Origin of the sequence: Microbacterium sp. CCNWLW134, assembly GCF_037083565.1 — a bacterium.
GTDB lineage: Bacteria > Actinomycetota > Actinomycetes > Actinomycetales > Microbacteriaceae > Microbacterium.
In genome coordinates this window covers 1,560,524-1,617,211 of record NZ_JBAOJU010000001.1, presented here as the reverse complement: position 1 = coordinate 1,617,211, position 56,688 = coordinate 1,560,524, and the positions used below count along the sequence as shown (strand labels likewise).

Genomic DNA, 56,688 nt, shown 5'->3' with positions numbered 1-56,688 from the left:
GATCATCGCCGTGGACGGCGCATGGGTGCCCGGCGGTGCCGACCAGAGCCTGTACCTCCGGCCGTTCATGTTCGCCAAGGAGGCGTTCCTCGGCGTGCGGCCCGCCCACAAGGTCAACTACTACGTCATCGCCAGCCCCGCAGGCGCCTACTTCAAAGGCGGCGTGCAGCCGGTGTCGATCTGGCTGAGCGAGGACTACTCGCGAGCGGGCAAGGGCGGCACCGGTGCTGCCAAGACCGGGGGCAACTATGCCGCGAGTCTGCTGCCGCAATCCGAGGCCTACGAGAACGAGTGCGACCAGGTGGTGTTCCTCGACGAGCACCGCAACGTCGAGGAACTCGGCGGGATGAACATCATCTTCGTCTTCAAGGACGGGCGGATCGTCACCCCGCAGTCGGAGTCGATCCTCGAAGGGATCACGCGCGACTCGATCCTGCAGCTCGCCATCGACCGCGGTCACCACGTCGAGGGGCGCGCGGTCTCGATCGACGAATGGCGCGAGGGTGTCGCCTCCGGCGACATCGTCGAGGTCTTCGCGTGCGGCACCGCGGCCGTGGTCACACCGATCGGGGTGCTGAAGGGCAAGGGCTTCCTCGACGAGCAGCCCGTGGGCGAACTCGCGCTGTCGCTCCGCGAAGAACTCACCGACATCCAGTACGGGCGGCGCGAAGACCGCCACGGGTGGCTGCTGCGGCTCGACGGCTGACCGTCCGGCGGCGGGGGTGATCGCTAGGCTGAGCGGGTGAGAGTCGCCCGCTTCAGCCACAACGACACGATCAGCTACGGAATCGTCGACGACGGCGAACTCGTCGTCCTCGCCGGCGACCCGATGTTCGCCGGCTTCGACACGACCGGGGAGCGGGTGCCGCTCGGCGCGGTGACGCTGCTCGCGCCGGTCATTCCGCGCTCGAAGATCGTCTGCGTCGGTCGCAATTATCAGGATCACGCAGCCGAGCTCGGCAACGACGTGCCGGCCGAACCGCTGCTGTTCTTCAAGCCCAACACCGCCGTCATCGGCCCCGGTGATGCGATCGTGCTCCCGCCGCAGTCGGCGCGGGTGGACTTCGAAGGCGAGCTCGCGGCGGTGATCGGCCGGGTGACCAAGAACGTCCCCGCCGAGCGCGCCCTCGATCACGTGTTCGGCTACACGATCGGCAACGACGTCACGGCGCGCGACCTGCAGCGCAGCGACGGACAGTGGTCGCGTGCCAAGGGCTTCGACACGTTCTGTCCGCTCGGGCCGGCGATCGAGACCGAGTTCGACCCGACGGCGCCGGCACGTCTGACGACGCGGCGCAACGGCGAAACGGTGCAGAGCGCGCCGTTGACCGACATGATCTTCTCCGTCGCCGACATCATCGCCTACGCCTCGGCGGCGTTCACGCTGCTTCCCGGCGATGTGGTGCTGACGGGAACCCCGGCGGGGGTGGGACCGATCGCCGCCGGCGACACGGTCGACGTCGAGATCGAGGGGCTCGGAACCCTCCGAAACACCGCGCGCGCCGCCGGCGAGGGGTGATGACCGGGAGTCCGGATGCCGCGGGCTCATCGCGCTCACGACCGGTGACCGGGTTCGGCGACGATCTCGCAGCGGCGGCGGTCATCCAGCGCCGGACGGTGCGGGTGCTCTCGGCCGGGCAGGTCCTCGGCGGCATCGCCTTCGGCGCGACGATCTCGCTCGGCGCGATCCTCGCCGGCGAGGTCTCGGGCGAGGAGTCGCTGTCAGGCCTCGCCGCCGCGGCCGTCACACTCGGCACGGCCTTCACCGCCGTGCCTCTCGCCGCGCTCGCGAGACGACGCGGGCGCCGGCTGTCACTGGCCTCGGGGATGGCGATCGCGCTCGTCGGCGTGGCCGGCGTGATCACCGCCGTCGCAGCGACATCGTTCCCCCTCCTGCTCGTCGCCTTCCTGCTGGTCGGTGCGGGACAGGCGGCGAACCTGCAGTCTCGCTTCGCCGCCGCCGACCTCGCCACCGACGCCACGCGCGGCCGCGATCTGTCGATCGTGGTCTGGGCGACGACGATCGGCGCGGTGCTCGGCCCGAATCTCACCGGGCCCGGCGAGGCCGTCGGTGACCTCCTCGGCCTTCCCGCCCTGACCGGGCCCTATGTCTTCACCGTTCTCGGACAGTCGCTCGCGATCGTCCTGTACCTGACGGCGCTCCGGCCCGACCCGCTCCTCACGGCGCAGCAGCTGGTGATCAGCCGAGAGGCAGCGGGCGGGTCGGCCATCGCGCCGCGAGCCGACCGACCCTGGCCCGCGCGATACGCCATCTTCGCCATCGCCGCGGCGCACGGGGTGATGGTGTCCGTCATGGCGATGACGCCCGTCCACCTGCTGCACCAGGGTGCGACGTTGACGGTGATCGGCTTCACCATCAGTCTCCACATCGCCGGCATGTACGCCGTCGCGCCCGTGTTCGGTCTGCTCGCCGACCGTATCGGGCGCATCCCGACCATCCTCGTCGGTCAGGCCGTCCTCGCCGCGGCGCTCGTCACGGCCTCCTTCGGACAGGACTCGACTCTCTGGGTGACGGTCGGACTCATCCTCCTCGGCCTCGGATGGAGCGCGTCGACGGTCGCGGGGTCGGCGCTTCTCACCGAGGCGTCGTCGGAGGCGCACCGCACCAGGCGCCAGGGCACGAGCGACTTCCTGATGAGCCTCGTGGGGGCGGCCGGAGCGATCCTCGCGGGTCTGGTGCTCGGGTGTATCGGGTACGGCGGACTGGCGGTGGCGGTGTCGATCGCTGTGATCGCGACCTCGGCGCTCGCCCCCCTCGCGCTTCGCGGAGGGGCGCGGGCGGACGCCTAAACTGGCAAGGATGCCTGCTACGCCCGATCCCCGCACCACGACCGCCACCGGTTCCGACGTCCGCGTCCGGTTCTGCCCCTCGCCGACAGGTCTGCCGCACGTCGGACTCGTGCGCACCGCCCTGTTCAACTGGGCCTACGCACGACACCACGGCGGCACCATGGTGTTCCGCATCGAGGACACCGACGCGGCACGCGACAGCGAGGAGAGCTACCTGCAGCTCCTCGAGGCGCTCCAGTGGCTGCGGATCGACTGGGACGAAGGCGTCGAGGTGGGCGGTCCCCACGCACCGTACCGTCAGTCGCAGCGGCACGAGATCTACCGCGGCGTCCTGGAGAAGCTCATCGCCTCCGGCGCGGTGTACGAGAGCTTCTCCACCGCCGAAGAGATCGACGCTCGCAACGAAGCATCCGGCCGCGCCAAGCAGCTCGGCTACGACAACTTCGACCGCGACCTCACCGAGGAGCAGAAAGCCGCCTATCGCGCCGAGGGGCGCGAGCCGGCATGGCGCCTGCGAGTGCCGGACGAGGACCTCACCTACGTCGATCTCATCCGGGGTGAGGTGACCTTCCCCGCGGGGTCGTTCCCCGACTTCGTCATCGTGCGTGCCGGCGGCGTTCCGCTCTACACCTTCGTCAACCCCGTCGACGATGCGCTCATGGGAATCACCCATGTGCTTCGCGGCGAAGACCTCATGCCGTCCACCGCCCGCCAGCTCGCCCTGTACCGCGCGCTCATTGATGCGGGGGTGACCACCTTCATCCCGCGGTTCGGCCACATGCCGCTCGTGCTGGGCGACGGGACCAAGAAGCTCTCCAAGCGCGATCCCCGCGCCGACCTCTTCCACCAGCGCGAGAAGGGCTTCATCCCCGAGGGGCTTCTGAACTACCTCGCCCTCCTGGGCTGGTCGATCGCCCCCGACCGTGACGTGTTCAGCCTGGACGAGCTGGTCGCGGCCTTCGACATCGCCGACGTCAATCCCAACCCCGCCCGCTTCGATCAGAAGAAGGCCGAATCGATCAACGGCGATCACATCAGGATGCTCGAACCCGGCGACTTCGCCGCTCGCATCGTCCCCTACCTCGCCGCTGCGGGCGTCATCGCCGACCCGCCGTCGGATGAACAGGCGGCACTGCTGTGGGAGGCCGCTCCTCTGGTGCAGGAGCGGCTGCAGCTGCTCGGCGACGTGCCGGGGATGCTCGGCTTCCTCTTCGTCGACGAGCCGGACTACGACGCCGACGCGCTGGCCGGTCTGCCCACGAATGCCACCGAGGTGCTCGTCGCGAGTGTCGGAGCCCTCGAGCTCGTTCCCGCGGGGGAGTGGACCGCCGCGGCCGTGCAGGACGCCCTCGCGCGCGCCCTCGTCGACGAGCTCGGGCTGAAACCCCGGGTGGCCTACGGTCCGCCCCGCGTCGCGATCACCGGGCGTCGAGTCTCCCCGCCGCTGTTCGAATCGATGGAGCTCCTCGGGAAGGCCGAATCGGTGCGGCGGCTGGGCCGGCTGGTCGCCCACCTCGGGCGATGAACCGCGGCATCCGCTCTCGGTTTGGCGACCAGTCCGAGGTCTACTAGACTCGACCCTCGGCACGGCTTCGGCTGGGGCCATTGGGGTATGGTGTAATTGGCAACACGGCTGATTCTGGTTCAGTTGTTCTTGGTTCGAGTCCAGGTACCCCAGCAAGACGAGAAACCCCCGATCATTCGGGGGTTTTCGTCGTTCAGGGCCATCGGCGCAGCTCCGCGAGGCTCTCTCGGGCGAGCGCCGCGTAGGCGGGCAGATCGTCACTCTGCCCGAGGAGGATCGCCGTGAACGCCGCCGCCCAGGCGCGGGCGCGGATCCAATCGTCGGCGGCGAAGACATCCTCGGTGTTCCGGATGAAGGCGCGGCGCCCGTCAGCATCGAAGCAGAGCCAGGCGGCGGCGAGATCGTAGGCGGGGTCGCCGGGGGCGACGTCGATGAAGTCGATCACCGCGACCAGTCGAGGTCCGCGCGCGATGAGGTTCCCCGGGTGGAGGTCGCCGTGGATGAGTGCGGGCGCACCGCGCCATCCGTCGGCCGCGAGGCCCTCGTCCCACAGTCTCGCCAGCAGGCCGATGTCGCGGGCGCCCACCGTCGACGTCTCGCGGAGGGCGGAGAGATGACGTGCGACGCTCTCGGCCCGCGTGGAAAGCGCGCCCCCGCGGGCGGGATTGGCGGGGAGATCGCCCGGGGCGGTGCGATGAATCGCGCGAAGTGCGTGAGCCAGTGGTGCCGCCCACGCCCGGCGATCCTCCCGGGCGACGTCCAGTCCGGTACTGCCCTCGTGCCAGGTGACCACCGACCACGGATAGGGGAAGGTCTCGTCCGGCCGCCCCGCGAACACCACGTCCGGTGCGCCGACGTCGGCGGCCGCGAGATTCTCGGACAGCGACCGCATGACCGCCTGCTCATGCGCGACGCCGGCCGCGGCGGCGGCACGACGGGGCAGACGCACCGCGAGCTTCTCACCCAGCCGCCAGGTCTCGCAGTCCCAGCCTCTCGCGGCCGGCTGGGCTGAGAGCGTCTCGGACCCGACGTCGGGAACAGAGCGGCGGATCAGCCCCGCCACGAGCGCCGAGGTGATCTGGACGTCGGCAGGCGGCATCCCCGGCATCGGCGGCATTGTCCGAACGACGTCAGACGTCGATCGAGTCCCCGGGCTCGAGTTCGAAGAACTCGCCGCCGTTCTGCTCGGTCGCCCAGCGAAGCCGCCCACGGTGCATGTCGCGCCCGAGGATCGACAGCGTCATGTCATGGGTTCCGAAAGCCTGTCGGGGCTTCACCGCGAGCACGAAGTCGATCGCCTCGCCGATCTTCAGCCAGGGGGCACCCAGGGGCGCGGCCAGCAGCTGCACCTCCACACCCCCGGGAACGGTGTAGGAGTCGCCGGGGTAGTAGAAGACGTCGTTCACGAGGACCCCGACGTTGTCGACGACCGGGAGGGAGGAGTGGATGACCGCGTGCTGGCCGCCGAAGAACCGGAGGCGGAACGGCCCGAGCTCCAGGGTGTCGCCGGGGTTCACCACGATCACATCGAAGCCCGCCGCGGCCGCGGCGACGCCCGGCGGACCGTAGACGGGGGTACCCGGCGACATCTTCAGGATGCGGTCGAGATGATCGGCCGTCCAGTGATCGGGGTGCTCGTGCGTCAGCACGATCCCCGCGACCTCGCGGAGGTCGTAGAGGGGGTCGGTGAAGGTGCCGGGATCGATCACCAGCGTCGAGCCGGAGTCTTCGAGGGTGAGCGCCGCGTGTTCGTGCTTGGTGACTCGCATGACCCGAGTCAACCCGTGCGGGGCGGCGTCGGCAAGCGACGTCCGCCGGCGCCGGCCCGATTTGTTCGCGGCGCCGAGGCCATGGCATAATCGAACGGTTGCCTGACGGCCCCATCGTATAGCGGCCTAGTACGCCGCCCTCTCACGGCGGTAACGCGGGTTCGAATCCCGCTGGGGTCACCAACAGCACGAAAGCCTCCGGTTCGCCGGGGGCTTTCGTGCGTTTCAGGCGATGTATCAGCCGTCGCCGTCGCCGGGGCCGTCCTCGGCCTCCTCGCGTTCGCGTTCTGCTTCCTTCTCGGCCTCCTTGCGTGCCTTCTCTGCCTCCTTCTCTGCCTCTCGCTGGGCCTTCTCGGCGTCGCGCTGCGTCTGCTCGTCGGCCGGCGGGGCGGGATCGGCGGGCTGTTCGAAGGCCGGGTCCACCCCGGGGTCGGAGGTCGTCGTCGCCGGCACGGGGCTCTCGCTCGGGTCATTCGCCGCCGGTCCGGGCACGGCGGTGCCGGCGCTGACGGCGGCCCACGTGCCCAGTCCCAGGACCAGTGCCGCTCCGGCCGCGACGGCCCCCCAGGCGACCGGGGCACGGCGACGTCGGGTGGGGGCGGCTGCGCCGGTCGGATGAGCAGGAGCGAGGACGGCCGTCGGCTCCTCACCGCGCCCGGGTGCCGCCGGGAGCACGGCGGTCGCCATCTCGACCGGTGTGCTGCCGGTGAGGTCGGCCGTCGCCACGGCGACCTCCAGCGCCGCCGGCCTGCGGGCGGGATCGAGGTCCGTCATGCGCTCCAGGAGCGCCCGCCATCCCGGCCCGACATCAGCAGGGATGCGAGGCGGCGCACCCAATCGGGCGAGTGCCGCCTCGGCGGCGGACGCGGCAGGGAACGCCCGCGTGCCGGTCAGCGCTTCGAGCAGCACCAATCCGAGCGCGTAGATGTCGGCTGGCGGGGCGGGGGCGGCACCGCGCACCTGCTCGGGGGCCAGGTAGGACGCGGTGCCGATCACGGTGCCGGGTGTGGTGATCCGCGCGCTGTCGAGCAGGTAGGCGATGCCGAAGTCCGCGAGCTTGGCGCGGAACAGGCGATGGGGCAGGGGAGACGGCGTGACCAGGATGTTGGCCGGTTTGAGGTCGCGGTGCACGACACCGGCTGCGTGGACCACGTGCAGGGCCTCGGCGAGTTCGGCGGCGAGTGCCGCCACTTCGGTCGGAGGCAGTGGGCCGGCGGACAATGCTCGGGCGAGCGTCTGCCCCTCCACGAACTCCATGACGAGGTACTCGGGCTTTCCCGGTTCCAGGCTCGCGTCCAGAAGCATCACCAGGCCCGGATGGCTCAGGGCGGCCAGAGCCGCGACTTCGGCCCGTGCCCGCTCGGGCGAAGCCGATCCCTCCACGCCTGGGCGCAGGACTTTGACGGCCACCGAGCGCCCGAGGAGCACGTCTTCTGCGCGGTACACCCGCGCCATCCCACCCTCGCCGACGAGGTCTCCCAGACGATAGCGGCCATCGAGGAGCGGATCGGGTGAGGACGGGGTGGGGGACACGGCGGTTCCTTCGTGGGGGGTCTGCCGACGGTGGTCTTCACGACCCTACTCGGGCGTCGTCGTCGGGCTCCGGTGGGGCTCGGACGCGCGATGTTGGTTTTGTCTAGATTTATGTTGTTTCGTGTTGGTTACTGTTGTACTCTGTGGGAAACCTTGAGGAAGAGGATGCATGTACGCGACGGAGCGACAGGACGCGATCGAGCGGGAACTGCTGACGGCTGGTCGTGTTTCCGTCGTCGACCTCGCCCGTGACTTCGGGGTGACCACGGAAACCGTGCGACGCGACCTCGATGCGCTGGAGCGCGCGGGTGCGCTGCGTCGGGTTCATGGCGGCGCGGTCGCCGCGTCACGCGGCGGAACCAGTGAGATCGCCGTCGCCGACCGCGGCGCGGTGCGCGGAGACGAGAAGGCGCGCATCGCCGTTCGGGCAGCCGAAGCACTGGCCGGCCTCGGCGGATCCATCTTCATCGACGCCGGAACGACGACCGCGGCCTTCGCACGGGAATTCGCCGCCCGCACCCCCGTCGACGGTGCCGCACGGCTCGAGCTGGTCACCCACGCCGTTCCCATCGCCTTCGACCTCGGAGCCCGTGCCGATCTGACCCTGACCCTCATCGGCGGGAGGGTGCGGGGTCTGACGGCGGCCGCCGTCGGCTCGGCGGCGGTGGAGGCCATCTCTCAGCTCCGCCCCGACGTCGCGGTCATCGGCACGAACGGGATCTCGGCCGCCTTCGGACTCAGCACGCCCGACCCCGAGGAGGCGGCGGTCAAGCGGGCCGTCGTGAGCGCTGCGCGACGAGTCATCGTCCTCGCCGACACCAGCAAGGTGGGGGAGGAGTACCTGGTGCGGTTCGCGGGGCTCGAGGACATCGACGTCCTCGTCACCGAGACCACGCCCCCCGCAGAACTCGGCGATGCGCTCAAGAGCGCCGACGTGGAGGTGTGGACCGCATGATCGTCACGCTCACGGCGAACCCGTCGTTGGATCGCACCGTTGCGCTGGATTCCGTCCTGCGGCCCGGTGAGGTGCAGCAGGCTGTGTCCGTCCGCGAGGATGCCGGGGGCAAGGGGGTCAACGTCTCGCGCGCGATCGTCGCCGCGGGAGTGCCCACACTCGCGCTTGTGCCTCTGAATCCGCACGACCCCTACGCCGATCTGCTCCGTGAGACGGGAGTGCCCACCCGTTCGACCGCAGTGGCCGGTCGCGTCCGAGCCAACATCGCACTGACCGATCCCGCGGGGACGACGACCAAGATCAATCTGCCGGGGGCTCGTCTGACGATCGCCGACCGCCGCGCGGCCATCGCCGACACCGTCGCGGCCAGCCGAGGTGCCCGCTGGCTGGTCTTGGCAGGTTCCGTGCCGCCGGGTGTCGGCGACGACTTCTACGCGGATGTCATCGACGCCGTCCGCGAGGCTCCCGACGCGCCCCTCATCGCGGTCGACACCTCAGGCGCAGCGCTCGCTGTCGTGGTCGAGCGGAGTCGCCCCGATCTCATCAAGCCCAACGACGCGGAACTCGCGCAGCTGGCCGGTCTCGGCGGCGCACTCGGAGGTTCGGGTCCCGACGTCGCCGACCTCGTCGCCGAGGTCGTCCGCGTCGGGGCCGGCCTCGTTCCCGGCTCGGTGGGTTCGGCGCTGGTGACGCTGGGATCCCTGGGCGCCGTGCTGCTGGCCGAGGGTGGCGCGTGGTTCGCCGCACCCCCGTCGATCCGGGCGGTGAGCACCGTCGGTGCGGGGGACAGCTCCCTCGCCGGATACGTGCTCGCGGCGGTCGCCGGCGCGGGCCCCGCCGAACGGCTCGAGCGCGCGGTCCGCTACGGCTCCGCCGCGGCATCGCTTCCCGGCACCCAGATCCCCACTCCCGCCGATCTCCCCACCGGGGAGGTTCGAGCCGTCGCGCTCGTCGCCGAGCGCACCACCCCTGCGGGCATCGCCCCGTGAGCAGACCAGAGGAGGTCTCGAAGATGTCTTCACCGGCGTCGCACACCATCACCCCCGGCCTTGTGAGCCTGGATGTCGGACTCGGGTCCGACAAGTCCGCAGTGATCCGCGCCCTCGCCGACCGTGTGGTCGCAGAGGGCCGCGCGACCGACGCGGAGGCCCTGTTCTCGGACGCGTGGGCTCGCGAGCAGAAGGACGAGACTGGCCTTCCCGGCGGCATCGCGATCCCACACGCCAAGAGCGCCGCCGTCACCCGCCCGTCGCTGGCCTTCGCCCGGCTGGTGCCGGGGGTCGACTTCGGTGCCGATGACGGACCCGCCGATCTGGTGTTCCTCATCGCCGCGCCCGCCGACGCCGCCGAGGACCACCTCGCCGTGCTGTCCAAGCTCGCGCGAAGCCTCATGGACGACGACTTCACCGCGGGTCTGCGCGCGGCGAAAAGCGACGACGAGGTCGTGGCGATCGTCCGAGAGGCGATCGGCGAAACGGGCGCGACCTCGATCTCCGCACCCACGGGACCTGCACAGCCCGCCGCTGCCGACGACGCTCGTCCGCGCATCGTCGCCGTCACGGCCTGCGCGACGGGAATCGCCCACACCTTCATGGCCGCGGACGCCCTGACGGCAGCGGGGGACAAGGCCGGGGTCGACCTCGTCGTGGAACCCCAGGGCTCCAGCGGCTATCGGCCGCTTCCAGCCGAGATCATCCGCGATGCCGACGCCGTCATCTTCGCCGTCGACGTCGACGTCCGCGAGCCTCAGCGTTTCGCAGGCAAGCCCGTCGTGCGCACCAGCGTCAAGCGCGGCATCGAGCAGCCGGAGAAGCTCATCGCCGACGCGGTCGCCGCGGCATCCGATCCGCGCGCCGAGAGGGTCGGTGGTGCAGCAACGGCGGCTGCGGCGAACTCCACGGCTGTCCAGGAATCGGTCGGCGCCCGCATCAAGCGCTGGCTCCTCACCGGCGTGAGCTACATGATTCCCTTCGTCGCGGGCGGCGGTCTGCTGATCGCGCTGGGATTCCTCCTCGGTGGGTACCAGGTGACCGACGATGCGGCGAACGTCATCGTGCAGAACTCGCTGTGGGATCTGCCCGCCGGCGGTCTCGGTCAGTACCTCGGCTCGGTCGCCTTCATGATCGGCGCGACCTCGATGGGCTTCCTCGTTCCGGTGCTGGCCGGGTTCATCGCCTTCGCGATCGCCGATCGGCCGGGCATCGCTCCCGGCTTCGTGGCGGGCGCGGTCGCCGTCCTGATGAGCGCGGGGTTCATCGGCGGGCTCATCGGCGGATTGCTGGCCGGATTCATCGCCTGGTGGCTCGGGCGTCTGCCGGCCCCTCGCTGGCTGCGCGGGCTCATGCCGGTGGTCATCATCCCGCTCGTCGGGTCGGTCGTCGCCTCCGGCCTCATGATCCTCTTCCTCGGTCGGCCCATCGCGCAGCTGATGACCTGGCTGACCGACTGGCTCAACAGCCTGAACGGCGCGTCGGCGGTCATCCTGGGGGTCATCCTCGGTCTGATGATGTGCTTCGACCTCGGAGGGCCCGTCAACAAGGTCGCCTACACCTTCGCCACCACCGGACTCGCAGCCGCGACGGCGTCACAGCCGTTCTCCTCGCCCTACCTCATCATGGCGGCCGTGATGGCGGCCGGGATGGTGCCGCCGCTGGCGATGGCCCTCGCATCGACGGTGCTGGCGCGCAATCTCTTCACCCCCGTCGAACGCGAGAACGGCAAGGCGGCCTGGCTGCTGGGCGCCGCGTTCATCTCCGAGGGGGCGATCCCCTTCGCCGCAGCGGACCTCTTCCGCGTCATCCCGGCGTCGATGCTGGGCGGTGCGGTGACCGGCGGCCTGAGCATGGCGATCGGGGTGTCTTCGCTCGCGCCGCACGGTGGCATCTTCGTCTTCTTCGCGATCCAGCCCATCTGGGGCTTCCTCGTCTCGATCCTCGCGGGCGTCCTGGTGTCGGCTTTCGCCGTCATCGCGCTGAAGCGGTGGGTGCACAAGCGGGAGGCGACGGTCGTCGCTCCCGTGAGCACGGCGGTCCCCGTCGCAGCCTGACAGCTCCGGCCGCGGCCCCTGGCCGGCGCGAAGAAGCCCTGGTGACCCCCATCACCAGGGCTTCTTCGCGGCGCCGAGACGCTACCGGGTGCTGTCACCGTCTGCTTGCGGTGCCGGTGCCGGTACGGGCGCGGCGCCGCGCCGCGCCCGGCGCACGCGGCGGACGCGCAGGATCGCCCAGACGACGAGGGCGACCACACCGAGAACGGCGAGCCAGGGCAGAAGGAACCCGAAAGCGATGACGATGCCGTTCAGCGTGGCGATGAGACCGTTCCATCCGGCGAGAAGACCGTCGGTGAAACCCGCCGGGTCGGCTGCGACCTGCTCCACCCGCGGCGACAGCGACACCGAGACCGTCGAGAGCTCCACCTGCCCTTCGAGCGACTCCAGCTGCTGCTGATAGGACTCCAGGGTCGCCTGGCGTTCGGCGAGCGCGCTTTCCGCGGCGATGAGGTCACCGAGGTCGCCCGCCTGTGCGAGAAGCTCTTCCAGTCGGTCGACCGATGCCTGCGTCGCCTCGACGCGGGCCCGGAGATCGACGGTCTGCTCCGTGACGTCCTGCCGGTCGATCGAGGACTGGGTCACCTCGCCGATCTCGGCGAGCCCCGAGACGAAGGTCGGCAGATCATCGGCGGGAATGCGCACGGTCACCCAGCCGGACCGGCCGTCGAAGGGTGCCGGGTACGACACGTCCGGTCCGCCGGTCCCCGGTTCGATGGGGATCGGCACGCCGGTCTGACCGATCGACTGCGACTGCACGTACCCGCCGAGCGCGATGGCTGCAGCGCCGACGTCCTCGGCAGCCGCCGGGACATCGTCAACGACGATGCTCGCCGACGCGGTCGTGACGATGTCGCGTGCCGCCGGCGCCTGCGCCGCTGCCGCGCCTCCAGCGGCTCCGAGGTCGTCGGCCGTACCGCTCTCCTCCTGGGGCACGCCCTGGTCGAGCGGTGCCGTGGCCGCATCGCCGCCGGCGGGTGCGACGGCGGATTCGTTCGACGCCACGGGGGAGACGATCCCTCCGACAGCCGGGGCGATCGCGGCGGCCACGACGATCACGGCGGCCGCCGCGCCGGCGGTGATCCAGCCGGTGCGGCGGCGCCGGTGGCGGATCGATCGCTCGGCGTCGATCCCGGTGAACAGCCCCCGCTCGATGCGGTCGATCCGTTCCTCGCTGAGGTCGGGGAGCGGGGTGCGCTGGACGGTGTTCATGTGCTCTCCTTCAGGGCGGTCCGCACGCGGGCGCGGATGCGGGAGAGACGATTGCGGACGACGCCATGGCCGACGCCGAGCTCGTCGGCGGCCGCCTGATAGCCGTATCCCTCCGCCGCGCACAGCCGGAAGATCTGCCGGTCGAGCTCGCCCAGGGTGTCGACCTCGGCGAGGATGCGCTCCACCAGATCGGCATCGATGATCTGCTGTTCGACGTCGACCGTCGAAGGCAGCGTCTCGTCCAGGTCGCCGTGCACCTCACGGGTCCGATCACGGCGCTGCCGTCGCATCCGGTTCGCCGCCTGCAGTCGGCAGACGGTCACCAGCCACGGAAGCAGGGAGTCGCCCGCGAGGTGCAGCGACGGCAGCTTCCGCCACGCGACGAGGAAGGTCTCCTGGGTGACGTCCTCTGCGTCCGAAACGTCGTGGAGCAGCCCGTGAGCGACCCAGTACACCGGCCGCACGTATGCGCGGTACAGCGACCGGAAGGCGAGCTCACTCCCGCCCGCGGCCCGTGCGACGAGTGCCGCATCCGTCTGCTCGGTCACCGTTCCCCATTCCGCCGCTGCGCGGCATCCGCATTGTCTCTCACCCGATAAGTGTCGTGCCCGCCCCGATCGTCTCACCGGCGATTTCGCGACCTGCCTCCCGCTCGGAGACCCCCTGCTCGGCGAGTATCGTGGAGGCCCATGACCTATGAGATTCCGACGTGGTTCGCGATCACCGCCCTGATCGTGCTGTCGCTGATTCTCCTCGCGGATCTGCTCATCATCCTCAAGCGCCCTCACATCCCCTCGATGAGGGAAGCGACGCTGTGGGTGGTGTTCTATGTCGCGCTCGCCCTGGTGTTCGCCGTCGTGCTGCTTCTGGTGACCGGCTCGGGGGACGCGATGGGCGAGTTCGTCGCGGGGTGGCTGACGGAGTACAGCCTCTCGGTCGACAACCTCTTCGTCTTCGTGCTGCTGATGAGTCAGTTCTCGGTGCCGCGCCGATATCAGCAGGAGGTGCTGATGGTGGGCATCATCATCGCGCTGATCCTGCGCGCCATCTTCATCATGCTCGGCGCCGTGCTGATCGAGAATCTGAGCTGGATCTTCTACGTCTTCGGCCTCTTCCTCGTCTACACCGCCTGGCGGCAGGCCTTCCCGGGCAAACACGACGACGATGCGCAGGCCGAAACGGGCATCGTGCGCTTCCTGCGTCGCTTCATCGACATCAGCGACGGGTACGACGGCTCGAAGCTGCGCACCGTCGTGAACGGCAAGAAGATCTTCACCCCGATGATCCTCGTCTTCGTTGCGATCGGCTTCACCGACCTGGTGTTCGCGATCGACTCGATCCCGGCGATCTTCGGCATCACCCAGAGCCCGTTCATCGTGTTCACGGCGAACCTGTTCGCACTGATGGGGCTGCGCCAGCTCTACTTCCTGCTCGGCGGTCTCCTGGACCGCTTGAAGTACCTGCATTACGGCATCGCCTTCATCCTCGCCTTCATCGGCGTGAAACTCTTCCTCCACGCCCTGCACGAGAACGAGCTGCCTTTCATCAACGGCGGCGAGCACGTCGAGTGGGCGCCGGACATCTCGACGTGGGTGTCGCTGGGCGTGATCATCGCGGCGATGACGGTGGCGACCCTGGCGAGCCTCATCGCCGCCCGTCGCGAAGGCGAGATGGTCACCACGGTAGATGCCGCGGACCGGCCGGCCGCCGACCTCCCCGACGGCTCGGGACGGACGCCGGCCGAAGCCGCCGCCGCGGCGGTGGCCGACGAAAGGGGAACCCGCACCGAAGTGGACGGCGCAGCCACCGGCGATGACGGACGATAATCGCGTGCGCGGCACCCGGTGGTACTCTGAGCCCGTGCGGATCGCTCGCCTTCTCCTTAGCGGCCGCGGCGAGACCTCGTAACCAGGCCTCTCTCGTCGCGGAGTTCGTCGCGGGCTTGATCCCCTTCCCGAGGAGAACGCAATGAGCACGTCCGATATCGATACGTCCACCGCCGGTACCGTCGCGATCCCCGATCGACCCCGCACCCTCGCCGAGAAGGTGTGGGAGGACCACGTCGTGGTCAAGGGACAGAACGGCGAGCCGGATCTGATCTACATCGATCTCCACCTGGTCCACGAGGTCACCAGTCCCCAGGCGTTCGACGGCCTGCGCGCGGAGGGCCGCCCGGTCCGCCGGCTGGACCTGACGATCGCCACCGAGGACCACAACACCCCGACGCTCGACATCGACAAGCCGATCGCCGACCTCACCAGCCGCACGCAGATCGACACCCTGCGTCGCAATGCCGAGGAGTTCGGGGTTCGGCTGCACTCCCTCGGCGATAAGGAGCAGGGGATCGTTCACGTCGTGGGGCCTCAGCTGGGCCTCACCATGCCCGGGATCACGGTCGTGTGCGGGGACTCGCACACCTCGACCCACGGCGCCTTCGGTGCAATGGCCTTCGGGATCGGGACGAGCGAGGTCGAGCACGTCCTGGCGACCCAGACGTTGCCGCTGAAGCCCTTCAAGACCATGGCGATCACGGTGGAGGGGGAGCTGAAGCCCGGGGTGACCGCGAAGGACATCATCCTGGCGGTCATCGCCAAGATCGGTACCAACGGCGGCCAGGGATACGTGCTGGAGTACCGGGGGTCGGCGATCCGGTCGCTGTCGATGGAGGGGCGGATGACGATCTGCAACATGTCCATCGAAGCCGGGGCTCGCGCGGGGATGGTCGCGCCCGACGAAACGACCTTCGCCTACGTCAAGGACAAGCCCCACGCGCCGCAGGGCCGAGATTGGGAGGACGCGGTCGCCTACTGGAGGACGCTCCCCAGCGACGAGGGCGCGGTCTACGACGCCGAGGTGTTCCTCGACGCCGACGCACTCGAGCCGTTCGTGACCTGGGGCACCAATCCCGGACAGGGGGTCTCGCTGTCGGACGTCGTGCCCTCGCCCGACGATTTCGTCGACCCGAATGAGCGCGCCGCGGCCGAGCGCGCGCTGGAGTACATGGCGCTGGAGCCCGGCACGCCGCTCAAGGACGTGCCGGTCGATGCGGTCTTCATGGGATCGTGCACGAACAGTCGCATCGAGGACCTTCGCGCCTTCGCGTCGATCGTGAAGGGTCGGAAGAAGGCCGACGGGGTCCGGGTGATGGTGGTGCCGGGCTCGGCCCGCGTGCGGCTGGAGGCCGAAGCCGAGGGGCTTCACGAGATCTTCACCGAATTCGGCGCGGAATGGCGCTTCGCGGGATGTTCGATGTGCCTGGGGATGAACCCCGACCAGCTCGCTCCCGGCGAACGCTGCGCCTCGACGTCGAACCGCAACTTCGAGGGCCGGCAGGGGAAGGGCGGACGAACCCATCTCGTCTCACCGCTGGTGGCCGCCGCCACCGCGGTGCGCGGAACCCTCTCCAGCCCGAGCGACCTGGACGACGCGGACGCCGGGCTCGGTTCGCCGAGCCTCGACACCCTGACCGGGGCGGAGGCCTGACATGGAGAAGTTCACCACCCACACCGGCATCGTCGCGCCGCTGAAGCGCTCCGCGGTCGACACCGACCAGATCATCCCCGCGGTGTACCTCAAGCGCGTCACCAAGACCGGCTTCGAAGACGCGCTCTTCGCCAGCTGGCGTCAAGACCCCGACTTCGTGCTGAATCAGCCGGCCTTCCGGGGGGCTTCGATTCTGGTGGCCGGACCCGACTTCGGCACCGGTTCGAGCCGCGAGCACGCCGTCTGGGCACTGCGCGACTTCGGGTTCTCGGTGATCCTGAGCCCGAAGTTCGCCGACATCTTCCGCGGGAACGCGGGAAAGCAGGGCCTGCTGACGGCAGCGATCTCCGAGGACGACCTGCACCGCATCTGGGACGCCGTCGACGCGCGGCCGGGGCTGTCGATGACCGTCGACCTCGTCGAGCGTGTCGCGAGTCTCGTCGGCCCTGCAGGCGACGGCGCCGAGCCCCTCCAGGTGCCTTTCGAGATCGACGATTACACTAGGTGGCGGCTTCTCGAGGGGCTCGATGACATCGGGCTCACGCTGCGCAGCGCAGATCAGATCGCGCAGTTCGAGGCCCGCCGGGAGGCGTGGCGCCCACGGACACTTCCCGTCCGGTAAGCCGGGATGACGGCTCACGACGCCGTTCAGCCCTCGCCACACCCTCGAAGACACCTAAGTGAGGACCACCGGATGAAGACCCTTCTCAGCGATGCGGGATCCCCCACGGGGGAGCAGGAGATCGCCGTGACCGAAGCGACCGGAGAGATCCTCAGCATCCGCGGCGGACGCCCGCTGCGCGGACGGGTCGATGTCAAGGGGGCCAAGAACCTCGCCACCAAGGCGATGGTCGCCGCCCTCCTCGGTGACAGCGTGAGCGTCCTTCGCGACGTGCCCGACATCAGCGACGTGAAGGTCGTCCGGTCGCTTCTCGAGGCGCACGGCGTGCGAGTGGATGACGGCGAGGAGCCCGGCACGCTGCATTTCGACCCCCGCGAAGCGGTGTCCGCCCACATGGAGGAGATCGACGCCCACGCCGGTGCGTCCCGCATCCCGATCCTGTTCTGCGGTCCGCTTCTGCACCTGCTCGGACAGGCGTTCATCCCCGACCTCGGCGGCTGCCGCATCGGAGATCGACCGATCAACTTCCACCTCGACGCGCTCCGCAACTTCGGCGCCATCGTGGAGAAGCTGCCCAGCGGAATCCGCCTGTCGGCGCCCGACGGTCTGCACGGGGCGAACATCGAGCTGCCGTATCCGAGTGTCGGCGCGACGGAGCAGGTGCTGCTCACGGCGGTCCGCGCACGCGGCGTCACAGAGTTGCGCAACGCCGCGATCGAGCCGGAGATCATGGATCTCATCGCGGTGCTGCAGAAGATGGGCGCGATCATCTCCTACGAGCCCAATCGCGTCATCCTCATCGAGGGGGTCCCGAACCTCAGCGGCTACGACCACCGCTGCATCTTCGACCGCAACGAGGCTGCGTCGTGGGCGTGCGCCGCCCTGGCCACGGACGGTGACATCTTCGTCTCCGGCGCCCGTCAGCAGGAGATGCTCACGTTCCTCAACGTCTTCCGCAAGGCGGGAGGGTCCTTCGACGTCCGCGAGGACGGTATCCGGTTCCGCCGTGGCGAGGCCCTCCGGCCGGTCATGGTCGAGACGGACGTCCACCCGGGTTTCATGACCGATTGGCAGCAGCCGCTCATCGTCGCCCTCACGCAGGCCGAGGGGCAGTCCGTCGTCCACGAGACGGTGTACGAGAACCGGCTGGGGTTCACCGCGGCGCTGAACAAGATGGGCGCCGACATCCAGGTGCACCCGCAGGGGCTGGACATGCCGGGTCGACGCGTCCCGCGTCGCGCCCTCGAGCAGGCCGCCGTCATCAACGGTCCCACGCCGCTGAACGGCGCCGACGTCGTGGTGCCCGACCTTCGCGGCGGATACAGCTACGTGATCGCGGCCCTGGCGGCGGAAGGCGAATCGACGGTGCGCAACGTCGGGATCATCCGACGCGGCTACGAGAAGTTCTTCGCCAAATTGGACGCGCTCGGCGCCGACTTCCGCGTCATCGGGTGACCCGGTGAGCACTCCGACACCGAAGGCCCCGGGCTCCGGCGCCGACGAGAAGCGACGTCCGAGCGTCTTCTGGCCGCTCGCCGCCCTCATCGTCCCCGCGATGGGGCTGCTCGCCCGCATCGAGGTCGAGGGCGGTGAGAACCTTCCGCGCGAGGGCGCGTACGTGCTCGCCCCCAATCACTGCAGCGAGATCGATCCGCTGGTCGTCGCGGTCGCCGTCTGGCGCATGGGACGGGCCCCTCGGTTCATGGCGAAGGAGAGCCTGTTCCGGGTTCCGGTGTTCGGTGCCGTCCTCCGGGCGACCGGAATGGTCCCCGTCGCCCGCTCCTCATCGGCCGGAGGGGCGCGTCAGACCATCGAGAGCTCCCGCATGCTCGTCGAGCACGGCAGGGGCGTGATCGTGTACCCCGAGGGCTCCCTCACCCGCGACCCCGACATGTGGCCGATGCGGGGCAAGACCGGCGCCGTGCGCCTGGCGCTTGCGGGCGGCATCCCGCTCATCCCGGTGGCCCATTGGGGAGCGCAGGAGATCCTCCCGCGGTACGGCAAGCTCCGCATCTGGCCGCTCCGCCGCCGTGTGCGCGTCGTCTTCGGCCCGCCGGTGGATCTCACGGCCCACTCCGCCACTCAGATGCAGCCGTCGACCCTCGTCGCGGCGACCGACGTTCTGATGGCGCGGATCGCCGACCTGCTCTCGGGCCTGCGGGGCGAGCCCGCACCTGCGGAGAGATGGAACCCGTCCGCGCACGGGCAGAAGGAGACGGGGCGTCTTGAGCCGTAGGCACGACGCCGATCGTCCGCGGGTCGCGGTCGTGGGAGCCGGGAGCTGGGGCACCACGTTCGGGAAGATCCTCGCCGACGGCGGTGCGAACGTCATGATGTGGGCCCGGCGACCGGAGCTCGCCCACGAGATCAATGAGGCCAAGCGCAACAGCCAGTACCTTCCGGGCATCAATCTTCCGCGCGCCATGATGGCGACTCCGCACCTCTCCGAGGCGCTGGAGGGAGCCGAGCAGATCTTCCTGTCGGTGCCGAGCCAGGCACTGCGCGAGAACCTCAAGGCGGTGCGGCCGCTGGTCTCGTCCGGTGACGCGCCCGTGGTCTCGCTCATGAAGGGCGTCGAGCGGCGCACCGGGCTGCGGATGAGTCAGGTGATCCAGCAGGAGCTGCACTGCGACCCGGCCCGCATCGCCGTGGCATCCGGACCCAACCTGGCTCTCGAGATCGCCCGCGAGCAACCGACGGCCGCCGTGATCTCCTCACTCAGTCAGGAGACCGCCGACGCCGTGGCGCGGCGGGCGCGCAACGGCTACTTCCGGTCGTTCGTGAACACCGACGTGATCGGCACCGAGTTCGGCGGGGTGCTGAAGAACCTCATCGCGGTCGCGATCGGGATCGTTGACGGCGTCGGATACGGCGAGAACACCAAGGCGTCGATCATCACACGCGGCCTCGTGGAGATGACCGACTTCGCGGTGGCCCAGGGCGCGCACCCCGAGACGCTCCAGGGGCTGGCGGGCCTGGGCGACCTCATCGCCACCTGCCAGTCGCCGCTCAGCCGGAACAACACCGCCGGGCGGCTGCTGGGTCAGGGATACAGCTTCCAGGACGTGGTGAAGCAGATGGAGCAGACCGCGGAGGGTCTGGCGTCGGTCGCACCCATTCTCCAACTCGCCCGCGAGGCGGATGTCGACATGCCGATCGTGGAACAGGTCAAGCGGGTGCTCGACGGCACGATGGATCCCCGCGAGATCGCCCCGCACCTGACGACCGATGACGATGACGAACCCCAAGGGGAGAGGACCAGGAATGGACAAGCCCGTGGTGGTGGTGCTGTTTGGCGGTCGATCCAGCGAGCACTCGATCAGCTCCGCCACGGCGGGGGGAGTGCTGCGGGCGATCGACCGTGACCGCTATCGCGTGATTCCCGTCGGGATCACCCGGTCCGGGGCGTTCGTGCTCGAGACCGATGATCCCGATCGGTTCGCCTTGGACGCCGAGCGTCTTCCCGAGGTCGTCGACAACGGCACGCGCGTCCTGTGGCCCGAGGCCGGCGGGGACCGACGTCTCCGCGTCCGTCGCTCCGACGACACCGTCGACGACCTCGGCGGCGTCGACGTCGTCTTGCCGATCCTCCACGGCGTCCACGGCGAGGACGGCACGGTGCAGGGCTTCCTCGACACGCTGGACCTCCCCTATGCGGGGGGCGGGGTGCTGGATTCGGCGCTGTGCATGGACAAGCACTTCATGAAGATCGTGCTCCAGGCTGCGGGAATACCGGTGGCGCCGTGGGCGACCGTGACCCCCGCACGGTGGGAACGCGAGGAGCAGGCGGTGCGCGCCGAGGCAGCGGCGCTGGGCTATCCCGTCTTCGTCAAGCCCGCACGGGCGGGTTCGAGCGTCGGGGTGTCGAAGGTCGCGGATGACGCCGAGCTGGCGTCTGCGCTGCAGAAGGCCTTCGCCGAGGACGACAAGGTGCTCATCGAGGTGGCCATCGTGGGGCGGGAGATCGAGGTGGCGATCCTCGAGGGGCGTCGCGGCGGGGCGCCGCGGGCGTCTTTGCCTGGTGAGATCGTCCTGACCACGCGGGAGTTCTACGACTTCGAGGGCAAGTACCTCGGCGGTGACGGAGCCGAGGTCGTGTGCCCCGCCTCGCTGGAGGACGACCAGATCCGTGCCGTCCAGGATCTCGGTGTGCGGGCCTTCGAGGCCGTCGGCGGACGCGGGCTCGCGCGCGTGGACTTCTTCCTCGCGGCCGACGGTCTCTACATCAATGAGCTGAACACCATGCCGGGGTTCACGCCGATCTCGATGTTCCCCAAGTGCTGGATCGCCTCGGGAATGACGTACCCCGAACTCATCGGCGAGCTCGTCGACACTGCGCGGGAACGCCGCTGAGCGGCATCCGAGCCTGTCCGGCGTTCACCCTTGAGGGGCGTCAGTCCAGGAGCGTCTCGGTCGAGGTGCACTCGGATTCGCGGGGGAGCTGCGACACGATCGGTCCGAGGGTGGACAGCACCTCGTTGGGCGAGACGACGCTGTTGTCGGCGTAGACCTCGACCGCGGGTGTGCGTCCATAGCTGCGGATGAGATAGCGGGGCGGATCGCTCTCGTCGACGATCCAGTCCACTCCGCCGATCGTGATGCATCGGGCCTCCGTCGGTCCCGGGGGCTCCACGCCGCAGGTGAGGATGACCGAGGTCGGCGTGCCCCATGCGCCGGTCGCCTGCGCGTCGGTCCACCGGCGCTCCTGTCCGTCGACCTCGGCGGGCAGTCGGACGGTGACCTCTGCGCAGAGCGGGTCGTCGGCGTTGGCGGCGGGGGGAACGGACACCGTCCCGGCGCACGACGACAGCGTCAGGGCAGCGCCGATCGCGAGCGCGCCGAACAGCAGACGATGACGGGGGAAGGGCACCCGACCAGGCTAACCCGGTCGTCGGTGGGTACGGTGAGACGGTGAGTGCTCCGGATCCTGTCGTCGGCGACCTGACCGAGGGCGAGGTCCTCACCCGCATCCTGGGCCGTCTCGCTCCCTCGCGGGCGCTCCTCGGCCCGGGCGACGACGCCGCCGTGCTCGCCGCACCGGGCGGCCGCATCGTCGCCAGCGTCGACACCCTCGTCCACGGCCCCGACTTCCGCCTCGCGTGGTCGTCGGCGGAGGATCTCGGGTGGAAGGCCGCCGCGGTGAACCTCGCCGATATCGCGGCGATGGGCGCGCGACCCACGGCGCTGCTGGTGGCCCTGGCGATGCCCGATCACACACCCGTCTCCTTCGTGGAGGGGATCGCCGACGGTCTGCGTGCCGGGTGCGACGAACTGGCGCCCGGCGCCGCGGTCGAGGGAGGAGACCTCACCGTCTCGGACACCCTGACGATCGCGGTCACCGCCCTCGGGGTGCTCGATGGAACCGCACCGGTCACGCGTCGCGGTGCGCGCGCCGGCGACGTGGTGGCGGTCTGCGGGGAACTGGGGAAGGCTGCGCGGGGTCTGGCCATCCTCTTCGACCGGTTCCGTGTGGATGGACGGCCGGTCGCGGTCGCCTCGCTGACAGAGGCCGACGCCGCGCTCGTGGGCGCCCAGCTGCGACCGCGGCCGCCGATCGCGGCAGGAGCGGTGGCGGCCTCGCACGGGGCGACGGCGATGATGGACGTCTCGGACGGACTTGCCCTGGATGCCGGCCGCCTCGCCCGCGCTTCCGATGTGACCCTCGAGCTGCAGACCGATGCGATCGGACCCGAGCCAGGGGTCGCGCTGGCCGGCGGGGAAGACCACGCCCTGCTGGCGACCTTCCCCGCCGCGGTCGGACCTGCGCCAGGATTCCGGGTCATCGGCCGTGTCGGCGTCGCGGGGGACCATCCGCTCCTCGTCGACGGAAAGCCGTACGACGGGTACGGCGGCTGGGATCCCTACCGCGACTGGGACGCGGTCTCGGGCTGAGCGCCGCGCACGGCCCACCACAGCGCGGTGTCGCCGTAGCGGCGGTCGCGATCGGGCACGAGCCCCGCGGGCCACGCGGGCGGTGCCGACCTCGCGGCGCGCTCGACGATCACCGTCGAGTCCGGCGACAGGGCGGGGACGAGCAGTTCCAGGGTCGCGCTCAGATCGGCGTCGGAGAGGTCGTACGGGGGGTCGAGGAACACCAGATCGAAGACGCCGGTGGGCGCCGAGCGCAGGTATGCGTCGACCGCGGTGCGGTGAACGGCGATCCGGGCGGCATCTGGCGCTCCGCGCAGCGCGGCATGAATGCGCGCGACGTTCCTGCGGATCACCGTCACCGCGCGCGGGGCCTTCTCGACGAGGTCGACCGTCATCGCCCCTCGACTGGCGGCCTCGAGCCCGAGCGCACCCGAACCCGCGTACAGATCGAGCACCCGCGTGCCGCGGAGGAGGTCGGACGCGCTCAGCGCGTTGAAGAGCGATTCGCGGACCCGATCGCTCGTCGGCCGCGTTCCGGCATCGGGGACGTCGAGGGTGAGCGAGCCGGCCCGTCCGGAGATGATGCGGGTCACGTGCTCCACGATACCGATCGCGACACGACACTCCGCCTGCGGCGGGAGCGGCCCGGCTGTCCCTAGGATGACGCGTGCCGGGCGGGATTCGTCCGCACCCCGTCCCCGCCTGCAGGAGCCGTCGATGTCTCAGCGCCACCGTTCCCTCACCGCGATCGCCGGAGCAGTTCTCGCTCTCGGTCTCCTGGCCGGATGTGCGCCGGAGCCCGCTCCGACGCCGACGTCCACCCCGACAGCGTCCAGCGAGCCGAGCGCGTCGCCCAGCGAGTCGCCGAGCGAGTCGCCGAGCGAGTCGCCGACGGCGACGGCGACGATCCCCACCGACTGCAACGAGCTGGGCAGCGAGGCGTCGCGTCTGGAGATGGTCGGCGACATGACGCTCCAGAGCGATGGACAGGGTTTCGAGCGCCCGGCGCCGGAGGGAGCGACGCTGGTGCTCGGCTGCGACTGGATCGTCGGTGACGCCACGGGTCTGCTGGTGCTGATCAGCACCGCGACCCCCGATGCGGTCGCCGCCGCCGTTGCGACGCTGCCCGATCAGGGATACAGCTGCCAGGTCGCCGATGACTTCGGCGCCCAGTTCTGCGAGCTTCCCGGCTCGGGCCCGGACACGGAGGACTTCGTCGTCGCACGGGACGACGTCTGGATCTACTACGCACCGGTGAACCGCAACGGGCGGGCGTTCCTCTCGGACATCGCGTCGCAGATCTTCGGCTAACCGGATCACCGTAGGAAGGGTCGTTGTCGGCGGCGCTCCCTACACTCGAGATATGCCGCCCATCGCCCTCGAATCGCGTCTGGACGCGGTCGTGGGCGGCAAGACCGCCAAGCTGTTCGAGCGCGCGTTCGGGATGCGCACGGTCGAGCACCTCCTCTCGCACTATCCGCGTCGATACGCGCTCCGGGGAGAGCTGACGCCGATCGCGTCCCTGCCCCTGGGCGAACCGGTGACGATCGTCGCCGAAGTCCAGAGCGTCACCGATCGTCCGATGCGCAACCGTCGCGGATCCCTGGTCGAGGCCAAGATCAGCGACGGCAACGGCACCCTGACGCTGACCTTCTTCAATCAGAAATGGCGCCTCGGCGACCTCACGCCCGGCCGCCGCGGCATCTTCGCCGGAAAGGTCAGTGAGTACCGGGGCCACTTCCAGCTCGCGCATCCGGTGTACGAGCTCTTCGACGACGAGGAGACCGCGCGGATGACCGCCGAGGCGACGGCGAACCTCCCGATCCCGATCTACCCCGCCACCGCGACCGTGCCGAGCTTCCTGGTGGCCAAGACGGTCGGTGTCGTTCTGGACGTCCTGGGCTCCTTCGACGACCCCGTGCCCGAGCCGTTGCGACGCGCACACGGGCTTCTGGACGCGCGGACCGCGCTGGAGCGCATCCACCGGCCCGACTTCCTCGAACAGGTCGACGCCGCGCGCGAGACCCTCCGGATGCAGGAGGCGTTCGTGCTCCAGGCGGCGCTGTTCCAGCAGCGGCAGTTCGTGCGCGCGATGTCGGCGACCGCGCGGCCGCCCGGCGACCTGCTCGAGCGTTTCGACGCGGAACTGCCGTTCGCCCTGACCAGTGATCAGGAGGCGGCGGGGGAGCAGATCGCGCGCGACCTCGTCGGCGGATGGCCGATGAATCGCCTCGTCCAGGGTGAAGTCGGTTCGGGGAAGACCCTCGTCGCACTGCGGGCGATGCTGCAGGTGGCGCAGTCGGGTGGCCAGTCGGCCCTGATCGCGCCCACGGAAGTCCTGGCGGCGCAACACGTGCGATCGATCGCGCGCATGCTCGGTCCGGTGCTCGCCCCCGAGCTCATGCCCACCCTGCTGACCGGACAGCTTCCCGCGGCGGATCGACGCAAGGCAGCCCTGCGCGCCGCGTCGGGGCAGGCCCGCATCGTCGTCGGCACCCATGCCCTGCTCAGCGACTCGACCACGTTCGCCGACCTCGGACTGGTCGTGATCGACGAGCAGCATCGGTTCGGGGTCGAGCAGCGGGAGGCGCTACGCGCCAAGGGCAGCGCGCCTCACGTGCTCGTCCTGACCGCCACACCGATTCCGCGCACCGTGGCGATGACGGTGTTCGGCGATCTGGATGTGTCGACGATCCGCTCGATGCCGTCCGGACGCGCGGGCATCACCACGCACGTCGCACCCCTCGCCGAGCGTCCCGCGTGGTTCGGGCGGGTGTGGGAGCGCGTCGCCGAGGAGGTCGCCCAGGGGAGGCAGGCGTTCATCGTCACGGCGGCGATCGATGCGGACGCCGACGTCATCGACGACGAGGCGCCGACCCCCGATGCAGCGGAGGACGTCGCTCCTGCGGCGGAGAAGGGCGCGGCCCCCGCCGCAGGCACCGGCTCGGGTCGCACCCGCTGGGGTGTCGTCCAGGTCGTCGACCTGCTGGCGCGTCATCCCGCCTTCGCGGACATCCGGGTGGCGATGGTGCACGGCAAGCTCCCGTCGGAGCAGAAGGACGACATCATGCAGTCGTTCGCGCGCGGCGAGATCGACGTCCTGGTGGCCACGACGGTCGTCGAGGTGGGGGTCGATGTCGCGAACGCGTCGACCATGGTGATCCTCGAGGCCGATCGCTTCGGGGTGTCTCAGCTGCACCAGCTGCGGGGACGCGTGGGGCGTGGTGGGGTCCCGGGGCTGTGTCTGCTGGTCACCGAAGCCGAGCATGGCTCGCTCGCGCGTCAACGTGTCGAGGCCGTCGCCGCCACCCTCGACGGCTTCGAACTCGCCGAAGTCGATCTCGACCTCCGCGGAGAAGGCGACGTGCTCGGCGACCTCCAGTCGGGTGCGCGCTCCTCGCTCCGCCTGCTGCGGGTGGCCCGCGACGCCGACCTCATCTCCGCCGCTCGGCGCGCGGCGGAGACGGTGATCTCGGATGATCCGGCGCTGCTTCGCCATCCGGCGGTGTCCGCCGCGATCGAACGGCGGATCGGCAATGTCGAGCGCGCCGCGCTCGCACGGACCTGACCGCCGACGTGGCCGACCTCGCAGACGGAGTACGCCGTGTCGGGGAGGGGCTGCGGCCCATCGATAGGGTGGTCGAATGAACAGCAGGATCGCCGTCGTCCCCGGATCGTTCGACCCGCCGACGCTCGGTCACCTCGATGTGATCCGCCGCGCGGCGCGCCTGTACGACCAGCTGCACGTCCTCGTGGTGCACAACCCCGACAAGGAGGCGATGCTGCCGATCGCGCAGCGCCTGTCGCTCCTGGAGCAGTCCGTCGCCGAGAGCGACATCGACAGCGAGGTGATCATCGCCTCGTGGAGCGTAGGGCTGCTCGTGGACTACGCCGCCGATGTCGACGCCGGTGTGCTGGTGAAGGGGATCCGCTCCCAGATCGACGTGGCCTACGAGACCCCGATGGCGATCGTGAACCGCCACCTCGCCCACGTCGAAACCGTCTTCCTGCTTCCCGATCCCGCGCACGCCATGGTCTCCAGCTCGCTCGTGCGTCAGGTGGCCGCCCTGGGCGGTGACGTGTCGCCCTTCGTTCCGCCCGCCGTCGCGCGGTTCCTCGTCGCGCACGACCTGTCGGCCTGAGCCGCACGCTCTCGGGGCGGGTAACATGGTCGCCCGTGACCAGACGGCTGAACGGACCCTTCGTCATCCCCGTGCGAGACATCGTCCGCCGACCGGGCGAGATGCGGGAGTTCCGCCTCGATCCGACCGTCCCGGAGAAGTGGGGCGAGGGTCTCGTCTCGGTACCGGCGTCGGAGTCGCTGGAGCTGGATGTGCGACTCGAGTCGGTCCACGAGGGCATCCTCGTGTCGGGCGAGGCGCGTACGATCTTCTCCGGGGTGTGCGGACGATGCCTTCGCGACATCGCCGAGGGCGTCGAAGTCGAGTTCCAGGAGCTTTTCGCGTATTCTGGATCGGAGGAAACTGACTTCGAGGTTCAAGACGACCACGTGGATCTTGAAACTCTGGTCAGGGATGCGGTCGTCCTGTCGCTTCCCTTCCAACCGGTGTGTCAGCCGGATTGCCCCGGCCTCGATCCGGTCACGGGTGTCCGGCGGACAGCAGATGCCGAACCGAGCGCTGAGCCGATCGATCCCCGATGGGCGGCGCTCCAGGACTACATCGACCACGACGCGGTCACGGCCCCCGGGCCGCAGGACCGTGACGAGAACCCAGCGCCCCGCGCTGAGAACACAGAGAAGAGCTAGCCATGGCAGGTAACCCCCCGAAGCGGAAGGTCTCCCGCTCGAACACCCGTTCGCGCCGCGCGCAGTGGAAGGCCGAGGCCCCCACGCTGGTCAAGACCATCGAGAACGGCAAGGTCGTCTACAGCCGTCCGCACCAGGCGAAGGTCGTCACCGACTCGCAGGGCACCGAGCTGTTCCTGGAGTACAAGGGCCGCAAGGTCGCCGACGTCTGATCGGCCTGTTGCGCACTCGGTGACACACCGTACCGACGCCACGCCGGCGCACCCGCCGCTGGACGAACTCACACAGAAGCTCGGGGTCGAGATCGACCCCGAGCTTCTGCTGCTGGCTCTCACCCATCGTTCCTGGGCATACGAGCACGGCGGGGTTGCCCACAACGAGCGACTCGAGTTCCTCGGCGATGCCATCCTCGGGCAAGCCGTGACCGTGCGTCTGTTCACGCGGCATCCCGATCTCGAAGAGGGGCAGCTGGCCAAGCGGCGTGCGAGCGTCGTCTCGACCGTCGCCCTCGCCGAGGTCGCGCGCCGCATCGGGCTGGGCGAGCATGTCCTGCTCGGGCGCGGTGAGGAACTCACCGGCGGACGGAAGAAGGACTCGATCCTCGCCGACGCGACCGAGGCCGTCATCGGGGCCGCCTACCTGTCCGCCGGACCCGATGCAGCCACCGGCCTGGTGCTGCGGCTCGTCGAGCCGCTGCTGGCCGACCCCGAGCGTTACGGCGCTGCCGTCGACCCGAAGACGAGCCTGCAGGAGCTCGCCGCTCGTCGCGGATTTGGTCCCCCTGTCTACGAGATCTCCGCCACCGGACCCGACCACGATCGCGTCTTCACCGCGCGGGTGCGGGTCGGGCAGACCGAGACCCGTGGCACGGGCACGAGCAAGAAGCATGCCGAGATGGCGGCCGCCCTTCTGGCGTGGCGCGAGCTGTCTGAGCCGATCGACGCCCGCGGCGTCGATGCCTGAGCTCCCCGAGGTCGAGGTCGTCCGTCGTGGGCTGGACCCCGCCATGCGCGGATCGCTCATCGAAGGCGTCATCGTGCACGATGTGCGCGCATTGACCCGTCACGACGGGGACGCCACCGACTTCGAAGCGAACCTCGCCGGTCGACGCGTCGAGGCGGCCGTGCGCCGCGGGAAGTTCCTCTGGTTCCCCCTCGAGGGCGGCGACCGGGCGGTCGTCGGACACCTGGGTATGAGCGGACAGATGCTTCTTCGTTCGCCGGGGTCGCCGATCGAGCGTCACGAACGGGTGCGGTTCGAACTCCGTCATCCCGATCACGGCGAACTCGCCGTCGTCTTCGCTGATCAGCGCACATTCGGCTCGCTGGCGGTCGACCCCCTTCTCCCCACCCCCGACGGCGTTCCCGGGGGCGTCGGATCCGAGCTCGCCTGCGTTCCGCGGCAGGTGGCGCACATCGCGCGCGATCCCCTCGATCCCGCGTTCCGCGACGCGCGGTTCCGCGACATCCTGGGTCGGAAGAAGTCCGCGATCAAGCGCGTGATGCTCGACCAGACGGTCGTCAGCGGCATCGGCAACATCTACGCCGACGAGGCGCTGTGGGCGGCGCGCCTGCATCCCGAGACGCCCGCCGACACGCTGTCCACCCGACGGGTCAACCGGTTACTCGCGGAGGTGCGCGCCGTGCTGGAGAAGGCGCTGGCCGAGGGGGGCACGAGCTTCGACGCGCAGTACGTCAACGTCAACGGTCAGGCTGGCTACTTCGCGCACTCTCTCAACGCCTACGGCCGCACCGGCGAGCCCTGTCCCCGATGCGGCCGCCCGATCGTGCGCGTGTCGTTCACCAACCGCTCGAGCCATTTCTGTCCGAGGTGTCAGTCGCCCGCCTCCAGCACCTTCTTCCACGCTCCTGCGTAGCTGATCGGAACGAAGCCGATGGCTTCGTTGATGTCGAGCATGTGACGATTCTCCTCGGCGTTGAACGTGGCCACCCGGGGTGACTGCGGAACGAGGGTCCGCCATCGCAGGAGATTCTCGCATTTGACCACGGTGCCCAGGCGCCGGCCGCGGTGCTCGCGCAGCACCAGCGTCCCGTACTGCTGCGTGGCGGCGGTGCGGTCGTCGCCGATGACGAGCTCGTTGAACGCGACGATCTCACCGCTCGCGATGTGCTCGACGGCGACGAGCGAGACGAAGAGGTGCTGCGCGGCGAGTCGCTCGTCGCGGCGGCGGACCCGGTCGGCATCCCAGGTCTCCTCTTCGACCACCATGCCGCCTGCGGGAGCATCGGTCGGCATCCGGGAGATCGCGTGCGCGAAGCTGTCGAGATAGCGCTCCGGCGTCGGGGTGCTCCACGCCACCACGCGGTAGCCCTCGCCCATGCGCTCGCGCGCGGCGGCGAGGAGCTTCTCGACGCGGTCGAACGATCCGGTGAGATCGAACGAACTCGTGCGCTCGACCTGCTCCAGCGAGAACCCGGCGTCGGTGAGGAAGACGGTCTGACGGTCGTCGGCGGGAATCCGCCCGTGGCCCGTCGCCGGCTCGATGCTCCTTCCGGGGGCGTCGGGCCGGTGGAGCGTCCAGGTCTGGACGACCGTGCGACCACGGCGCCTCGCTTCGACGCAGGCGGCGCCCAGGAGGGCGTCCTCGACGCCTTCGCCCCACCGCCCGGGGTCGACCATGAGGTCGAACTCCGCACTGGTGGCATCCGGTTCACGGGAGAACAGCATGGTCACCGCTCCGACGATCGCGCCGTTCGAGCGGGCGACGAGTCCGACGTGGAGCCAGTCGGCATCGGCCTGCCAGAGCCCCAGCGCCTCGGTCGGGTCCTGATCCAGGTCGCTGTGTCCGGTGTCGTGACGGCTCACCTCGTTGTCGAGGCGGACCATCGCCAGGAACGGCAGGGCGTCTGGGTCATCGAGGGACCGGGGAACCACCAGGGGTTCGATGACCACGTGGGCTTCTGCAACGGGTCGGACGTTCATGTCAGGACCTTCTTCCAGGCGCCGGAATAGGCGATGGGCCGGAAGCCGATCGCCTCGTTGATGTCGAGCATCGGACGGTTCTCCTCGGCGTTGTAGGTGATCACGCGCGGCGACTCCGGCGCGATCCGGCGCCAGGACAGCAGGCCGGCGCACTTGACCAGCATCCCTAGTCGGTGTCCGCGGTGCGCCCGGAGGACGAGCGTGTCCTCCTGGTGAGAGGCCTCGGTGCGGTCCGCGCCGACGACGAGCTCGTTGAAGGCGCACAGCTCTCCGGTGGCGACGTGCTGCGCCGCCGTCACCTGGAGCAGTCGCCCGCTGTCGGTGTAGCGCGCATCGTGGAGGGCGATCCGGTCGGCATCCCAGGTCTCCTCATCGAATTCGAGATCGGCCGCGGGAGCATCGGTCGACATCCGCGACTTCATCCAGGCGTACCCGTCGACCCACTCTGGCGGTGTCGGGGCGAACCACTGCACGATGCGGTAGTCGGATGCCGCCCGCTGGGCGTCGCGATGGAGGTCCTCGATCCTGTCGAAGGGTGCCTGCAGGTCGAGGGCGCTGGCGCGTTCGACCTGCTGAAGCGTGTACCCATGCCGCACGTAGAACCGGGCCGCGTGGTCTTCGGGGATGTCGCCGAAGCCGATCGGCGCCGCCAGGCGCGGGCCCGGAGCCTCGGGATGCTCCGCCCACGACTGCAGCACGGTGCGGCCGTGCGCTCGCGCGGTCTCCTCGACGAGGTCGTAGGCGGCGGAGCCGATGCCCCGACCCCACACCTCGCGAAGCAGCTCGATCTGCCAGAAGGCCAGCGTCGACCCCTCCTCATGGGGCAGGTCGACGCCGCAACGGCCCACGACGCGCCCGCCATCACGGACTGTCCAGATCAATCGGGTCTCGTACTCGTCGGGCTGGTAGTGGGGGAGCAGTTCCGCGGCGCTGATGCGTTCATCGTCATGGCCGGAGATCTCCCGGTAGACCTGGTTCCTCACCCGGGTCATCTCGATGAAGTCCTCGGCGTCGTCCGCGTCGATTCGCGACGGGATGGTGAGTGGTCGAATGTCGAATCCGGCCCCTGCGTGCGTGTTCATGGTGGTCCTTTCGGGAGGTCCGGAGCCGTTCGGAACGGCTCCGGACCGTGGGCGAATCAGACGCGAACGGTGCCGAGCGCGAGCTCGCGCCAGGCGGCATGTTCGCGGCGGGTACGGGCGAGGTCGGCGGCGAAGGTACGCCGGTGCGACCGATCGCAGGCGGCCGACTGACGCCGTGCAGCGCGCAGCAGCAGCCAGAACCCCAGTCGGAGCTCCCAGCGCTGGAAGCGCGAGGGGGCTGCGGAGGCCGGGGCGAGACCGACATCGGCGAGGAGCCGATGGCGTTCGTCATGATCGAGATCGAAGACGGAGGCAACAGGGACGGACATGGTGGGTGATCGCTTTCGTCAGGCGTTGGGCACGAGAGTGCGGGATGTCGCGGACGTGGACGTCGCGAAGGGAGGCGTCAGAGGGACGCACGCTGCCGAGTCGCTCGAGGGAGCGTCGATCCGGTCAGCAGAGGCGGACGTGTGCCCGATGGGCAGACCTGTCCCCTGCGCCGATCAGGCGGCGGTGGGGGTGAGGGCGCCGGCGAATCCGGTCACCGACGGGGTGAGCGGCGAGAATCGACGCGCGGTGTGGCGCGGATCAATCATGTGCATCATCGGTGACCTCCTTTCGACATCGGACGCGAGCAGTGAGACTAGCGCGATCCTGTCGGAGGCGTCAAGCGAATTGTCAGAAATGCCCGGAATTCGGGCGTGTCGCGCGTGACATCGGCCTCGATCCGCCCGCCTCAGCGGTATCGGCGAGGGAGTTCGGTAGCCTGAGTGGCGCCGCTCCGAGCCGCGGGCGCGCAGGGTCGGAGGTAGACGATGCACCTGAAGAGCGTGACGCTCAAAGGGTTCAAGTCCTTCGCGCAGCCGACGACCTTCGCCTTCGAACCCGGAGTGACGTGCATCGTCGGTCCGAACGGCTCGGGAAAATCCAACGTCGTCGACGCTCTGGCGTGGGTGATGGGGGAGCAGGGCGCGAAGACCCTCCGCGGCGGGAAGATGGAAGACGTCATCTTCGCGGGCACGACGACCCGCGGCCCCCTCGGGCGTGCCGAAGTGCGGCTGACCATCGACAACAGCGATGGCGCCCTTCCCATCGAGTACACCGAGGTGTCGATCAGCCGCACGCTGTTCCGAAACGGAGCCAGCGAGTACGCCATCAACGGCGAGACCTGTCGGTTGCTGGACGTTCAGGAGCTCCTGAGCGATTCCGGTCTCGGTCGTGAGATGCACGTGATCATCGGTCAGGGGCGGCTCGACACCGTTCTGCAGGCCACGCCGGAGGACCGTCGGGGCTTCATCGAAGAGGCGGCGGGCATCCTGAAGCATCGCCGTCGCAAGGAGAAGACCCTCCGCAAGCTCGAGGCGATGGAGGCCAACCTCACGCGACTGAGCGACCTCGCCGGCGAGTTGCGTCGCCAGCTCAAGCCGCTCGGTCGTCAGGCCGAGGTGGCGCGCGAGGCTGCGACGATCGCTGCGGAGGTGCGGGACGCCCGAGCTCGCCTCCTCGCCGACGAGTTGCTTCGCCTTCGTCAGGAGCTGGCGGGGCATGCGCGCACCGAGCAGGAACGTCTGGCCGAGCGGATGGTGCTCCAGGATCAGGCGCAGAGTGTCCGCGCCCGGATCGAACGACTCGAGAGCGACCAGCGCTCTGAAGCGGTCGATGAGGCCCGCCGCGTGGTGCACGGGCTGGAGCGCGTGCAGGAGAGGCTCCGGTCCCTCTACGCCCTCGCCGGGCAGCGCATGTCGCTTCTGGCCGACTCGGCTGAGCACGACGACGACCGGCGTGGAGTGACGGTCACCCCCGAGACGATCGCGCACGCACGCGCGGAGATCGACGCGATCGCGGCGGGCCTGGTCGGCGCGCAGGACGACGCTGCCGCAGCGGCGCGGGAGGTCACCCGCGCCCGTGCCGAGCTCGACGCTCTCGACGTCGACATCGCGGAGCAGAGCGCGCTGGTCTCGCAGCACGACATGCGCCTCACGGCGCTCCGGGGGGCAGCGGAAGCGGCCGCGTCGACTCTGGCGGCAGTCCGCACGGCTGTCGATCGACAAGAGCGGGCATGGCAGGCGGCCCTCAGCCGGCGAGACGAGGCCGAGCAGGCCCTGGCCGCGGTGCAACCGGAGGACGACGGGCCGGTCGCCGACCACGCCGCGGAGTACGAGCGGGCCCAGCGGGATGCGAACGTCGCAGACGAGGAGCTGGCCGGACTGCGCGACCGTCTGCATTCGGCCGAACGCGAGCTCGACGCGCTGACAGCCCAGACCGCCGCGATCGATCGCGCCCTCGACATCCGCTCCACTGCCGCCGACATCGTCGCACGCGGCGGCGTGGGAATCCGGGGTCTGGTGGGCGACGCCGTCCGTGTCGAGGCGGGGTACGAGGCGGCGATCGCCGCGGCCCTCGGTCCGCTCGCTGAAGCGGTGCTCGTCGACGACCTGCCGGCCGGATTCGGGCTGGCCTCGACGGTTCGCGCCGACGACGCCGGAGCCGTGGACATCGTGGTGGCCGATCCGCCCTGGGGAGCGGAGTCGGTGACGGACGGTGGAACGGCACTGACCGCCGCAGCGGTGGTGACGGCCCCCGAGGGCGTGCGCGCGCTGCTGTCGGGGGTGCTCATCGCCGCCGATCTCGACGAGGCGGAGCGGCTTCTCGCCGACCCGGCGCTCGCGCACGCGACGATCGTCACGCGGGCCGGGGAGGTCTGCCGTGTGAACCGCCTGCGGGCGGGATCCGGCTCGTCCCGTTCCCGTCTCGAACTCGTGGCCGAGCGGGATGACGCCGCGGCGCGGCGGGATGAGCTCACCGTGATCGTCGACTCTCTGCGCGAGGCGCGGTCCGATGCCGTCGCCGACCTCGACGACAAGCGGCGCCGGGTGCGATCGACGCTGGAGGCGATGCGCGCCCATGACGCCGCCGTGTCGGCTCGAGCGGAGCGGGTCAATCGCGCGACCGTGCGCTACGAGGCAGCGGTCGCGGAGTGCGAACGCCTGGCGTCGGCGCTGGCCCAGGCCCGAGCCGGCGTCGATGACGCGTCGGCTGCGTCTCGCGTCGCCGAGGAGCAGTTGACGGCGGCACTGGAGTCGCCGCGTCCCATTCTCGACGCGTCAGCGCGCGATGGGCTGCTCGCCGCGCTCGACACCGCGCGCGAGACCGAGATGCGCGCGCGTCTGGACGTGGAGACGCTGAAGGAGCGCATCCGCGCGCAGGAGTCGCGTGTCGTGCAGCTCGAGAAGCAGCGGGAGCGCGAGCAGGCGGCCGCCGTCGAGGCGGCCCGGCGGGCCGTGATCCGGAAGAGTCAGCGCGACGCCGCCGCCGACGTGGCAGGGAGGATCCCGCCCGTCCTCGACGCCGTCGATCGCTCCCTGTCCCAGGCCCGGAGCGAGCTCGTCGTCGCTGAGACCGCGCGAACAGCCGTCACCGCCGAGCTCGGGGAGCTGCGCCGGGAAGACGCCCGAGTGCGGGAACGGCTGTCTGCGGTGACCGAGGACGTGCACGGCCTGGAGCTGCGCATCCACGAACGTCGGCTGCAGGCCGGTTCGCTTCGCGACCGCGCGGTGTCGGAACTGGGGCTCGAGGAGGATATTCTCATCGCGGAATATGGTCCCGATCAGCCGATACCCGATCCCAGCGACCCCGAGGCGGCGGGGACGGCGTTCGATCGCGCCGTCCAGCAGCGAAGGCTCGCCGACGCGGAACGCAAGCTGGCGCAACTGGGGCGCGTGAATCCGCTCGCGCTGGAGGAGTTCTCGGCGCTCGAGCAGCGGCACGCGTTCCTCGCTGAGCAGCTCGACGACCTCAGCCGGACCCGCAAAGACCTCCTCACGATCATCGAGGAGCTCGATGACCGCATGCGGACGATCTTCCTCGACGCGTTCGCCGACACCCAGCGCGCGTTCGACGAGGTGTTCCCCGTCCTGTTCCCCGGCGGCTCGGGGAGCATCGAGCTGACCAAGCCCGACGACGCGCTCACGACCGGCATCGAGGTCACGGTGCGACCGGTCGGCAAGAAGATCGAGCGGCTGTCGCTGCTGTCGGGCGGTGAACGGTCGCTGGCGGCGGTGGCGCTGCTGGTGGCGATCTTCAAGGCGCGCCCGAGTCCGTTCTACATCCTCGACGAGGTCGAGGCGGCCCTCGACGACGCCAACCTCGGGCGGCTCCTCGGGGTGTTCGAGCAGCTCCGCGAGAGCAGTCAGCTCATCGTCATCACGCACCAGAAGAGGACGATGGAGATCGCCGACGCGCTCTACGGCGTCTCGATGCGTCAGGACGGCGTGTCGGCCGTCGTCGGGCAGCGACTGGGCCGGACGGCCGACGACGACGGCCGGCGGGCGGCGAGCTGAGCGGAGGCCGAGACGCCCGCGCCCGTAGGCTGGTCTCATGGCGGAGAGCTCCTGGTCGTTGGGTCGCGCGTTGCGCGGCATGTTCGTCAAGCCCACGATCGATGAGCAGACGTGGGACGACCTCGAGACGGCACTGCTCACGGCGGACTTCGGTCCCGACATCACCGAGCGCATCGTGGACGAGCTCCGGGAGAAGGTCGAGCGGTACCGCACGACCGACCCGCGCGATCTGCAGCGGATGCTCAAAGAGACTCTCGAGGAGCACTTCGCGCGGTTCGACACGACCCTGCGATTGACCGAGCGCCCTGCGGTCGTCCTCGTCGTCGGGGTCAACGGCGTCGGCAAGACCACGACCATCGGCAAGTTCGCGAAGTTCCTGCAGCGCTACGGGCGCTCCGTCGTCGTCGGCGCCGCCGACACGTTCCGCGCGGCTGCGGTCGACCAGCTTGCGACGTGGGCCGAGCGCGGAGGCGCGGCGATCGTCCGACCGCAGCAGGAGGGACAGGACCCCGCCTCGGTGGCCTTCCAGACGATCGACTACGCCAAGCGCACCGGGACGGAGATCGTGCTCGTCGACACCGCGGGTCGGCTGCACACCAAGGGCGGCCTCATGGACGAGCTCGGCAAGATCCGCCGGGTCATCGAGAAGCAGGCGCCCATCAGCGAGGTGCTGCTCGTCCTGGATGCGACGACGGGTCAGAACGGTCTCATGCAGGCGGAAGCGTTCCTCCAGCACGCCGGCGTGACGGGACTCGTGCTCACGAAACTCGACGGCTCGGCCAGGGGCGGCTTCGTGCTCGCGGTGCAGGAGCGCACCGGCATCCCGGTCAAGCTTCTCGGCCAGGGCGAGGGAATCGGCGATCTCACCGGCTTCACCCCCCACGTCTTCGCCGCGGCCCTCGTCGACTGAGCTCGTTGCCCACCCGATCGGGCCGACGCGCGGGCCAGGTCTATCGCACCGGCCGGGAGGCTGGTTTCATGGGCGTATGGCGATCGAGCACGACTTCTTCGGACTCCTCGAGTCGGGTCCGGATGGTTCGATCTTCTGGTCGGAGAACGTCGAACTCGGCGACCAGTCCGTCACCGTGGATCTGACGGCGCCGGATCAGGACGACGTCTCCCAGGCAGCCCTCGACATCGCGGCGAGCCTGGTGTCGTCCCTCGAGGCGATCGACCGGACAGCGCGCAACGGCATGGTCTCCGAGCTCGACGATCGCACCAGCGAAGTGACGGAGTACATCCTCCAGCAGCAGGAGACGCTGGGGGAGGGCATCGAGAATCTGCTGGTCGACATCTCCGGCGACATCCGGATCGACGTGATCCGCTCACTGCAGCTGATGAGCATGACGATCCTCGCCGACGAGCACGGCGGTTCCGACCCGTTCGCCGTCCTCGAGTACGCGCTCGACCCCGATGCCACCGATGACGTGCTGCTCGTGAACCTCGACTCCGCCGGAGACGTCCTCTCGGTCACCAGCGCAGACTGACCTCCACGTCGGGGCCGATCACACGGCCTGCGCGAACGACGTGCCCTCGGAGGCGAGATCGCGCGCGAGGTGGGCGAGATCGGCGGGAATCTCGCGGCCCTTCGAGACCATCGACTGCGCCCACAGGCGTCCAGCCCGGTAGGAGGAACGCACGAGGGGCCCCGCAAGCACGCCGAGGAAGCCGATCTCCTCCGCAGCCTCTTTGAAGGCGACGAACTCGGCGGGCTTGACCCATCGGTCCACCGGCAGGTGGCGCGGCGAAGGACGCAGATACTGCGTGATCGTGATGATGTCGGTGCCGGCGTCGTGAAGATCCTGCAACGCCTCGATGACTTCGTCGGGGCTCTCGCCCATCCCCAGAATGAGGTTCGACTTCGTGATCAGACCTGCCTCACGAGCCATCGTCAGGACGCCGAGGGAACGTTCGTACCGGAAGGCCGGGCGGATCCGCTTGAAGATGCGGGGGACGGTCTCGACGTTGTGCGCGAAGACTTCCGGGCGGGAGTCGAACACCTCGTGCAGCAGGCTCGGCACGCCGTTGAAGTCCGTGGCGAGGATCTCGACGCCCGTTCCGGGGTTGTCGGCATGGATGCGTCGCACGGTCTCGGCGTGAAGCCAGGCGCCACCGTCGGGGAGGTCGTCTCGGGCGACCCCGGTCACCGTGGCATAGCGCAGCTGCATCCGCTGCACGCTCTCCGCGACGCGCCGGGGCTCGTCGGTGTCGTAGTCGGCGGGCTTGCCCGTGTCGATCTGGCAGAAGTCGCACCGGCGCGTGCATTGGGAACCCCCGATGAGGAAGGTCGCCTCGCGATCCTCCCAGCACTCGTAGATGTTGGGGCAACCCGCCTCCTGGCACACGGTGTGCAGGCCCTCGTCTTTCACCAGGCCCTGCAGGGCGGTGTATTCCGGACCCATCTTCGCCTTCGTGCGGATCCACTCGGGCTTGCGCTCGATCGGGGTCTGGGCGTTGCGCACCTCCAGTCGCAGGAGGCGACGGCCGTCGGGTGCCGCGGCACTCATGCCGCGACCGCCCGCTCGGCGGCGAGGAAGACCTCGGTGATGGTCGGAAGGATGTCGCGGGGCGAGATCTCTCTGCCCGTGACCTCGCTGATGGTCGTGACCCCGGCGTCGGCGATGCCGCAGGGGATGATCTGACGGAAGGGCGCGAGGGAGTTGTTGCAGTTGACCGCGAACCCGTGCATGGTCACTCCCCGCTCGACACGGACGCCGATGGCGGCGACCTTGTCGGTCGACAGGGGGCGTCGGACCCACACTCCGCTTCGCCCCTCCTCCTGGAGTCCCTCCACGCCGTGGCGAGCGAGGGCCGCGATGAGCAGGCGCTCGAGGCGTCGGACATGCGCCACGACGTCGACGGGTTCCCCGAGGCGGACGATGGGGTAACCGACGAGCTGACCCGGGCCGTGCCACGTGATCTTGCCGCCGCGGTCGACGTCGATGACCGGGGTCCCGTCGGTGGGGCGCTCCTCCGGCTCGGTGCGCTTTCCGGCGGTGAAGACCGGTTCGTGCTCGAGCAGGAGCAGAGTATCGACCCGCTCCCCGCGCACCACCTCCGAATGAACACGTCGCTGCAGGTCCCACGCGTCGGCGTAGGGGACGAAGTCGGGGTCGAGCCCCACCGTCATCGTTTCGAGCACAGAAGCGCCTTCCTTCTTGGACCGCGTCCAACAATACGCTCCCCGTGCGGCCTCTTCGCGCGTCCTAGGGTGAAGTCATGACAGAGCAGCGTGCCGGGCGTCCGAAGCTCTCGTCTCCCGAGACCATCGCCGAGGCCGCGTGCGAACTGTTCCTCGAGCGCGGCTACGACGCGACATCCATCGCCGACATCGCCCTGCGTGCCGGGGTCTCGCGGTCGAGCTTCTTCAACTACTTCTCCTCGAAATCCGACATCCTCTGGTCGAGTTTCGATGCCCGGGTGGCGACACTTCTCACCCATCTGGATGCAGGAGAGACGGGCCCCCGGGATGTGCGGACGGCGCTGCGCGCGTTCGCGGCGGGATTCGCTCCCGATACCCTGGCGCTGGCGATGGCCAACGCGGTGGCGATGGGTCTCGAGGAAGAGCTCGATCGCGAATCGGCGGTGCGAACGACGCGTATCGGCCGATCGGTCGCCGCCGCACTGCGGACCGGGGCCGACCCGCTGGTCGCAGACGTGGTGGGAAGCGCTGTGGGAGGAGCGGTGCTCGCCGCGGTGCGCGCGTGGGCGGCAGCGGGCCCCGGGCGGACCTCGCTCTCGCGGACCCTCGATCAGGCGATCGAGGTCGTCGCGCCGCTGCTCGTGCCGCAGGGAGGCGTGCGTCAACTGCGGTTGGTCGTCCGCTCGGCCGACCTCGACGGGGCGGTGTCGTTCTACCGCGACACCCTGGGTATGACCGAGGCCCACGCTTTCGAGGGCCCGGACGGCGCGCGCGTGGCGATCCTCGAGGCGGGCCGGGCGACGTTGGAGCTGGCTGATGCCGCACAGGTGCGCTTCATCGACGAGGTCGAGACAGACGGCGGGGAGAGCGACGGCATTCGGGTGGCCCTCGAAGTCGCCGACGTCGAGGCGACGGCGGAGGCGCTGGTGCATGCCGGCGCCCCCCTGGAGGCCCCGCCCACCCCCACCCCGTGGCGCTCGCGGAACGCACGACTGCGGGGCCCCGACGGCGTGCAGCTCACGGTGTTCCAGGAGCTCGACCGCGAGTGACCCCGCCGGCGGGCTCGCCCGCGAGGGTGCCGCCGACCCCACGGCGTAGAATTGCCGGACCATGGCTACCTTCGGCACGCTCTCCGACCGGCTCACTGAGACCTTCCGCAATCTGCGCACGAAGGGCAAGCTCACCCCCGCTGACGTCGACGGGACGGTGCGAGAGATCCGCCGGGCGCTCCTGGACGCCGACGTCGCGCTGCCGGTGGTCAAGGACTTCACCGCAAGAATCCGCGAACGCGCCCTCGGCGACGAGGTCAATCGCGCGCTGAACCCCGCCCAGCAGGTGGTGCAGATCGTCAACGAGGAGCTCATCGGGATCCTCGGCGGCCAGCAGCGTCGACTGCAGTTCGCGAAGAACCCGCCGACGGTCATCATGCTCGCGGGTCTGCAGGGGTCGGGGAAGACGACTTTCGCCGGCAAGCTGGCGAAGATGCTCGAGAAGGACGGGCACACGCCGTTGCTCGTCGCCGCCGACCTGCAGCGACCGAACGCCGTGAACCAGCTGCAGGTCGTCGGCCGCCAGGCCGGCGCCGCGGTCTACGCCCCCGAGCCGGGCAACGGCGTCGGTGATCCCGTGCGGGTCGCGACGGACGGGGTCGAGGTCGCGAGGCGTCAGCAGCACGACGTCGTCATCATCGACACCGCCGGCCGCCTCGGCGTGGACGCCGAGCTCATGAAGCAGGCGGCGAACATCCGTCGCGCCACCGACCCCGACGAGGTCCTGTTCGTCATCGACGCGATGATCGGACAGGACGCGGTGAACACCGCCAAGGCCTTCCAGGACGGGGTCGACTTCACCGGCGTCGTCCTGTCCAAACTCGACGGCGACGCCCGCGGCGGCGCGGCCCTCTCGGTGGCGTCTGTCACCGGGCGACCGATCATCTTCGCCTCCACCGGCGAGGGGCTCGACGACGTCGAAGCGTTCCACCCCGATCGGATGGCCTCGCGCATCCTCGACCTCGGCGACATCCTCACCCTCATCGAGCAGGCCCAGCAGGCCTTCGATGAGGAGGAGGCACGGAAGGTCGCGGAGAAGATCGCGACCGAGCAGTTCACCCTCGAGGACTTCCTGCAGCAGATGCAGCAGCTGAAGAAGATGGGCTCGATGAAGAAGATGCTCGGGATGCTCCCGGGCATGGGCGGCATGAAGCAGCAGCTCGACGACTTCGACGAGCGCGAGATCGATCGCACCGAGGCCATCATCCGCTCCATGACACCGGGGGAGCGTCGCAATCCGAAGATCCTCAACGGATCCAGGCGCCTGCGCATCGCCCGGGGGTCGGGTATGACGGTGACAGACGTCAATCAGCTGGTCCAGCGGTTCGACCAGGCCGCGAAGATGATGAAGACCGTCGCCCGCGGCGGCGTGCCGAACATCCCGGGAATGGGTCCGGTGCCGGGTGCGGGACGCCCCGGCGCATCGGCCAAACGCGGCAAGCAGCAGAAGCAGAAGGGGTCACGGTCGGGGAACCCTGCGAAGCGTGCGGCCGAGAACGCGGGGATCGCCGCGTCGGCAGCCGCAGCACCCGCGGGAACCGGCTTCGGTCTCGGCGGCGCCGCCGGTGCCGGAGGCGCACCCGCTGCGCCGAGCGCGGAGGACCTCGCCGAACTCCAGAAGCTCCTCGGGCGGGGCTGAGCGTCGCGCGCCGCCGTCCGCCGTCCGGTCAGGCGCCGCTCAGCGAGGCCAGGTGATCGCGCAGTGTCGGACCCGCGCGGAACTCCCGGATGAGGTGACGCACGACCTCACGCAGATCGCCGTCGGCCGCTTCGGCGACCAGCAATTGGCGCGCGTAGCTGGCGCCGCCGGCGAGGATGCGCTCGAGCCCCGCGAACTCGCGCGCGCACTTCAGCTCCACGGCGATCCCGGCCACCTCGTCCAGCGTGGCCGCCAGATGATCGCGGACGGGCACCTGGGTGCCGTCGCGATCGACGATGACCCGTGCGTCCAATCCGTAACGCGCGGCGCGCCACTTGTTCTCGCGGACGAACCACGGCTGGATGCCGCTGAGTTCGACACCGTCGTCGAGCAGACGGGAGAAGTGCTCGACCATGACCTGCACGAACGCCGCGACCGCGGCGAGCTCGGGGAGCGTCGACATCCCGTCGCAGGCGCGCACCTCGATCGTTCCCCACCGCGGCGCGGGGCGGATGTCCCACCGCACCTCCGTGGCATCCTCCATCACCCCCGTGGCGATCATGTCGTCGAGGTAACGCTCGAAAGCAGCCCAGTCGGGAAGTGGCCAGGGTAGCCCCGCTGTCGGCAGCTGCTGGAACACCAGCGCCCGATTCGAGGCGTACCCGGTGCGCTCTCCGGCCCAGAAGGGTGAGGACGCCGACAGCGCTTGCAGATGGGGAAGATAGACCGTCAGCGCGTTGATGATCGGGAAGACCTTCGTCACGTCCTCCACGCCGACATGCACGTGGATGCCCCAGATCATCATGTTCCGGCCCCACCACTGGGTCCGCTCGATGAGGCTGTGATAGCGCGTCTTGTCGGTGACCTCCTGGTCGTACCACTGTGCGAACGGGTGACTGCCCGCGGACAGCAGCTCGATGCCGCGCGGCTCGGTAGCCGTGCGCACCGCGGCGATCGCGTCGCCGATGTCGTCGACGGCGGCGGCGACGGTGTCGCCGATGCCACTGGTGAGCTCGATCGTGTTCGTCAGAAGCTCTTGGGTGATGGTGTAGCGCTCGAGCGCGGCGTCCTCGCCCAGCGCATCCAGGACCTCGGGCGCCCGGGGCACCAGATCGCCGGTCTCGCCGTCGGCGAGCATCAGCTCCCATTCGATCCCCACGGTGGAGCGTGCCGACCGGGCGAAGGGCTCCGTCATGCGCCCAGTGTGGCATGCGAAGACAGCGGCTCGACGGTTCGCTACTGTTCGTGTCGTCTGGCAGAATAGAGGGTCGGACGCCGGACTCGACCCTCTATCCAGCCCGCCGTCCTCCGTAGAGCTTCCACCGGGTGTTGCACCCCACCTCCCGGTCGACCAGTTCATTCCTTCCACACATTCAGGAGAATCGTGGCTGTCAAGATCCGTCTGAAGCGCCTGGGCAAGATCCGTGCGCCCTACTACCGCATCGTCGTCGCCGACTCGCGCACCAAGCGCGATGGTCGTGTGATCGAAGAGATCGGCAAGTACCACCCCACCGAGGAGCCCTCGTTCATCGAGGTCGACTCCGAGCGTGCGCAGTACTGGCTCGGCGTCGGCGCCCAGCCGACCGAGCAGGTGCGCGCCATCCTCAAGCTGACCGGCGACTGGGGCACCTTCAAGGGTGACAAGGACGCGACCTCCACCGTGAAGACGCGCGAGGACAAGCCGGCTTTCGAGCTGGACTCGTCGAAGTCGTCCGTCGTCAAGCCCAAGGCCGAGAAGAAGGCTGCGGAGCCCGCCGAGGCCCCCGCCGACGAGGCCGAGGCTTCCGCCGACGCCGCCGCCGAGTAAGCGTCCCACGCCGTGCTCGCCGCCGCGCTCGAACACATCGTCAAGGGGATCGTCGATCACCCTGACGACGTCCGCATCCAGTCGTCCACGTCGCCTCGCGGCGACCTGCTCGAGGTGCACGTGCATCCCGAGGACCGCGGACGTGTGATCGGGCGCGGTGGCCGCACGGCCAAAGCCCTTCGCACCCTCGTCGCCGCTCTCGCAGACGGACGCCGTGTGCGCGTCGACGTCGCGGACGACTGACGTGCCCAGCGAAGACTCCTCGGCGCCATCCGCCCCGCGCGCGCGGGCGGGCGAGCGGACCCAGCTCCGCGTCGGCCGTCTGGTCAAGGCCCACGGCTTGAAGGGTGCGCTCAAGATCGAGCTGTACACCGACGACCCGGACGGTCGGTTCGTCCCGGGTGCGACCTTCACGCTGCAGGTGCCCGAGACATCCCCGTGGCACGGAAAGCCCCTCACGGTGCGCGAGTTCCGATGGATGAACTCCCACCCCGTCGCATTCTTCGAGGGGGTGGATGATCGCACCACGGCGGAGGGTCTCGTGCGCGCCATCCTCTGGATCGATGAGGACGCGACCGCTCCCACGAGCGAACCCGATGCCTGGTACGACCACCAGCTCGTCGGCCTCGACGTGGTCCGCGACGGAGACGTCGTCGGGCGGGTGATCCGCGTCGACCATCTTCCCGCGCAGGACCTGCTGATCGTCCGCCCCACCGGTGAGGGCGACCGAGAACTGCTCGTCCCGTTCGTCTCCGCCATCGTCCCCGACGTCGACATCGCCGCGGGGCGCGTCACCGTGACCCCGCCTCCGGGGCTGTTCGAGGACCTGCCCGGCGATCCGGAGGACGCGGACGCGTCGGAAACGGGAGCCGAGGACGGCCGACCGGACGCGCCCTGAGATGCGCGTCGACATCATCACGATCTTCCCGGCGTTCTTCGACGTCCTCGACGTCTCGCTGATCGGGAAGGCACGTGATCGCGGCCTGCTCGACATCCGCGTCCACGACCTGCGCGCGTGGACGCACGATCGACATCGCACCGTCGACGACACCCCCTACGGCGGGGGAGCGGGAATGGTGATGAAACCCGAGCCGTGGGGCGAGGCCCTCGACGAGGTGCTCACGCCCGACGCCCTGCTCGTCGTCCCGTCGCCGGCAGGGGAGCGGTTCAGCCAGCCCCTCGCGCGCGCCCTCGCCGAAGAGGCCCACATCGTCTTCGCCTGCGGCCGTTACGAGGGCATCGATCAGCGCGTGATCGACCACTACGCGACCAGTCACCGGGTGCGGTTGATCAGCCTCGGCGACTACGTGCTCAACGGCGGCGAGGTCGCCGCCATGGCGATCGTCGAGGCCGTGTCCCGTCTCGTGCCCGGCGTCGTCGGCAACCCCGAGAGTCTCATCGAGGAATCCCACGAGGCCGGCCTCCTGGAGTACCCGAGCTACACCAAACCCGCCTCGTGGCGCTCGCGGGAGGTTCCCCCGGTGCTCCTGAGCGGCAACCACGCCGCGATCGCACAGTGGCGACACGAGCAGAGTCTCGCCCGTACCCGCGCCCAGCGACCCGACCTGCTGGACTGATCCGGATCGGATGCTGCGTCAGACCCCTCCGGGGTCCCTCGGCGTCAAGAGGCACCGGCGTGTCATCCGGCCTCGATATGCTCAGGACCTTCGTAACTGGTCGTGCGGCGTGCGCGCGACCGTGAAAGGACACGGATGACGCTGCAGGCTTGGCCGGGGTCGGCATACCCCCTCGGCGCCACCTTCGACGGGAACGGCACCAATTTCGCCGTCTTCAGTGAGGGAGCGGAACGTGTCGAACTCTGCCTCTTCGACGACGACGGCTCCGAGACCCGGGTGGAGCTGCGCGACGTGGACGCGTTCGTGTGGCACGTCTACCTTCCCAATGTCGGACCGGGCCAGCGCTACGGCTATCGCGTGCACGGGCCCTACGACCCCGCGAACGGTCAGCGGTTCAATCCGAGCAAGCTCCTGCTGGACCCGTACGCCAAAGCCGTCGACGGCGAGATCACGTGGGGACAGTCCGTGTTCTCGTACACCTTCGGCGATCCCGACTCGTTCAACGACGACGACTCCGCCGACGCGATGATGAAGGGGGTGGTGGTCAACCCGTTCTTCGACTGGACCGGAGACCGCCAGCCCAAGACCCCGTACGCCGAGACCCTCATCTACGAGGCCCACGTCAAGGGCCTGACCAAGCTCAACGAGCTGATCCCCGAGGAGCTGCGCGGCACCTACAGCGGCATCGCCCACCCGGCGGTGATCGACCACCTGCTCAAGCTGGGTGTCACCGCGATCGAGCTCATGCCGGTGCATCAGTTCGTCAACGACTCCACCCTCCAGGACAAGGGCCTGGCGAACTACTGGGGCTACAACACCATCGCCTTCCTCGCCCCGCAGAACACCTACGCCTCCACGGGCCAGCGGGGTCAGCAGGTGCAGGAGTTCAAGGGCATGGTGCGCGCCCTCCACACCGCCGGCATCGAGGTCATCCTCGACGTGGTCTACAACCACACCGCCGAGGGCAATCACATGGGACCGACGCTGTCGATGCGCGGCATCGACAACGAGGCGTACTACCGCCTCGAGCAGGATGACAAGCGCTACTACACCGACTACACCGGCACGGGGAACAGCCTGAACGTCGGCAATCCCCACGCGCTGCAGCTGATCATGGACTCCCTGCGTTACTGGGTCCTCGACATGCACGTGGACGGGTTCCGCTTCGACCTGGCCTCCACCCTTGCGAGGGAGTTCTACGACGTCGATCGCCTGGCGACCTTCTTCGAGCTCGTACAGCAGGATCCGGTGGTCTCGCAGGTCAAACTCATCGCCGAGCCGTGGGACGTCGGGCCCGGAGGTTACCAGGTCGGCAACTTCCCGCCGCAGTGGACGGAGTGGAACGGCAAGTATCGCGACACCGTCCGCGACTTCTGGCGCGGCGAGCCGCAGGCGCTCGGAGAATTCGCCTCACGTCTGACCGGGTCGGCCGACCTCTACGAGCACTCCGGCCGTCGCCCGGTCGCCTCCATCAACTTCGTCACCGCCCACGACGGATTCACGCTGCGCGATCTCGTGTCCTACAACGAGAAGCACAACGACGCCAACGGCGAGGACAACAACGACGGCGAATCGCACAATCGTTCGTACAACCATGGCGTCGAGGGGCCCACCGACGACCCGGAGGTCCTGACGCTGCGTGCGCGCCAGCAGCGGAATTTCATCGCCACGCTGATGCTCAGCCAGGGCGTGCCGATGCTCCTGCACGGTGACGAGCTCGGACGGACCCAGCAGGGGAACAACAACGGGTACGCGCAGGACAACGAGCTGACCTGGATGCACTGGGATACGGTCGACCAGCCGCTGCTGGAGTTCACCGCGGCGCTCGCGCGACTACGGCGCGATCACCCGACGTTCCGACGGAGCCGGTTCTTCAACGGCCGTCCCGTGCGCCGCGAGGAGGGTGCCCGCATCCCCGACATCGTGTGGCTGCGCCCCGACGGATCCGAGATGCAGCCGGAGGATTGGGATTCCGGTTTCGGCCGCGCCATCGGCGTCTTCCTCAACGGCAACGGGATCCGCGAGCGCGATCGTCGAGGAGAGCCGATCTCGGACAAGCACTTCATCATCCTCTTCAACGCAGGCGACGAAGAGGTGGACTTCCATCTGCCCGCGGTCGAGTTCAGCCCGAAGTGGGACACCGTGGTCGACACGGCCGGACAACGCGCCGACTCCGCGCCTCTCGTCCCGGGCGAGTCGGTGCCCCTGGCGGCGAAATCCCTGATGGTGCTGTGCGAACACGAGGTCCCCGAGCCCGAGGTCGACCACTCGGTGGCGGCGTCGCTGGTCCTGCTGGCCGACTCCGACGTGCCGCAGACTCCGCCGAAGGCCGAGGCCGGGCGGTGAGCCCGGCGGCGGTTCCTCCTGCCGCGCCGGACCGTCGGCATCCCGAGTCGACCTATCGCCTTCAGGTCCGGCGTTCCTTCGATCTCGATGATGCCGCGGGGGTGGTCGACTATCTGCGCGACCTCGGGGTGTCGTGGGCCTATCTGTCGCCGCTTCTTGCGGCCACCTCGGGTTCGGACCACGGATACGACGTGGTCGATGTGTCCCGGGTCGACCCGGAGCGCGGCGGCCCCGAAGCCCTGGTGAGGTTCGCGTCCGCCGCTCGGAAAGCCGACCTCGGCATCCTGGTCGACATCGTCCCCAATCACATGGGCATCTCCGCGCCCGCCGAGAACGGGTGGTGGTGGGACGTGCTCCTGCGAGGCCGCGACTCGGTCCACGCCGCCGCGTTCGACATCGACTGGGACTTCGGTGAGGGCCGCGTCCTCGTCCCCATCCTCGGCGGCGATGTCGACGACGTCGTCGAGGACGGCGAGATCACCGTGTCGCCCGAGAGCGACGACCCGGCTCTGTTCCCCTTCGGCGCGCTGCGGTACTTCGAGCACGCCTTCCCCCTCGCGCAGGGTTCGGCGCCCGACGCCGAGACCTCCGATCCGACGGTGGTCCGCGAGGTGCTGTCTCGCCAGCACTACCGCTTGGCGTTCTGGCGCACGGAGGCGGAGGATCTGAACTACCGACGGTTCTTCGCCGTGACCACGCTCGCCGGTGTCCGGGTCGAGGTGCCGGAGATCTTCGAGGCGACCCACGCCGAAATCCTCCGGTGGCTGCGCGAGGGGCTCGTCGACGGTCTGCGCGTCGACCACCCGGACGGGCTGCTCGACCCCGGGGCGTACCTGGAGCAGCTGTCCGAGGCGGCCCGTGCCGCGCGCCGTGCACCGACGCACGTGCTCGTGGAGAAGATCCTCGAGCACGGTGAGGATCTCCCCACCTGGTGGCGCACCGCCGGCACAACGGGGTACGACGCCATGGGGGAGATCGACCGACTCTTCGTCGACCCCGAGGGCGAAGGTCCCCTCGACGACCTCGATGCGGAGCTTCGAGCCGAGACCGGTGTGCCGCGAAGCGGCTGGGCCGATCTCATCCACACCACCAAGCGGATGATCGGCGACACGATCCAGCGCGCCGAGATCGCTCGGCTGGTGCGGTGCTTGCCCGCGCCGGTCGATCGCGCCTCCGACGCGTTCGCCGAACTCCTCGCCTGCTTCCCCGTCTACCGGTCGTATCTTCCGGCGGGCGAGAAGCATCTCACCCGCGCGGCGGCCGAGGCGACGCGGCGCCGCCCCGACCTCGCGCCCAGCCTCGAGGCGCTGCGTCAGATCCTCCGCGATCCGTCGCTCGAGGTCTCGCGTCGCTTCCAGCAGACGACCGGCCCGGTGATGGCGAAGGGTGTCGAGGACACCGCCTTCTACCGGTTCACGCGACTCGGCTCGCTCACCGAGGTGGGCGGGGATCCCGCGGTCTTCTCGATGTCGCCGGCGGAATTCCACCGGGCACAGCAGCGACGCCTCGCCGCCTGGCCGCGCGCGATGACGGCGCTGTCGACCCACGACACCAAGCGCGGCGAGGACGTGCGCGCCCGGCTGAACGTGCTCGCCGAGATCCCCACGCGCTGGGCCGAGGTGCTCAAGCGCCTCCGCGCCGTGGCGACCACGGGTCACGGCCCGTTCGATGCGCTCCTCTGGCAGGCGATCATCGGGGCATGGCCCGCCACCCCCGACCGTCTCCACGCATACGCCGAGAAAGCCGCCCGGGAGGCGGCGGAGTCGACGGGGTGGTGGGACCCCGACGAGGACTTCGAACGGAGGATGCATGCGCTCGTCGACGCCGCGTCCGCACAGGCGCGGCCGTTGATCGAGGACTTCGTCGCCGAGATCTCGGCGTTCGGGTGGAGCAACTCCCTCGGCGCGAAACTCGTGCAGCTCACGGCACCGGGTTCGCCCGACGTCTACCAGGGGTCCGAGCTGTGGGAGACCTCGCTGGTCGACCCCGACAATCGTCGCCCGGTGGACTTCGGGCTGCGGCAACGGATGCTGAGGGATCTCGACGCGGCGTTCGCCCGTGGCGACCTGCCGCCGGTCGACGCGACTGCCCGCGCCAAGATGCTGGTGACCTCCCGCGCGCTGCGCCTTCGCCGCGACCGACCCGACCTGTTCACCGTCCATCGACCGGTCACCGTCGTCGGCGAGGCGTCCGAACACGCCGTCGCATTCGATCGCGGCGGGGCGACGACGGTCGTCACGCGGCTGCCGGCCGGGCTGGCCCACCGTGGTGGCTGGGGCGGGACGGCCATCCTGCTTCCCTCGCGGGACGTCGTCGACGCGCTGACGGGACGACGATTCGGCGGCGGAGAGATCCCGCTGTCAGCGATTCTGCAGACCTATCCGGTTGCGCTCCTGATCGACGCCGCCCGGATCGAGGAAGGAACACCCCGATGATCGAACTGTGGGCCCCGCGGGCCACCCGTGTCCGGTTGCGGTATGCCGGGGGAGACCTCGAGATGCAGGCGGCGGCAGACGGCTGGTGGCGCGGCGAGGTGACCCTGGCCGACGGTGACCGGTACGGCTTCGTGCTCGATGACGGCGACGCCGTGCGTCCCGATCCCCGCTCGCGCCGACAGCCCGACGGCGTGCACGAGACCTCGTGCTGGTTCGATGCCGACGGCTACGAGTGGAGCGATCACGAGTGGACGGGGCGCCAGCTCGCCGGCGGCATCGTCTACGAGCTGCACGTGGGCACCTTCACTCCCGAGGGGACCCTGGACGCGGCCGCCTCGCGCCTGGACCACCTCGTCGATCTCGGCGTGACGCACGTCGAGCTCCTCCCGGTGAACGGGTTCAACGGCGTCTGGAACTGGGGCTACGACGGCGTGCTGTGGTACACCGTGCACGAGGCGTACGGCGGTCCCGCCGCATACCAGCGCTTCGTCGATTCCTGCCATGGACGCGGTCTCGCCGTCATCCAGGACGTCGTCTACAACCATCTGGGTCCGAGTGGGAACTATCTGCCGGAATACGGCCCGTATCTCCGCGACGCCGAACGCAACACCTGGGGTTCGTCGGTGAACCTCGACGAGCCGGCCGTGCGCTCGTTCATCGTGGAGAACGCGCTGATGTGGATGCGGGACTATCACGTCGACGGCCTGCGTCTGGACGCCGTCCACGCGCTGCTCGACCGCACCGATCGGCACATCCTGCAGGAGATCGCCGAGGAGACCGATCGGCTCAGCGCCCACGTGGGGCGTCCCCTAACCCTGATCGCCGAATCCGACATGAACGATGCGACTCTCATCTCCGCTCGGGAGGCCGGGGGCTATGGCCTCACCGCGCAGTGGAGCGACGACTACCACCATGCCCTGCACGTCGCCCTCACCGGCGAGACCGTGGGGTACTACGCCGATTTCGCCCCGCTCTCCGCCCTGGTGAAGGCCGCGACCCGGGGGTTCTTCCACGATGGGACGTGGTCGTCGTTCCGCGGCCGGGAACACGGCCGGCCCATCGATCCGCGCATCCCGACGTGGCGTCTGGTGACCTACAGCCAGGACCACGATCAGATCGGCAACCGCGCGGCCGGTGACCGGCTGTCCCAGTCGCTGGATGACGGGGGTCTGCGTATCGGCGCGGTGCTCACACTGCTCGCGCCGTTCACCCCCATGCTCTTCATGGGTGAAGAGTGGGCGGCGAGCACCCCGTGGCAGTTCTTCACCTCGCATCCCGAGCCCGAGCTGGCCAAGGCGACCGCCGATGGCCGACTGGCGGAGTTCGCCGCCATGGGGTGGGACGAATCCGTCGTCCCCGATCCGCAGGATCCGGCCACCTTCGAGCGGTCGCACCTCGACTGGTCCGAGGCGACATCCGACGCCGCCGACCCCCGTCACCGGCGCACCTTGGAGCTCTACCGGCGGCTTGCGCGGCTGCGCCGAGAGCTTCCCGACCTCACCGACCCCGACTTCGCGGCACTGTCCGCCGAGGCCGATGAGGATGCCCGCACGTTCGTGCTGCGTCGCGGTGACGTCGACGTGCTGGTCAATTTCGGCACCGACGCGGCGACGCTGCGGCTGAGAGATGCGTCGCGTGTGCTGCTGACGACGGATGACGCGGTGTCGGCGGACGACGGGCGGATCACCCTGCCGGGGCGAAGCGCGGCGGTGACGACGCTCTGAGGGCGCTCAATCCACTCCGAGGAAGCTCCGGTCGGTGAGGACGACCGGACCGCCCTCGGTGATCGCGACGGTGTGCTCGGAGTGCGCGCCACGTGAGCCGTCGGCGCTGCGGAGGGTCCAGCCGTCGGGATCGGTGATCAGCTGGTCCGTGGAGGCGAGGAACCAGGGTTCCAGGGCGAGGACGAGGCCGGCACGAAGCGGGTAGCCGCGGCCCGCCTTGCCGTCGTTGGGCACGTGCGGGTCGCCGTGCATCGTCCGGCCGACTCCGTGGCCACCGAAGTCGGTGTTGATGAGGTAGCCGTCCGCGCGGGCCACCGCGGCGATCGCGGCCGAGATGTCGCCGATGCGGTGGCCGGTCTGTGCCGCCTCGATGGCGGCGGAGAGGGCGCGCTGGGTCGTGTCGATCAGCGCCAGGTCCTCATCGCGCGGCGTGCCGACGACGAAGGACACCGCGGAGTCGGCCACCCACCCGTCCACGGCGACCGCGAAGTCCAGCGACACCAGGTCGCCGTCGCGAAGCGCGTAATCGAAAGGCAGTCCGTGAAGCACGGCATCGTTGATCGAGGTGCACAGCACCTTGCCGAAGGGCGAGGCGCCGAATGACGGGTGGTAGTCGATGTAGCAGGACTCCGCTCCCGCCCGACGGATCATCTCGTGCGCCCGCTGATCGAGCGCGAGGAGGTTCGTTCCCACCCTCGCCTCATCGCGAAGGGTCGCAAGGACCTCCGCGACGAATCGGCCCGCAGGCCTCATCGCCTCGATTTCGGCCGGGGTGCGCAGCTCGATCATTCATTTCCTTCCGTCATCCTCCATTCTCGCGGAGTGCGCGCTGAGAGATGGCCGTCCGGCGCCCGGGACACCCTGCCCGCCGCCCCGGGACGGGCGTAGCATCGGTTCATGGTTCTCCGACGCGCGGTCTACCGGTGGCTGTTCCCGGCGGCCTTCGTCCTGCCGCTCTGGCTGCTCGTCGGCTGGGGCGTGTTCAACGCGGGAGGGTGGGCCTTCCTCTGGGTGTTGCTCCTGGGCATCCCGTCGGTCTTCATCGGGCAGATCATCCTGACTCTGCTGGTCCGGGCCCGCGGCACGGTGCGCGCGGAACGCGCGGTGTCGTGGCTGGATGTCGCGGGCTTCGCGATCCTCCACGCGCTGACGGTGTCGCTCGGATTCTTCGGCACGTGGTGGTGGGGTGGGGCGTTCGGCCTGACCATCGCCGTCGCTCTGGCGTTGTTCTGGGCCCAGCTGTGGCAGCTGTGGCGTGAAGCCCGGCCCGCCGGTCTCGTGGCGTTCCGGACGACGTCCTCCGCATACCTCGGTGAAGCATCGAGGTCGACGCGGCCACGACCGTCCGACGTCGTCGTCATCGAGGAGCGCAGCGACCTGCGCTGATCCGTGCGGCAGCGTTTTTGCCGGGGTCGCGATCCATGGCAGAATGGCTGTTTGTGCCCTGAACGGCTCTGCCTCAGGGGAGTACGCCGTCCGCTCCACATCGCGGACGGTTCGGGCACACCATCCCGTCATCGTGACGCGGTCGACCTGTGGCGGCCGCAGGAAGTGATCCCTCATGCAGATCCTCGATTCCGTCGACGCAGCATCGCTGCGCTCCGACATCCCCGACTTCGGCCCCGGTGACACCGTCAAGGTGCACGTCAACATCACCGAGGGCAACCGCTCGCGCATCCAGATCTTCCAGGGCGTCGTCATCGGCCGCTCCGGAGACGGCATCCGCGAGACCTTCACCGTGCGGAAGATCAGCTTCCAGGTCGGTGTGGAGCGTACGTTCCCGGTTCACAGCCCGGTGATCGACCACATCGAGGTCGTCACCCGCGGCGACGTGCGCCGCGCCAAGCTGTACTACCTCCGCGCCCTCCGCGGCAAGAAGGCCAAGATCAAGGAGAAGCGCGACAGCTGAGCGCGCTGAACCCCGAACGCCCCGGTCATCGCCGGGGCGTTCGTCGTTCGGGGCGAATTCCCCGCGACGGCGGACCGACGACTCCGCGCGAGTATGTCACCCTGGTAGGACGCCGCACCGACCGGGGCGGGAGGCCCCGAGAAGGATCCGATGACCACCGAGCAACACGCGACGGCCGACCGCTTCCCCTCCCGCAGATCGCAGCCCGAGGGTCGCAAGCGAGGGTGGGGCACATTCCTGCGGGACGTCCTGATCATCGTCCTGATCGCGCTCGTGGTGTCCTTCCTCGTCAAGACCTTCGTCGTCCGATCGTTCTACATCCCGTCGGGGTCGATGGAGAACACCCTCAACGTCAACGACCGCATCCTCGTCGACGAGCTGACGCCGCGCTTCGGAGGTTATGAGCGCGGTGACATCGTGGTGTTCCGCGATCCGGGTGGGTGGCTGCCACCCTCGGAGACACCGAGCCGCGGCCCGTTCGTCGACGGCGTGGAGTGGGTTTTGTCGCTCATCGGTCTCGCTGCACCGGACAGCGACGACCACCTCGTCAAGCGCATCATCGGGCTTCCGGGAGATCACGTGGTGTGCTGCAACACGCTCGGGCAGATCACGATCAACGACGTCCCCATCGATGAGATGGACTACCTCAAGCTCCCGGGCGGGGTCAGCAGGGCGTCGGCCGAGGATTTCGACGTCACGGTGCCTGAGGACCGTCTCTGGGTGCTCGGAGACAACCGCAACAGCTCGCGGGACTCCCGTTTCAACCAGGACCAGCCGGGCGAGGGCTTCGTCCCGCTCGAGAACGTCGTCGGCCGCGCATTCCTGACGACGTGGCCGCTGTCGCGATTCGGGTTGCTGGACTTCCACCACGAGGTCTTCGCCGGGGTTCCGGAGCCTGCCGACCAGCCGTGACCGTGATCGAACCGCGCCTCACTCTCGAGCGACGACTGCTCCGCGAGCATCCGGTCGTCATCGCCTGCGATGAGGTCGGACGGGGGGCTCTCGCGGGGCCGGTGGCCGTCGGAGCGGTCGCCGTCGACGCGCCGCGATCGCGCAAGCGCGTGCCGCAGGGGCTGCGTGATTCCAAACTCGTTCCTGAGCACCATCGCCCGGCCGTTGCGGCGCGGGCGGCCTCGTGGGTGGCCGCCAGCGCCGTCGGCTGGGCCTCGGCCGACGAGATCGACGAGATCGGCATCATGCGCGCTCTGGGCCTTGCCACGATCCGCGCGCTGGCGGATCTGGGGGCTCACGGCGTGGACGCCTCGGAGGCGATCGTGCTCCTCGACGGGAACTACGACTACATCACCCCGGCCGGCGCCAGCAATCTGCGGGTGCGTCCGGTGATCAAGGCCGATCGCGACTGCGCCAGCGCCGCGGCAGCGTCCGTCATCGCCAAAGTGGCGCGCGACACGCTGATGACGGGGTTGCATGACGAGTCACCCGCGTACCAGTGGTCGCGCAACAAGGGATACGCGAGCCCCGAGCATCGGGCGGCGATCCGCTCCCACGGCCTGAGCAGGCATCACCGGTCGTCGTGGTCGATCGCGGACGCACCGACCCTGTTCTGACGCGGTCGCGGCCGACCGTCGGGCCGTGGATCGGCCGCGGGCGATCTAGAGTGGACTCACCATGGACGACGAGGTATTCGAAGACTACGACCGCGAGCTCGAGCTGGCACTGTACCGCGAGTACCGCGATGTCGTGGGTCAGTTCGCGTACGTGATCGAGACGGAGCGGCGCTTCTACCTCGCCAACGAGGTCAACGTCGTGCGCCGCGACACCGAGCACGACTTCTACTTCGAGATCACGATGAACGACGTCTGGGTGTGGGACATCTACCGCGCCGACCGGTTCGTCAAGGCGGTGCGGGTGCTGACCTTCAAGGACGTCAACGTCGAGGAGCTCTCCCGACGCGATTTCCAGCTCCCAGAGGAGCTTTCGCTCGACAGCTGACGCGCCCGCGTCCTCTCCTGCACAGCGGGCCCTCTCCGGGCTGTGTACACGGATGAGGGAGAGCGGCCGCCACGGGATGCCGCGTCCGATCACGATCGGACCATGGCAGTCAAGGACGAGGTCGGCAGAGCCGGCGAAGAGCGTGCAGCGACGTATCTCCAAGAGCAGGGATGGCGGCTGATCGCCCGCAACTGGCGGTGCGCCGCCGGGGAGATCGACCTCGTCGCCGAGGACGGGAATGACCTCGTCGTCGTCGAGGTCAAGTCGCGGCGCGGCGAAGACTTCGGTCATCCCCTCGAAGCGGTGGACACCCGCAAGCGCATGCGGTTGTGGCGCCTGGCGATGGCGTGGATCGCGGCCCACCCGCAATCCGCCCAGGGGCGCCGACTGAGGCTCGATGCGGTGTCCGTCCTGGGCCCCGATCCTCGGACCGCGACGATCGAGCATCTGCGGGATCTGCGGTGACCGTCGTTCGTACCCGGGCTGTCGCCCTGACGGGCCTGGATGGAGCCCTCGTCGAGGTCGAAGCCGACCTCTCGCAGCAGACTCCCGATTTCCGGATCATCGGCCTGCCCGACAAGTCGCTCGGAGAAGCCGTCCAGCGGGTCCACAACGCGTGCGCCAACAACGGCCTGACGCTTCCGCGACGCAAGCTCACCGTCAACCTGTCGCCCGCGAGTCTGCCCAAGAACGGATCCGGGTTCGATGTCGCGATCGCGGTCGCCGCCATCGCCACCGAGCTCCCTCTCGCCCGGGAATCGCTCGACGCCACGGTGCACATCGGCGAACTCGGTCTGGACGGACGGCTTCGACCGGTGCCCGGCGTCCTTCCCGCCGTGCTCGCTGCAGCCCGCAAGGGCATTCGGCGCGCGGTGGTGCCCCATGCCAACCGCGAGGAGGCTCAGCTGGTGACCGGCATCGAGGTGCTCGGCGCCGTCAACATCGCCGAGGTGGTCGCGTTCCACGGCGGATCCGTCGAGGTACCCGAGCAGTCTGCGGTTCCGGCGGCGCGGCCCGAGGAGACGGCGGGGGAGGTGCTGGAACTTGCAGACGTGGTGGGGCAGCCCGAAGCGGTGACCGCGCTCATCGTCGCGGCGGCGGGTGGCCACCACATTCTGATGAGCGGCCCTCCCGGGGCGGGCAAGAC

General features: G+C 69.5%; 55 protein-coding genes and 2 tRNA genes (2 of these 57 only partly in view). 43 read left to right on the top strand and 14 right to left on the bottom strand.

Annotation, left to right across the window (positions count from 1 at the left end):
* From V6S02_RS07685 to V6S02_RS07665, 5 genes are all read left to right on the top strand, one after another.
* A protein-coding gene (locus tag V6S02_RS07685; RefSeq protein WP_336400406.1) for a branched-chain amino acid aminotransferase crosses the window boundary here: on the top strand, positions 1–706 show its 3' portion. It extends 401 nt beyond the left edge of the window; the window shows 706 of its 1,107 coding nt (coding positions 402–1,107); its start codon lies off the left edge, out of view; the stop codon is at positions 704–706.
* A 36-nt stretch (positions 707–742) separates the two neighbouring features.
* Positions 743–1,519: a fumarylacetoacetate hydrolase family protein gene (locus V6S02_RS07680; RefSeq protein ID WP_336400405.1), complete on the top strand. Its 777-nt coding sequence runs from the start codon at positions 743–745 to the stop codon at positions 1,517–1,519.
* Positions 1,519–2,811 carry an MFS transporter gene (locus V6S02_RS07675; RefSeq protein WP_336400404.1) on the top strand — a complete coding sequence of 431 codons (1,293 nt, stop codon included), beginning with the start codon at positions 1,519–1,521 and terminating at the stop codon, positions 2,809–2,811. Before V6S02_RS07680 ends, V6S02_RS07675 begins: the two co-directional genes overlap by 1 nt.
* 10 nt (positions 2,812–2,821) lie before the next feature.
* Positions 2,822–4,336, top strand: coding sequence for a glutamate--tRNA ligase (gene gltX, locus V6S02_RS07670; RefSeq protein WP_336400403.1), 1,515 nt, complete (start codon positions 2,822–2,824; stop codon positions 4,334–4,336).
* Positions 4,337–4,417: 81 nt separating this feature from the next.
* Positions 4,418–4,489, top strand: a tRNA-Gln gene (locus V6S02_RS07665).
* Between the two features lie 40 nt (positions 4,490–4,529).
* Here the strand turns inward: V6S02_RS07665 and V6S02_RS07660 are convergent.
* Together V6S02_RS07660 and V6S02_RS07655 are read right to left on the bottom strand one after the other, a co-directional pair.
* Positions 4,530–5,444: a phosphotransferase gene (locus V6S02_RS07660; RefSeq protein ID WP_164478180.1), complete on the bottom strand. Its 915-nt coding sequence runs from the start codon at positions 5,442–5,444 to the stop codon at positions 4,530–4,532.
* Between the two features lie 22 nt (positions 5,445–5,466).
* Positions 5,467–6,105, bottom strand: coding sequence for an MBL fold metallo-hydrolase (locus V6S02_RS07655; RefSeq protein ID WP_336400402.1), 639 nt, complete (start codon positions 6,103–6,105; stop codon positions 5,467–5,469).
* Positions 6,106–6,212: 107 nt separating this feature from the next.
* Between V6S02_RS07655 and V6S02_RS07650 the strand changes: the two genes are divergently transcribed.
* Positions 6,213–6,288, top strand: a tRNA-Glu gene (locus tag V6S02_RS07650).
* 54 nt (positions 6,289–6,342) lie between these two features.
* Here the strand turns inward: V6S02_RS07650 and V6S02_RS07645 are convergent.
* A complete protein-coding gene (locus V6S02_RS07645) occupies positions 6,343–7,638 on the bottom strand; it encodes a serine/threonine-protein kinase (RefSeq protein WP_336400401.1) in 1,296 nt (431 codons plus the stop codon).
* 169 nt (positions 7,639–7,807) lie between these two features.
* Between V6S02_RS07645 and V6S02_RS07640 the strand changes: the two genes are divergently transcribed.
* From V6S02_RS07640 to V6S02_RS07630, 3 genes are read left to right on the top strand one after another with little or no spacing between them, the layout of a single operon-like run.
* Positions 7,808–8,593, top strand: coding sequence for a DeoR/GlpR family DNA-binding transcription regulator (locus V6S02_RS07640; RefSeq protein WP_336400400.1), 786 nt, complete (start codon positions 7,808–7,810; stop codon positions 8,591–8,593).
* On the top strand, positions 8,590–9,582 hold the full coding sequence (locus tag V6S02_RS07635) for a 1-phosphofructokinase family hexose kinase (RefSeq protein ID WP_336400399.1): 993 nt from the start codon (positions 8,590–8,592) through the stop codon (positions 9,580–9,582). Before V6S02_RS07640 ends, V6S02_RS07635 begins: the two co-directional genes overlap by 4 nt.
* 23 nt (positions 9,583–9,605) lie before the next feature.
* Complete coding sequence (locus V6S02_RS07630) at positions 9,606–11,639, top strand: PTS fructose transporter subunit IIABC (RefSeq protein ID WP_336400398.1); 2,034 nt, start codon at positions 9,606–9,608, stop codon at positions 11,637–11,639.
* Between the two features lie 81 nt (positions 11,640–11,720).
* On the opposite strand, the gene V6S02_RS07625 is transcribed toward V6S02_RS07630, so the two are convergent.
* Both V6S02_RS07625 and V6S02_RS07620 read right to left on the bottom strand, forming a co-directional pair.
* A complete protein-coding gene (locus V6S02_RS07625; RefSeq protein ID WP_336400397.1) occupies positions 11,721–12,851 on the bottom strand; it encodes a DUF4349 domain-containing protein in 1,131 nt (376 codons plus the stop codon).
* On the bottom strand, positions 12,848–13,399 hold the full coding sequence (locus V6S02_RS07620; RefSeq protein WP_336400396.1) for an RNA polymerase sigma factor: 552 nt from the start codon (positions 13,397–13,399) through the stop codon (positions 12,848–12,850). Before V6S02_RS07620 ends, V6S02_RS07625 begins: the two co-directional genes overlap by 4 nt.
* Positions 13,400–13,540: 141 nt before the next feature.
* Here V6S02_RS07620 and V6S02_RS07615 point away from each other — a divergent pair, with 141 nt between their 5' ends.
* From V6S02_RS07615 to V6S02_RS07585, 7 genes are all read left to right on the top strand, one after another.
* The gene (locus V6S02_RS07615; protein WP_336400395.1) at positions 13,541–14,677 is read left to right on the top strand and encodes a TerC/Alx family metal homeostasis membrane protein; all 1,137 of its coding nucleotides are present in this window, start codon (positions 13,541–13,543) and stop codon (positions 14,675–14,677) included.
* Positions 14,678–14,819: 142 nt separating this feature from the next.
* A complete protein-coding gene (gene leuC / locus V6S02_RS07610; protein WP_336400394.1) occupies positions 14,820–16,334 on the top strand; it encodes a 3-isopropylmalate dehydratase large subunit in 1,515 nt (504 codons plus the stop codon).
* A gap of 1 nt (position 16,335) precedes the next feature.
* Complete coding sequence (gene leuD, locus V6S02_RS07605) at positions 16,336–16,956, top strand: 3-isopropylmalate dehydratase small subunit (protein WP_124293444.1); 621 nt, start codon at positions 16,336–16,338, stop codon at positions 16,954–16,956.
* Between the two features lie 72 nt (positions 16,957–17,028).
* Complete coding sequence (gene murA / locus V6S02_RS07600) at positions 17,029–18,411, top strand: UDP-N-acetylglucosamine 1-carboxyvinyltransferase (protein ID WP_336400393.1); 1,383 nt, start codon at positions 17,029–17,031, stop codon at positions 18,409–18,411.
* A 4-nt stretch (positions 18,412–18,415) separates the two neighbouring features.
* Complete coding sequence (locus tag V6S02_RS07595) at positions 18,416–19,192, top strand: lysophospholipid acyltransferase family protein (RefSeq protein WP_240638581.1); 777 nt, start codon at positions 18,416–18,418, stop codon at positions 19,190–19,192.
* Positions 19,182–20,321, top strand: a complete 1,140-nt coding sequence (locus V6S02_RS07590; protein WP_124293442.1) for an NAD(P)H-dependent glycerol-3-phosphate dehydrogenase — start codon at positions 19,182–19,184, stop codon at positions 20,319–20,321. The genes V6S02_RS07595 and V6S02_RS07590 overlap by 11 nt, the downstream gene beginning before the upstream one ends.
* Positions 20,221–21,309, top strand: a complete 1,089-nt coding sequence (locus V6S02_RS07585; RefSeq protein WP_336400391.1) for a D-alanine--D-alanine ligase family protein — start codon at positions 20,221–20,223, stop codon at positions 21,307–21,309. Before V6S02_RS07590 ends, V6S02_RS07585 begins: the two co-directional genes overlap by 101 nt.
* A gap of 40 nt (positions 21,310–21,349) precedes the next feature.
* Here V6S02_RS07585 and V6S02_RS07580 read toward each other — a convergent pair whose 3' ends face one another.
* Positions 21,350–21,826, bottom strand: coding sequence for a DUF3515 family protein (locus V6S02_RS07580; RefSeq protein WP_336400390.1), 477 nt, complete (start codon positions 21,824–21,826; stop codon positions 21,350–21,352).
* 41 nt (positions 21,827–21,867) lie between these two features.
* On the opposite strand from V6S02_RS07580, the gene thiL reads away from it, so the two are divergent.
* Entirely contained in the window at positions 21,868–22,848 is a 981-nt protein-coding gene (gene thiL, locus V6S02_RS07575) for a thiamine-phosphate kinase (RefSeq protein WP_336400389.1), read from the top strand.
* Here the strand turns inward: thiL and rsmD are convergent.
* Positions 22,818–23,420 carry a 16S rRNA (guanine(966)-N(2))-methyltransferase RsmD gene (rsmD, locus tag V6S02_RS07570; protein ID WP_336400388.1) on the bottom strand — a complete coding sequence of 201 codons (603 nt, stop codon included), beginning with the start codon at positions 23,418–23,420 and terminating at the stop codon, positions 22,818–22,820. The genes thiL and rsmD overlap by 31 nt on opposite strands.
* A gap of 124 nt (positions 23,421–23,544) precedes the next feature.
* On the opposite strand from rsmD, the gene V6S02_RS07565 reads away from it, so the two are divergent.
* The 7 genes from V6S02_RS07565 to mutM all read left to right on the top strand — a co-directional run bounded on the left by V6S02_RS07565 (position 23,545) and on the right by mutM (position 29,471).
* On the top strand, positions 23,545–24,138 hold the full coding sequence (locus V6S02_RS07565) for a hypothetical protein (RefSeq protein WP_336400387.1): 594 nt from the start codon (positions 23,545–23,547) through the stop codon (positions 24,136–24,138).
* 52 nt (positions 24,139–24,190) lie between these two features.
* Positions 24,191–26,395, top strand: a complete 2,205-nt coding sequence (locus V6S02_RS07560) for an ATP-dependent DNA helicase RecG (RefSeq protein WP_336400386.1) — start codon at positions 24,191–24,193, stop codon at positions 26,393–26,395.
* A 76-nt stretch (positions 26,396–26,471) separates the two neighbouring features.
* Positions 26,472–26,969 (top strand): pantetheine-phosphate adenylyltransferase, encoded by a 498-nt coding sequence (gene coaD, locus V6S02_RS07555; RefSeq protein WP_124293435.1) that lies wholly within the window; start codon positions 26,472–26,474, stop codon positions 26,967–26,969.
* A 47-nt stretch (positions 26,970–27,016) separates the two neighbouring features.
* On the top strand, positions 27,017–27,595 hold the full coding sequence (locus V6S02_RS07550) for a YceD family protein (protein ID WP_124294478.1): 579 nt from the start codon (positions 27,017–27,019) through the stop codon (positions 27,593–27,595).
* 2 nt (positions 27,596–27,597) lie between these two features.
* Positions 27,598–27,807 carry a 50S ribosomal protein L32 gene (rpmF, locus tag V6S02_RS07545; protein WP_019179169.1) on the top strand — a complete coding sequence of 70 codons (210 nt, stop codon included), beginning with the start codon at positions 27,598–27,600 and terminating at the stop codon, positions 27,805–27,807.
* Positions 27,808–27,826: 19 nt separating this feature from the next.
* Positions 27,827–28,558 (top strand): ribonuclease III, encoded by a 732-nt coding sequence (gene rnc, locus V6S02_RS07540; RefSeq protein ID WP_336400385.1) that lies wholly within the window; start codon positions 27,827–27,829, stop codon positions 28,556–28,558.
* A complete protein-coding gene (gene mutM, locus V6S02_RS07535; RefSeq protein ID WP_336400384.1) occupies positions 28,551–29,471 on the top strand; it encodes a bifunctional DNA-formamidopyrimidine glycosylase/DNA-(apurinic or apyrimidinic site) lyase in 921 nt (306 codons plus the stop codon). The genes rnc and mutM overlap by 8 nt, the downstream gene beginning before the upstream one ends.
* Here the strand turns inward: mutM and V6S02_RS07530 are convergent.
* From V6S02_RS07530 to V6S02_RS07520, 3 genes are read right to left on the bottom strand one after another with little or no spacing between them, the layout of a single operon-like run.
* Complete coding sequence (locus V6S02_RS07530; protein WP_336400383.1) at positions 29,429–30,538, bottom strand: GNAT family N-acetyltransferase; 1,110 nt, start codon at positions 30,536–30,538, stop codon at positions 29,429–29,431. The two genes, mutM and V6S02_RS07530, sit on opposite strands and share 43 nt — an antisense overlap.
* A complete protein-coding gene (locus V6S02_RS07525) occupies positions 30,535–31,620 on the bottom strand; it encodes a GNAT family N-acetyltransferase (protein WP_336400382.1) in 1,086 nt (361 codons plus the stop codon). The genes V6S02_RS07530 and V6S02_RS07525 overlap by 4 nt, the downstream gene beginning before the upstream one ends.
* Positions 31,621–31,676: 56 nt before the next feature.
* Positions 31,677–31,949: a hypothetical protein gene (locus V6S02_RS07520; protein ID WP_336400381.1), complete on the bottom strand. Its 273-nt coding sequence runs from the start codon at positions 31,947–31,949 to the stop codon at positions 31,677–31,679.
* Positions 31,950–32,435: 486 nt separating this feature from the next.
* Between V6S02_RS07520 and smc the strand changes: the two genes are divergently transcribed.
* The 3 genes from smc (at position 32,436) to V6S02_RS07505 (ending at position 37,447) form a co-directional block, all read left to right on the top strand.
* Positions 32,436–35,960 (top strand): chromosome segregation protein SMC, encoded by a 3,525-nt coding sequence (smc, locus tag V6S02_RS07515; protein WP_336400380.1) that lies wholly within the window; start codon positions 32,436–32,438, stop codon positions 35,958–35,960.
* A 37-nt stretch (positions 35,961–35,997) separates the two neighbouring features.
* Positions 35,998–36,870, top strand: a complete 873-nt coding sequence (gene ftsY, locus V6S02_RS07510; protein ID WP_124293429.1) for a signal recognition particle-docking protein FtsY — start codon at positions 35,998–36,000, stop codon at positions 36,868–36,870.
* 76 nt (positions 36,871–36,946) lie between these two features.
* Positions 36,947–37,447: a DUF2004 domain-containing protein gene (locus V6S02_RS07505; protein WP_124293428.1), complete on the top strand. Its 501-nt coding sequence runs from the start codon at positions 36,947–36,949 to the stop codon at positions 37,445–37,447.
* An 18-nt stretch (positions 37,448–37,465) separates the two neighbouring features.
* Here the strand turns inward: V6S02_RS07505 and lipA are convergent, their stop codons facing one another.
* Together lipA and lipB are read right to left on the bottom strand one after the other, a co-directional pair.
* Positions 37,466–38,467, bottom strand: a complete 1,002-nt coding sequence (lipA, locus tag V6S02_RS07500; RefSeq protein WP_124293427.1) for a lipoyl synthase — start codon at positions 38,465–38,467, stop codon at positions 37,466–37,468.
* Positions 38,464–39,102, bottom strand: coding sequence for a lipoyl(octanoyl) transferase LipB (gene lipB / locus V6S02_RS07495; protein ID WP_442927905.1), 639 nt, complete (start codon positions 39,100–39,102; stop codon positions 38,464–38,466). Before lipB ends, lipA begins: the two co-directional genes overlap by 4 nt.
* A gap of 77 nt (positions 39,103–39,179) precedes the next feature.
* On the opposite strand from lipB, the gene V6S02_RS07490 reads away from it, so the two are divergent.
* Positions 39,180–40,151, top strand: a complete 972-nt coding sequence (locus V6S02_RS07490) for a TetR family transcriptional regulator (RefSeq protein WP_336400379.1) — start codon at positions 39,180–39,182, stop codon at positions 40,149–40,151.
* Between the two features lie 61 nt (positions 40,152–40,212).
* On the top strand, positions 40,213–41,790 hold the full coding sequence (gene ffh / locus V6S02_RS07485) for a signal recognition particle protein (protein ID WP_124293424.1): 1,578 nt from the start codon (positions 40,213–40,215) through the stop codon (positions 41,788–41,790).
* A 28-nt stretch (positions 41,791–41,818) separates the two neighbouring features.
* Here the strand turns inward: ffh and V6S02_RS07480 are convergent, their stop codons facing one another.
* Entirely contained in the window at positions 41,819–42,985 is a 1,167-nt protein-coding gene (locus V6S02_RS07480; protein WP_124293423.1) for a glutamate--cysteine ligase, read from the bottom strand.
* Positions 42,986–43,174: 189 nt separating this feature from the next.
* On the opposite strand from V6S02_RS07480, the gene rpsP reads away from it, so the two are divergent.
* From rpsP to treZ, 7 genes are all read left to right on the top strand, one after another.
* The gene (gene rpsP / locus V6S02_RS07475) at positions 43,175–43,597 is read left to right on the top strand and encodes a 30S ribosomal protein S16 (protein WP_124293422.1); all 423 of its coding nucleotides are present in this window, start codon (positions 43,175–43,177) and stop codon (positions 43,595–43,597) included.
* A gap of 12 nt (positions 43,598–43,609) precedes the next feature.
* Positions 43,610–43,840, top strand: coding sequence for an RNA-binding protein (locus V6S02_RS07470; protein ID WP_124293421.1), 231 nt, complete (start codon positions 43,610–43,612; stop codon positions 43,838–43,840).
* A 1-nt stretch (position 43,841) separates the two neighbouring features.
* A complete protein-coding gene (rimM, locus tag V6S02_RS07465) occupies positions 43,842–44,495 on the top strand; it encodes a ribosome maturation factor RimM (RefSeq protein ID WP_124293420.1) in 654 nt (217 codons plus the stop codon).
* 1 nt (position 44,496) lies between these two features.
* Positions 44,497–45,174 carry a tRNA (guanosine(37)-N1)-methyltransferase TrmD gene (gene trmD / locus V6S02_RS07460; protein WP_124293419.1) on the top strand — a complete coding sequence of 226 codons (678 nt, stop codon included), beginning with the start codon at positions 44,497–44,499 and terminating at the stop codon, positions 45,172–45,174.
* 141 nt (positions 45,175–45,315) lie between these two features.
* Positions 45,316–47,520 carry a glycogen debranching protein GlgX gene (glgX, locus tag V6S02_RS07455; protein ID WP_336400797.1) on the top strand — a complete coding sequence of 735 codons (2,205 nt, stop codon included), beginning with the start codon at positions 45,316–45,318 and terminating at the stop codon, positions 47,518–47,520.
* Positions 47,517–49,955, top strand: coding sequence for a malto-oligosyltrehalose synthase (treY, locus tag V6S02_RS07450; protein ID WP_336400378.1), 2,439 nt, complete (start codon positions 47,517–47,519; stop codon positions 49,953–49,955). Before glgX ends, treY begins: the two co-directional genes overlap by 4 nt.
* The gene (gene treZ / locus V6S02_RS07445; protein ID WP_336400377.1) at positions 49,952–51,679 is read left to right on the top strand and encodes a malto-oligosyltrehalose trehalohydrolase; all 1,728 of its coding nucleotides are present in this window, start codon (positions 49,952–49,954) and stop codon (positions 51,677–51,679) included. Before treY ends, treZ begins: the two co-directional genes overlap by 4 nt.
* A gap of 6 nt (positions 51,680–51,685) precedes the next feature.
* Here treZ and map read toward each other — a convergent pair whose 3' ends face one another.
* Entirely contained in the window at positions 51,686–52,468 is a 783-nt protein-coding gene (gene map, locus V6S02_RS07440) for a type I methionyl aminopeptidase (RefSeq protein ID WP_124293416.1), read from the bottom strand.
* Between the two features lie 108 nt (positions 52,469–52,576).
* Here map and V6S02_RS07435 point away from each other — a divergent pair, with 108 nt between their 5' ends.
* From V6S02_RS07435 to V6S02_RS07405, 7 genes are all read left to right on the top strand, one after another.
* Positions 52,577–53,065 (top strand): MFS transporter permease, encoded by a 489-nt coding sequence (locus tag V6S02_RS07435; protein ID WP_124293415.1) that lies wholly within the window; start codon positions 52,577–52,579, stop codon positions 53,063–53,065.
* A 175-nt stretch (positions 53,066–53,240) separates the two neighbouring features.
* Positions 53,241–53,588: a 50S ribosomal protein L19 gene (rplS, locus tag V6S02_RS07430; RefSeq protein WP_124293414.1), complete on the top strand. Its 348-nt coding sequence runs from the start codon at positions 53,241–53,243 to the stop codon at positions 53,586–53,588.
* Positions 53,589–53,738: 150 nt separating this feature from the next.
* A complete protein-coding gene (lepB, locus tag V6S02_RS07425; RefSeq protein WP_124293413.1) occupies positions 53,739–54,500 on the top strand; it encodes a signal peptidase I in 762 nt (253 codons plus the stop codon).
* Positions 54,497–55,156, top strand: a complete 660-nt coding sequence (locus V6S02_RS07420) for a ribonuclease HII (protein ID WP_336400376.1) — start codon at positions 54,497–54,499, stop codon at positions 55,154–55,156. Before lepB ends, V6S02_RS07420 begins: the two co-directional genes overlap by 4 nt.
* Positions 55,157–55,217: 61 nt before the next feature.
* The gene (locus V6S02_RS07415; RefSeq protein WP_124293411.1) at positions 55,218–55,541 is read left to right on the top strand and encodes a DUF2469 family protein; all 324 of its coding nucleotides are present in this window, start codon (positions 55,218–55,220) and stop codon (positions 55,539–55,541) included.
* A gap of 102 nt (positions 55,542–55,643) precedes the next feature.
* Positions 55,644–56,006 carry a YraN family protein gene (locus V6S02_RS07410; RefSeq protein ID WP_336400375.1) on the top strand — a complete coding sequence of 121 codons (363 nt, stop codon included), beginning with the start codon at positions 55,644–55,646 and terminating at the stop codon, positions 56,004–56,006.
* On the top strand, positions 56,003–56,688 hold the start of the coding sequence (locus V6S02_RS07405) for a YifB family Mg chelatase-like AAA ATPase (RefSeq protein ID WP_336400374.1). The gene runs 841 nt beyond the window's last position; only the first 686 of its 1,527 coding nucleotides appear in the window; its start codon is at positions 56,003–56,005; its stop codon lies beyond the right edge, outside the window. Before V6S02_RS07410 ends, V6S02_RS07405 begins: the two co-directional genes overlap by 4 nt.

Bases quoted from the DNA above. Each gene is read 5' to 3' on its own strand.
- V6S02_RS07675 (WP_336400404.1), top strand. From the start codon at position 1,519: ATGACCGGGAGTCCGGATGCCGCGGGCTCATCGCGCTCACGACCGGTG.
- gltX (WP_336400403.1), top strand. From the start codon at position 2,822: ATGCCTGCTACGCCCGATCCCCGCACCACGACCGCCACCGGTTCCGAC.
- V6S02_RS07660 (WP_164478180.1), bottom strand. From the start codon at position 5,444: ATGCCGGGGATGCCGCCTGCCGACGTCCAGATCACCTCGGCGCTCGTG.
- V6S02_RS07655 (WP_336400402.1), bottom strand. From the start codon at position 6,105: ATGCGAGTCACCAAGCACGAACACGCGGCGCTCACCCTCGAAGACTCC.
- V6S02_RS07640 (WP_336400400.1), top strand. From the start codon at position 7,808: ATGTACGCGACGGAGCGACAGGACGCGATCGAGCGGGAACTGCTGACG.
- V6S02_RS07635 (WP_336400399.1), top strand. From the start codon at position 8,590: ATGATCGTCACGCTCACGGCGAACCCGTCGTTGGATCGCACCGTTGCG.
- V6S02_RS07630 (WP_336400398.1), top strand. From the start codon at position 9,606: ATGTCTTCACCGGCGTCGCACACCATCACCCCCGGCCTTGTGAGCCTG.
- V6S02_RS07625 (WP_336400397.1), bottom strand. From the start codon at position 12,851: ATGAACACCGTCCAGCGCACCCCGCTCCCCGACCTCAGCGAGGAACGG.
- V6S02_RS07615 (WP_336400395.1), top strand. From the start codon at position 13,541: ATGACCTATGAGATTCCGACGTGGTTCGCGATCACCGCCCTGATCGTG.
- leuC (WP_336400394.1), top strand. From the start codon at position 14,820: ATGAGCACGTCCGATATCGATACGTCCACCGCCGGTACCGTCGCGATC.
- leuD (WP_124293444.1), top strand. From the start codon at position 16,336: ATGGAGAAGTTCACCACCCACACCGGCATCGTCGCGCCGCTGAAGCGC.
- murA (WP_336400393.1), top strand. From the start codon at position 17,029: ATGAAGACCCTTCTCAGCGATGCGGGATCCCCCACGGGGGAGCAGGAG.
- V6S02_RS07585 (WP_336400391.1), top strand. From the start codon at position 20,221: ATGGACAAGCCCGTGGTGGTGGTGCTGTTTGGCGGTCGATCCAGCGAG.
- V6S02_RS07565 (WP_336400387.1), top strand. From the start codon at position 23,545: ATGTCTCAGCGCCACCGTTCCCTCACCGCGATCGCCGGAGCAGTTCTC.
- V6S02_RS07560 (WP_336400386.1), top strand. From the start codon at position 24,191: ATGCCGCCCATCGCCCTCGAATCGCGTCTGGACGCGGTCGTGGGCGGC.
- coaD (WP_124293435.1), top strand. From the start codon at position 26,472: ATGAACAGCAGGATCGCCGTCGTCCCCGGATCGTTCGACCCGCCGACG.
- rpmF (WP_019179169.1), top strand. From the start codon at position 27,598: ATGGCAGGTAACCCCCCGAAGCGGAAGGTCTCCCGCTCGAACACCCGT.
- mutM (WP_336400384.1), top strand. From the start codon at position 28,551: ATGCCTGAGCTCCCCGAGGTCGAGGTCGTCCGTCGTGGGCTGGACCCC.
- V6S02_RS07530 (WP_336400383.1), bottom strand. From the start codon at position 30,538: ATGAACGTCCGACCCGTTGCAGAAGCCCACGTGGTCATCGAACCCCTG.
- V6S02_RS07525 (WP_336400382.1), bottom strand. From the start codon at position 31,620: ATGAACACGCACGCAGGGGCCGGATTCGACATTCGACCACTCACCATC.
- V6S02_RS07520 (WP_336400381.1), bottom strand. From the start codon at position 31,949: ATGTCCGTCCCTGTTGCCTCCGTCTTCGATCTCGATCATGACGAACGC.
- smc (WP_336400380.1), top strand. From the start codon at position 32,436: ATGCACCTGAAGAGCGTGACGCTCAAAGGGTTCAAGTCCTTCGCGCAG.
- ftsY (WP_124293429.1), top strand. From the start codon at position 35,998: ATGGCGGAGAGCTCCTGGTCGTTGGGTCGCGCGTTGCGCGGCATGTTC.
- V6S02_RS07505 (WP_124293428.1), top strand. From the start codon at position 36,947: ATGGCGATCGAGCACGACTTCTTCGGACTCCTCGAGTCGGGTCCGGAT.
- lipA (WP_124293427.1), bottom strand. From the start codon at position 38,467: ATGAGTGCCGCGGCACCCGACGGCCGTCGCCTCCTGCGACTGGAGGTG.
- V6S02_RS07490 (WP_336400379.1), top strand. From the start codon at position 39,180: ATGACAGAGCAGCGTGCCGGGCGTCCGAAGCTCTCGTCTCCCGAGACC.
- ffh (WP_124293424.1), top strand. From the start codon at position 40,213: ATGGCTACCTTCGGCACGCTCTCCGACCGGCTCACTGAGACCTTCCGC.
- V6S02_RS07480 (WP_124293423.1), bottom strand. From the start codon at position 42,985: ATGACGGAGCCCTTCGCCCGGTCGGCACGCTCCACCGTGGGGATCGAA.
- trmD (WP_124293419.1), top strand. From the start codon at position 44,497: ATGCGCGTCGACATCATCACGATCTTCCCGGCGTTCTTCGACGTCCTC.
- treZ (WP_336400377.1), top strand. From the start codon at position 49,952: ATGATCGAACTGTGGGCCCCGCGGGCCACCCGTGTCCGGTTGCGGTAT.
- map (WP_124293416.1), bottom strand. From the start codon at position 52,468: ATGATCGAGCTGCGCACCCCGGCCGAAATCGAGGCGATGAGGCCTGCG.
- V6S02_RS07435 (WP_124293415.1), top strand. From the start codon at position 52,577: ATGGTTCTCCGACGCGCGGTCTACCGGTGGCTGTTCCCGGCGGCCTTC.
- rplS (WP_124293414.1), top strand. From the start codon at position 53,241: ATGCAGATCCTCGATTCCGTCGACGCAGCATCGCTGCGCTCCGACATC.
- lepB (WP_124293413.1), top strand. From the start codon at position 53,739: ATGACCACCGAGCAACACGCGACGGCCGACCGCTTCCCCTCCCGCAGA.
- V6S02_RS07415 (WP_124293411.1), top strand. From the start codon at position 55,218: ATGGACGACGAGGTATTCGAAGACTACGACCGCGAGCTCGAGCTGGCA.
- V6S02_RS07410 (WP_336400375.1), top strand. From the start codon at position 55,644: ATGGCAGTCAAGGACGAGGTCGGCAGAGCCGGCGAAGAGCGTGCAGCG.